Raw genomic sequence first — 54976 nt, 5'->3', positions numbered from 1 at the left:
CAGCCCGGAACCGCTACGGAGGGGCAACCGACAGCACCCTCACACAAGACGTCAAGGCCCTGGACTCCGAGGAGCCGGTCCGGGCGCTGCTCGCCAACCTGGGCATTGACGACGGTGGGCTCACCGTGACCGCCCGGGACCTGGCCGGGCGTACGATTCAGAGTCCGTTCCTCCTGTTCTCGTACCTGGCTGCCTCGCATGCTGGTGCACGCGACTGGTGGGACGGCGGGTCGATCTCCGCCGCCGAGGGGTCCGACAAACCGCAGTACAGCAACCTCCACCCCGCGTCGAAGCTGCGCGGCCACCGAAACAAGTACTCCGCCACCGAGATCAACGAGCTTGCCAACATCGTCTTCGTCTCGGAGCAGACAGCGGCGAACATGATCGGGAACCGCTCCCCGGCCGCGTACATCCAGGACGTTGCGGAGAGCGACCTGGCCGCACATGCCGTGCCGAACGACCCGGCGGTCCTCGAAGCCGACGGCTACCGCGACTTCCTGGCCGCGAGGCGGGCGCTTCTGGCCGACCGGATCACGGCACTTCTCAACCAGTTCCGGCCGTCCTTCCTGAGCGGGCAGCGCAACGAGCAGGGCGACGCTCCTTCGCGCCCATCGCTCGTGTTCACCGGGTATGCCGCAGGCGGCCGCACCACGCTCGTGGCTGAGGCGGTCCTCGCGGGGCAGGCCTGGGCCGGCCGGATCGACCCCGCAGAGCTGGATGCCGCCCTCGATGCAGCCGCTATCGGCCTCGCCAGCGATGTCACGGTGGGCACCGAGACTGCCCCGCTGCAGGTTGACGAAGACGGCGTGACTCTGCCGATCGGCCCGTTCCGGGTCCGCGGCACGCTCGACCAGTGGCGTTCAGCCGTGAAGGACTCCTTCGAAGACGCCCAGCCAGCCGGGGGGTGGCCCGAGCTGGAAAGCCTCCAATGGGCTGGTGAACTGGAGGAGTTCCTGCTCACAGACTCCGGTCTGCGAGGCGCCTGAGCCGGAGCGCCCGGTGCTGCGTACGGCTCGGTACGGCGCAGCACCGGAAGGCGACTCCGGCCAGGTCAGCCCGGCCAGGCCGTCGCAGCGGCGAGCAGCGCCGGAGCATCCGCCTTGAGCGAGGCCAGGAGAACCGGGATGCCCGGCTCCGGCACGTCCACCGGCACTTCGAGTCGACACGACTCCCAGCGGCCGAGGGGGCCGCGGTCAGCAGGGACCTGGCCGGCGATCCAGTCCCTAGGAACGGTAGCGACGGCGACCGCCTCCAGCCCGACGGTCAGGCGAACGGCGACGAGCTGCCATCCCGGATCGCGGCACATGGCCTCGAACTCGTTCCGTGAGAGGTACACCGTAAGGCGGCTGCGGCGGGTCGTGGACTTGACCTCAAGGTGAACCGGGACCTCGCGTCGGTGGACAGCGATGTCGTAGCCGTAGCCGTCTGAGACTGCGGCTACGTGCTCGACCCGCTCGTTCACAGCGCCGGCCAGGAGCTGAACGAGCGCCAGTTCGCCGGCTGCGCCGACCCGCTCCCGCTCGGCGGTGTCCACCCTCCCCCACACCGCCTGGAGCCGCGCAAACGCCTCATCGTCGGTCAGGCCGAGTGCTCTCGCGGCCCGGAGCGCGTCCGCTGGAAGCTCATCCGGGCCCCGTACCAGCATGTCCGCATCTGCGAACCACGACGCGCTCCCGTGGGTGATGGCGCAGTCGAAAATCCGGCGTTCGGCTGGGACAGGGCTGCGCAGGCGGTCGAGCAGGCTGTTGTCTCCCAGCCACGCGTACGCCGCCTCGTACTGGGTCGGGGTGATATCGCTGAAGTCCGCGTGGGCGGTGAACAGTGCGCGGCACCGTGCAGCGCTGGAGGGCGGGAGCCGCTCCAGCCACCGCACGGCCGCCCGCAGGACCGGATCAGGGGGTACGGGCACGGAGGTGGCCCATCAGTGCCTGGAGGTCCCGTTCGTCCAGACCTCCCCCGACAGCTGGCTCCTCGTCCAGGTCGGCGAGCTCCTGGACCGCAGGATCGTCGAGGATCCGCCCCATGAACTGGAGCTTGTCGTTCAACCGCTGGGCAACGACCTCGTCGATAGTCCCTTCGGAGGCCAGCACGGTGACCCGGGTCTCCGCCTCAGGCGCGAGGCCGAGGCGGTGGATGCGGTCAAGGCTCTGAAGGAACCGCCCGGCCGCGAAGTCCCGGTCGATGTACACGGCGTCGTGGCAGTGGTGGTGGAGGCTGATGCCCTCTCCCAAGGTGGCGGGATTCGTCAGCAGCACCATGCAGTCCGGGTCGTTGCGGAACCGCTCGATCTCGGCCTCCCGGTCCTCCGTACCACCGTGGACCATCGCGGGGCGAAACCTGCCGAGGATCCGCTCAAGCGTGTTCAGGCTGCGGATGAACGTCGACCACACGAGCGTCTTTCGGCCCCGGGCTGCGTTCTCGGCGACGATCGCGAGCACCTCCCGGTACTTCGGCGACATCTCGTAGCTCGGCAAGTCCCGCATGAGCTCGAAGAGCGGCGTCCCCTCCGGAATACTCAGCGGCGGCACCTGGTAGGAAAGAGGCTCGTACCGCGTCGTACCGACAGAGAGAAGCGCCGGGCTCGTGGCAGCCATGAGCATGTAGACGATGGCTCTGCCGAGCGCCTGAAAGTCTCGCTCCGACCCCGCCGCCCGTGCCGAGAAGCGCCCGATGAGAGCCTCGTACACCTCCTGGTGCAGGGGCGGCATGGGAACCAGCCGCACATTGGTGGTTACCGGGGGGAGCCCGAGCTCGTCCTTCGTCGTCCGAGTGAAGAGAGGCCGCAGGACCTGACTGGCCCTTGCGAGGTCGCCGCCGGCTACGGCCTGCGTCACCCTCTGCCGACCGTGCCCGGGCCACACGAAGCCGAAGAGGTTCTCCAGGTCCCTGACACCGTTGGGCGCCGGTGTACCGGTGAGGATCAGCCGGTGCCGGGCCCGCGGACCGAGCGCTAGACAGGCTGCGCCGTACGTGCCCGAGGCGCCCAGCTTCATCCGGTGCGCCTCATCGAGCAGCAGCATGGACGGCCGGGCGGCGAGCCACTGCCCCAGCTCGTCCACCGAGCCGTCGAGGCGTTCATAGTTCACGATGAGTGCGTCAGCAGCCAGGTCAGCGGCCCGAGAGAAGACGTCCATGGCCAAGGGACTGCGCAGACACTCCTGGTTCTCGTACCGCCAGGACTCGTAGCAGGACTTCGGGCCGACGATGAGGAGCCGCTCGATGCCCTTGGCACGGCGGTGCGCCTGGAACACGGCGAGGCCGACACGGGTCTTGCCCGCGCCAGGTACCGAGAAGTTCGCTCCGTGCCGCAGCGAGAGCAGCTTCGCGATATCCCGGCGCTGGAAGACGGTGAGGTCCCCTGTCCAGTCCGCACCCAGCATGGCGTCGAGCCGGCCAGGGTCCACCTCGCCCTTGCCGTCAAGGGTCGGGTCGAGCCGCTCAGCCACGGTCTGGGCATCGACCGCCGAGTCCGTGGCCAGCGTGGCCAGCCTGGGGTCCCAGGCCACGCTGTCCGGCTGCGGCCAGGTAGCGAGCATCCCGAGATTGACGAGGAGGTCGTCGATCTCGACCTCCAGGGTTCCGGAGGAGCGCTGGACACCGCTGCGAAACCGGAGTGCGAGGCGGCGCAAGTCGTCCTCGTGCCCGGCCCCTGCCCGCAAGCGTGCCTTCGTAACGCTGTCGCCGAAGCCGATCTCCAGGCTCGGTCCGGCCGCCAGCACAGTCATCAGACCTCCCGCGTGGCGTCGAGCAGCCAGGCGACGCCGTCACCCGGGGCGCTGAACGTCCGGCCCGCCTGCCGCGCCAGACGCGCCAGGCTCGCACGGAGGGTGAGTAGCGCGTCGTCGAAGGCGTCCTCGTCGAGGGCGCGCTTCGCCTTGGCTTCGGCGAACTCGGACGCGCACTGGTTCACGTGGTCAGCGGCGTCAGTGAGCCGCTCCGGAACCGCCACCTGACGCTTCTGCAGCTGCGCGTTCTGCCCAGCCATCTTCACGGCGACGTCGAACGTCCTGCGCGCCGACTTGAGAAGGCTGTCAGCCTCGGCAACCTCCGTAGGCGCGAGACTGTCGCCGGCCAGGGCAGCAGCCTTGGCCTGGAGCAGCGCGTCAGTGAGCGCACGGGTGGTCTTCACCGCCGCGGTAGCATCCGGGACGGCGACACCGGGCAGGCCGGGGATCGATACCGCAGCCGAGACCTGGGCAGCCGGCCTGAGCTCGTCGGGCAGCCGCTCGTCCAAGTAGCGACGGTGGAACTCCGCCTCCGCCAGGCGCACAGACGTCTTCGGGTAGTTCAGCACCACCAGTGCCAGGCGCGACTCCTTGAGCTGCTCGGCGTCGTCCGGGGCGGTCTTGGCCAGCTTCGTGTAATCGCGGTGCAGCTCACGGAGCTTCTCCTGATGGTCCTCGAAGTCCACGAGGCGCAACGACACACCGCTGCCGTTGCTGCTCCGGTCGATCGCGTCGTTGATCATCTGGTAAACCCACCGGTCCTGGTGGAGAGTGCTGGTCTTGATGTTGAAGTCGCGAGCGACGTCCTCCTCGCGCCGACCGCCTGCCAGCTCCTCCTCGATGGCGATGAGCCGGTTGATGTACGAGTACTCGCGGCGCTTGTCGCGGCGCAGCTGCAATGCAAGCTCAACACTGTTGATGTCGCGCCGGGAGGTGTCCGGAGGAAGGACGCCGACCCGGATGTCCTTGATCCCCAGGTCCCTCAGCGCAGCACAGCGCGTGTTCCCGTCCACGAGGATCCCGTCCGGGCTGATGATCCCGGGCTCCTTCTGCCCGAAGTCGTCGAGCTCGTCCTGCAGAGCGGTGTAGTCGGGGTCGGTCTGGCCCGGGTTCGAGGGCCGACGGCTCAGCAGGTAGTGAAGGTACTGCTGGGCAGGCTCACTCCAGGGCTCTTCCTCCAGGATCCGGTTGCGCTCGCTGTCCAGGGTTCGCTGCGCCCGGATCCGGTGTGTGTCCGGATTGAAGTAGAGCATGTCCACCGGCATGGAGATCACGTGCAGGTGCTTCTGCTCCCCGCGCCAGTCCACGGTGACCTTGCCGCCGCTATCGGCCATCGCCTGCTTGAGGCGTTCCTCCACCAGGGAGCGGATCTTCTCGCCCTCGGGCGGTACACCGAACTTGACAGCCATGACAACCTCCAGGGCCAGACCTACCTCACCTGCCGTGCATCATGGCAGGAGGGACTGACAACACGTAGGGCGGAGGTCCACAATCGAGGCTCAGAAACCCTACAGAACGGAGCATGCACGGTGTCCCTCCCCGCCTGGAACGACCGCGAACTCAAGGCCGGCACTATGATCCGCGGTGCCCTGTGGCTCGTCCAGGAGATCGGTGAGGGCAACACATTCACCAAGGAGCAGATCCGGCAGGCGTTCCCGGGCGTCTCGCAGGCCGACCGCCGCATCCGGGACCTCCGGGACTACGGGTGGTCCATCCTCTCGAACACTGAGGACGCGACCCTGATGGCGGAGGACCAGCGCTTCGCCAAGGCCGGGGTACCTGTCTGGGACCCCGCAGCCCGCCGTGCCGCGGCGCCGCAGAAGGCGGTCTCCAGCAGGGAGAAGCGGGCCGTCATGGAGCGGGATGACTTCATGTGCACGGTGTGCGGTATCTCGGGCGGCGAGCCGTACCCCGAAGACTCCAACCAGACCGCTGTGCTCTCCGTCACCCGCCGCGAGACGGCACTCCTCGACGGAAGCGAAGGCATCCTTCTGGTCACCGAGTGCAAGCGGTGCCGTTCCGGCTCCGACGGCGCTCCTGCCCAGGCTGACCGGGTCCTCGCTGACATCAAGTCACTCGACCCCGGTGACCAGCGCCGTATGGCCCGCTGGATCGAGCGCGGCCGCCGCGGCTCCACTGCGCTGGAGCGGACCTGGAACGCCTACCGGCGCCTGCCTGCGGAGGCGCGGGACGGGATCCGCTCAGCGCTGACCGACTGAGCCGAGCTGTGGGGGCGGCCGACGGGCCTCCCGGACTGGTGCCTCGCATGTCGACGTGTCGCGAATTCGGTCCGCAGGGTCGACGCGGAGACTGCGATGAGTGGTGACTGACTGCCGGTGGTCCCGCCCGGACGGGCGCACTCTGCTGCTAGGCCTGCCTTCGACTGCGGGAGTCGGCAGTGATCAACTTTGGGGGAGACATGACGGGCTACTCGATCTCGGTTCGCTTGCGGCGCACGACGGTAGAGGAGTCCTACGTCTCTGTTCCCGTCACCGATGCGGTGATGCAGGAGGAACCGGCCGAAGACGAGTCGTACGGCCTTGACACGGACAAGCTGTTCGCTGTCGCGGTTGAGCTCGGCCGTGGAGCGGAATGGCTACCGGAGGAACATCAAGTGCATCCGGTCCAGAAGGCGCCCGACGACGTACTGCCGCAGTTCGACGCTGAGCGTTGATGCTCAAACCTCTCTCAGCTGCTTCCTGGGGCCTATCGGCTCTAGGTGTACTGACCACGGAGGTTGGTGACGGGGTTCACGGCGTGGTGGTCTTGAAATGAGTGAGGGCCTTCTGGCTCGGTGTGGATTGCGACATCTGCACCGGCTCCCAGAAAGGCCCTCATGCCACACCGTAACGCATCGCTGACCGAGACCGGACGCCTGCGCCTGGCCCGCTGCGTCGTCGAGGACGGCGGGCCACTGCGGCGGGCCGCCGAGCGCTTCCAGGTCTCGCCGACCACCGCGAAGCGCTGGGCCGACCGCTACCGAGCCCTGGGTGAGGCCGGCATGACCGACCGCTCCAGCCGCCCGCACCGCAGCCCCCGCCGGACCCCGACCCGCACCGAACGGCGGATCATCAAGGTCCGCGTCCTACGCCGCTGGGGCCCGGCCCGCATCGCCTACCTGCTGCGGCTCAACCCGGCCACCGTGCACCGGGTCCTGGTCCGCTACCGACTCGCCCGACTCGCGCACCTCGACCGCGCCACCGCTCGCCCGGTGCGGCGCTACGAACGCGCCGCACCGGGCGAGCTGGTCCACGTCGACATCAAGAAGCTCGGCAACATCCCCGACGGCGGCGGCCACAGGTCCCTGGGCCGCCAGGCCGGCCGCAGGACCCGCTCCGGGGCCGGTTACAGCTACCTGCACAACGCCGTCGACGACCACTCCCGCCTGGCCTACAGCGAGATCCTGCCCGACGAGCGCAAGGAGACCGCCGCCGCATTCTGGGCCCGGGCGAGCGCGTTCTTCGCCCGGGCCGGGATCACCGTCCAGCGGGTGATGACCGACAACGGCGCCTGCTACAAGTCACACGCCTGGCGCGATGCCCTCGCCGCCGAGGGCATCGCGCACAAACGCACCCGGCCCTACCGGCCGCAGACCAACGGCAAGGTCGAACGCTTCAACCGCACCCTGCTCGACGAATGGGCCTACGCCACGGCCTACCGCACCGAACAGGAACGCCGCGACGCCTACCCGGCCTGGCTCCACACCTACAATCACCACCGCGGACACACCGCACTCGCAGGCAAACCACCCGCCAGCCGCATCCCCAACCTCACGGGACAGAACATCTAGGTCTTAGCAACGTACCGGCGTCCGCCTGACCATCGTCTGCCACCGCGTCCCGCCTCCCGCCCTTGCCGCGGCGAAGCCGTCGAGCGCATCCGCCGTCCTGCCCACCCCCAACATGCTGCAGCGCTCGCCACCGCCCTCGTCACCGGCGCGCCCCTTCCATCGCCTCGCCACCGCCACCCTCGCCGACCACCACCACGGGCAAGCCACCCTCACCCTCCACGCCCCACACCACGGCCGGGCCCGCCCGCTGCGCCACCTTCGAACTCCCGCTCTGGGCCCGCCCCTTGCTGGACGCCGCCGCCCACTACCGCGCTGCTCGACGCCTGACGGACGGCCTCCCCGCCACAGCCCCACTGACGAAGGACGGAAGTGACCCGCAGCCCGCTGTGGAAGGGCGCCCGGACCCGCGGTCGCAACCCGGTCCAGTCGGCAGAGCTTCGCAGCTGCGCCACCAGACCGGAGCAGCCGAGGCGATGCGGCTGCCTGGGCCGGGGACCGCACCGCTGCGCGCCCACCGCGGACGGAACCGGGAGTGGGCAGGAGGAGGACCGCCCGCTCGGGGCGGGACAGCAGCGGTGCGATCCCGGCGGGCAGGAAGGACCCCGGAGCAGTCCACCAGGGCGATCCGACCGGCCGGCAGGGCGAACGGGAGAGGAGGTGCTCCAAGGCCGGTCCCTGCAGGCCGGGTCGCCGGAGCTACGACGGACCGGCCCCGGCCGCGCGCAGCCGGTCGAGGGTGCGCTCCAGGTTGGCCTGGGTCGCCGCGACGGCGGCGTCCGGGTCGCCTGCGGCGATCGCCTCGACCAGTGCGCGGTGCGCGCCGGCGGTGGCCTCCCGCTCGACGCCGTCGTGGAGCTGATGGTCGGTCACCACGTGGCCGGCCGCTGCGCGCAGCGCGTCGACGAAGGAGTCGAAGAGGCGGACGAGCACCGGGTTGCGCGCGGCCCGGACGACCAGGCGGTGCAGTTCCAGGTCCGCCTCGACGAGTTCGGCCGGGCCGGCGGCCGCGTCCCGGGCGGCCAGCGCCGCCCGCAGCGCGGCGACGTCCGACTCGGTGCGCCGTCGCGCGGCCAGCCGGCCCGCCTCCACCTCCAGCGCCGCCCGCACCTCGTACACGTCGAAGACCTCCGAGCGGCGCAGCTCCCGGTCGAACTCCGAGACCGGGGCGGCGGCGGCGACGTACGTGCCCGAGCCCTGCCGGGCGCGCAGCTGGCCGTCGGCGATCAGCACCCGGACGGCCTCGCGCGAAGTGGTGCGGCCGACCCCGAGGAGCCGGCTCAGCTCCACCTCGCCGGGGAGTCTGCTGCCCACCGGCCACTCGCCCGTACCGATCAGTCGGCGCAGCTCGGCCGTGGCCTCCTCGACCAGGGAGCGATGGCGTACCGGGCGAATGGTCATGGCGGTAACACTATCGTCCTCCGGATGCTGCGCCCCTGGTCACCGGCTCGTCCGCCGGTCCGGCCGCACCGGCCGCACCGGCCGCACCGACCGCACCGGCCGGTCCGTCCGGTTCGCCCGCCGTCCGGTTCGCGGGCGCGTCCGGCTGGAGCGGCCGCTCCGTCAGGACCCGGTCGCGCAGGCGCAGCGCGCAGCCGAGCCCGAGCGCCAGCACGCCGAGGACCAGGGCGAGGACGGTCCGCAGGCCGTGCGCGTCGGCGAGGCCGCCGAGCGCCGGTGCGGCCAGGCCGCCCACGGACATGGCCAGGCCGAGGGTCAGCCCGCTGGCCGTGCCGGGGCGGGTGGGCAGGTAGTCCTGGGCGAGGGTCACCTGCGGGGCGAAGGGCAGGAACATGGCCAGCCCGAAGGCCACCGCGCCGGCCACGGCGACGGTGCTGGAGGGGGCGAAGGCCACGGCGGCCAGGGCGGGGACGGCCAGCAGGTAGCCGGTGCGGATCGGGGCGAGCCGCCCGTGCCGGTCGCCCAGCCAGCCGCCGAGCAGGGTGCCGGCCGCGCCGGCCAGGGTGAGCAGGGTCAGCGCGGCGGCGCCGAGCCCCGTCGAGCCGTGGAGGTCGCGCTGGATGTGGAGGGCGAGCATCGAGGTGACCGTCACGTACGGGACGGACCAGGCGACGGTGGTCGCGACCAGCCGTCCGAACGCCCGCCAGTCGTCGCGGTGGGCGCCCGCCGCCGCGCCCCGGGCGGTCGACGGGACCGCCGGGGCGTGGCCCCGGTGGCGCTGCCGGCGGCCCTGCACGGCCCAGAGTGCGGCCGTCACCAGCGCCGGGACGGCCAGCAGCCAGCAGCCGTCCAGGCCGTACGAGCCGACCACCAGGGTGACCAGCGCGGGTGCCAGCGAGGCACCGAGGGTGCCGCCGACGGAGAACAGGCTCATCGCCCGCTGGGACTGTCCGCCGGCGGCCCGGGCCTGGTTGGTGGCGGGCGGGTGGTAGGCGGCGATTCCGATGCCGGCCAGGGCGGCGCAGAGCCAGGTGAGCAGGTAGCTGTCGGCCATGGCCGCGCCGGTGATGCCGGCCGCGGCGGTGAGGAAGCCGGCCGGGACGAGCCAGCCGCGGTGGCGGCGGTCGACCAGCAGGCCGAACAGCGGCTGGACCACGCTGGACAGGCCGCTCGCGGCCAGGGCGATGCCGGAGACGGCGGTGTAGCTGTAGTGGCGCTGGGACATCAGGAACGGCAGCAGGGCGGGGACGGCGCCCTGGTAGAGGTCGTTGACGATGTGGGTGCCGGTCAGGAAGGCCAGCTGTCCGCGCTTCACCGGGTGCCCCGCTCGGGTCGCGTGGCCGTCCGCCCGTCGTGCCTCGGGGCGCCGGCCCGCCGGGCCTGCTCCAGGACGGCCTCCTGACGTGCGGTGTGGTGGTGCCAGGGCAGGGCCCGTTCCAGCTGGGCGCCGAGGGAGAGCAGGAGGCCCTCCTGGTGGAGCCGGGCGGTGAGCATCACGCCGATCGGCAGCCCGTCCGGGGTCCAGTGCAGCGGCAGGCTGATCGACGGCCGGCCGGTGAGGTTCGCCGCCGGGGTGCGCGGGGTGACGGCGAGCATCCGGGCGAAGGTGCGCTCCGGGTCGGCCTGTCCGGTCGGGTCGGCCGGTTCGGCTTGTCCGGCCGGTTCGGCTTGTCCGGTCGGTTCGGCTTGTCCGGTCGGTTCGGTCGGTTCGGTCGGTTCGGTGAGCGAGCCGACCGGCAGCGGCGGCCGGTTCGTCGTCGGGCTCAGCACCGCGTCGAAGCGGTCGTAGCGGTGGCAGATCGTACGGGCGGTGGCGGCCAGCGAGGCCATCGCCGCGTGCAGCCGCACCGCGTCGTGCTCGCCGCCCCGGGCGCGCAGCCAGCGGGTCAGCGGCAGCAGCCGGTCCTCCCGCTCCGGCGGGACGGGCACGGCGGCGGCCAGCACGCTCCACAGCACGGTGAAGTCCGGCAGGTACTCGTCGGGGTCCAACGGCGGGGCCTCCTCCACCCGGTGGCCGAGGCCCGCGAGCAGGTCGGCGGTGCGGCGGCAGGCCAGGGCGGCCTCGGGGTGCCAGCCGTCCGCCGGGGGCAGGACCCCGATCCGCAGGGGGCCCGGCTCGCGTTCGGCGCAGGCCCGGAAGTGCCCGGCGGGGACGGCGGGCAGGGTGCTGCCGTCGCCCGGGGTGCTGCCTGCCATGGCGTCCAGGAGCAGTGCCGTGTCCAGCACCGTCCTGGCCAGCGGACCGGCGGTGGCCAGCCCGAAGGCGTCCGTCCCGGGGGCGGGGGTCACCCGTCCCCGGCTGGGCTTGAGACCGACCACGCCGCAGGCGGCGGCCGGTATCCGGACCGAGCCGCCGCCGTCGCTGCCCAGGGCCCCGGCCGCCAGCCCGGCCGCGACCGAGGCGGCCGCCCCGCCGCTGGAACCCCCGGCGCCGCGGGCCGGGTCGTAGGGGGTGCGGGCGGTGGCGTACGCCGTCTCGGTGTACGAGGAGCAGCCGAACTCGGCGGCCGTGGTGGTGCCCAGCAGCACGCCGCCGGCCGCCCGGAGGGCGCCGACCACGGCGGCGTCCTGCGGGGCGATCCGGTCGTCGAAGGCGGCGGAGCCCGCGGTGAACGGCAGCCCGGCGACCGGCCAGGTGTCCTTCACCGACAGTGGTACGCCGAGCAGCGGCGGCAGGTCGGCGCCGCCGGTGCCGCCGCCCCTCCCGCCGGTGCCGCCGCCCCTCCCGGCGCCGCCGGCCAGCCGGGCCTCGGCCGTACGGGCGGCCCGGCGGGCGCCGGGCGCGTCGACCGTGCGGTAGGCGCCCAGTACGCCGTCCAACTCCTCGATCCGGCGCAGGTGGTGGTCGACCAGTTCGGTGGGCGAGACGGCGCGGGCGCGGATCGCGGCGGCCTGTTCGGCCAGCGTCAGGGCATGGAGATCTGGCATGCTCACTCCCTAAGTTCTCAGGTCCTCAGGTCCTCTGAGGACTTTCACCCTAGGGGCGGGCTCGGCCAGATGGCAAGGCAAGCCTTACCTGAATCGGATTCGCGGGGGTCCGTGCTCCACGGCCGCGCCGGCCGGCCCTACCAGAACCACCAGCAGGGCATGGAAGACCCTTGCCCTGCCCGCCCGTGCGACGGCCTGGTGCTCGTCAACACCCGCTACCCGCACGTCGCCCTGGCACGGCTCCGCGCCGACGTCCGGCACGAGGACGCCGCCCGGCTCTCCCCGCTCAAGGACCGGCGCATCGCCCTTTATCTGGACGATTTTGCGTGCGTGAAAGTGGCTGGGTCAGTGTCGGCGCCTCTCGCGCTCGTCAGCAAGGGCGTCGCCGAACGGGGTGAAGCCCATGCTCGCTCCGAACATGTCGTCACCGCTCCGGAAGGCGAGCAGGCGTGCCGATGGGGCGTCTCCCGCCTCGCCGAAGTGGAAAACAGCGAGCGGATCGGTCCGATCACCAGAGGCGTACCCAAGGGTCTTGGCCGAACCCAGATCTTGGTCGCCAAAGATCGCGGAGGGACGACCATAGACCTGCAGAACATCGTCGAGCGTGCGGTCGGTCTCGGCCCAGCCTTCGGCTGTCTCGACGAGGCTCGTGTAGTCGTGAGTCGGCAAGGCTCGATCGAGACGGAGCCAGCCACGCTTGTGAGCTGCGGCCCCGTACTCCGCGGCGACCACGTGAACCTCCGGCTGGGGAAAGCAATAGCGCAGCAATGCCGCCATGTCCAACCGCGCGTTGTCGTCCACGATCCACCGCGTGCCGTCGGGCCGGGGCTCGTCCTCGGCGAGGGCATCGAGGAGGGGCGGCAAGCACGCGAGCCCGCCGTGCGCGTAGGGGCACCGCACGGCGGCGTTGAACTTGTCGAGCACGCGCACGCGTTCCGCCTTGGCGAGCGGGGTCCGGCGGCGAACTGCGTGGGGGATGCTCCGAAGGGACGGCATGCGGACCACCTTGAGCCGTTGCCGTCTGGCTGTCCACCCTGTTCCTCAATCCGTGAGGGCCAGGGTCGGTTCAGCAGTGGTCGCCAGGGGCGGGTTCGGGGCTCTCACCGAGTGTGGCTGTCCTGTGACAGCGGGTCTTGACCGTCTGCCATTGAAGGTTGACGACCGCGGGTTCGTGCCATCGAAGATTGACCGTGCACGCCTGCCCGTGGACCCGGCGGCGCGATGCGGGGCCATGGGCAGACGCGGTTCCGACGATTGGCCGCGAACCGTTCGCTACAGCAGTCCGACCAGAAACCGCACCGCCAGCACGCATCCAAGCAGCAGGAAGCCGCCCACGAGCCACAGTCCCACGCGCAGCGCGAGGCCGGCCAGACGGTCACCGACGGTCCGAGGACCCCTGTCCCACGGCTCATCCCGGAAGGGCTCCGGAGCGGGAAGCGGGCCTGCGAGATCCAGACGCATGTGGTCCTCGGAGCAGTACGTGCGGTAGAGCACCTGGGCGCCCCGGCGGTCGATCTCCAGGGCCACCCAGCCCTCGGGCAGGTCGAGGCCCCTGCCGTATGCGGTCCTGGCCTCCCAGCTGCCGCAGAAGTCACAGAGCTCCAGATCCTGACATTCCGTAGGCCCGTCCGGCTCGCTCGCCGTTCCGCCGGCGGTCGCGGCCGGTGTCACCACCGGGGTGGGCTTCGCGGTGGCGGCCGCGCCGGTGTCCGTCCGGGCGTTCTCGGGCTGCCGCAGCTCGGACAGGACGTACAGGACGAAGGCGACGCAGAGGGCGCCCACGGCAGCGCTCGCGTACTGAGGCCGGTTGTCCTTCACGAAGCCGAAAGCGCCTCCGCAGATGAGGAGCAGGAGCCAGGTCGCGGTCCGGAAGCCGCGGAATTGGAAGCGGTGCATTCGGCGATCCTGCCAGGCCCCCGCAGGGCGCACACCATTCGCTTCCCGATGTCCCGCTCAACCTTCGATGGCACGAACCATCGGTCGTCGACCTTCAATGGCAAACGGTCATGTCCCGTGACAGATGATCTTGACGACTCCGATGGGCGGTTTTGAGAGGGAACCACGGGTTGCCTTCAACCACGAGCCGCTATGTGCGTCAGCTTGTCGGCTCACTGCCCCAGGGATCGTCGGGCGCCGCTGCGGGGACCTTCGCCGTGAGCATTTCGTCGATGCAGCTGCGCAGCGCGAAACCGGGAGTGTCGCACCAGGTGAGCCACGGCACCGACTGGAGCAGATCGTCATACCGGCGGATGCCGGGGCCGGTGAGGAGGGCGCGGAGCTCGTCGGGGGCGGGGCCGGTGACCAGGCACAGCCAGGCCAGGCCGGCGCCGATGCGGATCTCGGGAGCTCGTCCCGGGTCCGACCAGAGGTCCCGGGCCCACCTGGGAGCGTGGTCGTCCTGGTGTTCGCGGGCGAGTTGGGCAATTGCCAGGATCAGGCTCACCCGGACCACCGCGTCGTCTTCGTTCGCCAGCCTGGACCGCAGGGCCGAGGAGACGCGTGGGATCTCGTCGGTCGCCGCTGCCAGGACGTAGGCAGTCATGGAACGGACCTCGGGGTCGGGGCCGTCGAGAAGAGGGAGCAGGAGAGGCAGGTCGTCCGTGACGGCCTGCCGGGCGGCCTGGATCGTCCAGTCCACCGGGCACATCGTGCTGCCCTCGACCATCAGCGGTTCCTCGGCGACCTGGAGCAGGCCCTCGCGTGATCCGTCCCCCATGTGCTGGCACCGGCCGATCTCGGCGATCAGGCGAAGCGTTTGCGCGCGGAGCCCGGGGTGCCCGGTCGTCGCGATCCGGAGCAGGAACGGCACCGCCAGTGCTCCTACCGCGATCGTGCCGCCCTGATGGTGCAGATTCGTCCAGAGCTGCCGCAGGGCCCTGTCAGCGGCTTCGGCGTCCCCGGACGCGAGCGTGGCGAGCAGGCCGGGGATCTCCTCGCCCGGGCCGTAGAAGTGCTGGAATCGCCGCCAGGGGACCTCGTCATACCTGAACCCGTCCTTGACCTCCGGCGGGATCGCGCCCACGGCGGTCCGCACGTCGCAGTCCGTGTCGGCCCACTGTTCTGGCCAGCCGGCCCAAGGGTCGGCGTCCATGACTTGGCCTTCCCGTCCACCGGCAGCATCCGAACCCCGGAGTCTAACGACTGGTGATCAAGAGGCGGACCGCTTCTGGCTACTCCTGGGTGGCGGCGGACCGCTCCTGGGTGAGGAAGGTGTTGAGGCCGCTGTAGGTGAGCGGGGTGTCGTGCTCGACCATCATCCGGGCCCAGATCTCTGTCGTGGTCAGACCATCGGCGGCTATGGACCTTATGAGTTCGCGGTGCGTGGTGTCCCAGCGAGGGACGTTGCGGGAGAGCTGGCGGGGTTCCTCTTGCTGCAGGGCTTGCGGAGGTCTTTGGGGCGGAACCTATAGCGCTCAGCGGCGAGCCGCAGTGGGATGCCCCGGTTGTAGAGGTCGGTTGTCGCGAACAGAAGATCGACGCCGCGCCACGGCTGCGAGGCGATACCCAAGACGTTCGGATCGCGGTCCAGCAGGATCGGCCGGTCCCGCTCCAGCCACGACTCGTAGCCCACGTGGTCGCCGACCGTCGCCGAGAAGTACCAGCCCGCGAAGCCCTGCCCGCCCTTGGCCCACCGGAACTCCCGCACCGGATCGCCAGACTCGAACCGCCGGTTCCAGGCCTGCCCGGGCGGCAACCGGCAGCGCTCGCCGGCATCAACGGAGTCCAGCTCGAACGCCGACAGCGCCGGGCAGTCGTACACGAGCGAGGCAACTGCCACCGGGACCCCCACCACCGATCAAGATCAAGTGGCGGAAACCTGCTGTCCGCCAAGATCATCTGGCAAACGGGCAAGATCATTTGTCACGGGACAGGTCAAGATCCGATGTCACAGCACATGTGACGGAGCACCACAGTGTGCGAGTGATCATTGAAGAACCGTAGGTCTGCGGCCTGGCGGTGCGCGTTAGTTTGCGAGTTCGCGGCCGCCTTGGTTGCCGATGGTGATGGTGGGCAGTCAGCGAGGAGGGAAGCGTCTGGCCAGTGCGGGATAGGGGAGACAGGTCCGTCTGGGCATTGACGGATGTAGGAGCCGAACCCGCGCCCGCAGCGGCCCGCCGGTTCCATCGGCCGGCTCCGCCGCTGTGGGCGCTGGCGGCCTACACGACGTACGCCGCCTCCGGCTCCGCTTCCGGGCAGCAGACGGTGTCCTCGTCGGCGATCTCTTTGAGGCAGCCCCCGCAGAGCCACGTGGTCTCGGGCTCCACGGGCCCGGTCGCGGAGTCCTCGTTGTCACGAACCGTCAGCTGCCAGGTGTCCCAGGACTCCTCGCCCTGTGCGTCGATCACGCCGTCGAGCACGTGGTCGAACGTGAAGTTCTCGAACCCGGGCTTGCCTTGGGCGTGGGCGGCGGGCTTCAGGAAGTGGTCGACCAGGTAGGCCATCCACTCGGGCGAGTCGTAGAACTTCTCCTGCCCGTTCCACGCGATCGCGGCCCCGTCCTCCGTGGGCTCCCACTTGCACCACAGGCCCGGCTGGCCCGTCGGGGGCGTGTTGTAGTCGCGGATGTCCGCGTCGTGGCCCTGTCCCGCGAAGCCGGTGCCGTCGACGTAGTAGGGGCCGTTGTCACGGTCCATGCGCCGGGTGTCGGCGAACTTCCGCAGGTAGGCGATCTCCTGCTCGTTGAGCGGCGGCTCGACGGCGATCCGACCGGTGAATGTCGTGGTGTAGCCCATGCTCGGCATCGTAGCCACGCCATCCGACACCCCGGACCGCCCGGCCAGGCCGGGGTTGCCGGCGCGACCTTGGTGAACCTTCTCGGTCACAGCACTGGTCGGAGGTCTGCCGAACGTTTCTGCCGGCCAAGATCATTTGCCGCAGGCTGTAACTCATCGTGATCTGACCGGGGCTCTCAAACTACCGTGCACCGTGTCCCGTGTCAGATGTTCTTGACCGATTCTCAAACGATCTTGACCGAGGTCCTTGAACGCCCACCTGGCCGCCGGCATGAAAGAGTTCATCGCCGCCCAGGACTGGCTCGCCGTCAACCAGATGCTCCTGTACGGGGCCGCCCTCAAGGGGTGTTGACGGGTAGGGCTGACATGGCTCGAACCGAGCGGTTCGTAGATCGCTTTCCGAGACGCGCGTGATCGTTTCCCGTCCGACAGGCAGTGGCTCTCCGTGACTTCGGATCTTGACAGCGTCGGGTGGCGGACTGAGATCGTTGCCGGATGTTCACGACACCTGCCCGGCCGGTCGACATCCTCACTGTCCTGCCTGAGCTCGCGGTCTATGCGAAGAATGCGACCCGCCTGCACCCGCGGCGTGGGGTACCGGAGTCGGCTGCGAGTTCCGTGGCCGGGCCGATGCTGTGGCCTGCGGGTGAGCCGTGGCCGACCTGCCAGCTGCCCCATATGGTGCAGATTGATCGAGAGGCCACCGCTGAGGAACTGGCGATGTTCCGGCACTCCGACGAGGTCCGCGAACAGCGGTTCGCACAGATGATCTCTCAGTTCCCCGATCAGGTTGCCGACCCGGACTCGCCCCTGGGGAGGATGCTGGCCAAGCGGCAGGATTTCCTGAACGCGGCCGGGGCCAGGGCCCCGCGTGGGACAATCGTGAAGACGTGGGCACCGGCCACACCTAACGAACCGGTCGTCATGGTTCCCGTCGTTCAGCTTCACGCTGCCGACATACCCGAGGCCCGTTTCCCAGCCGGAACGGACCTGGTTCAGATCTTGTGGTGCCCGTATCGGCATCCTGACGTTCCAGGGATGCACGAGCATTACAGCGGGCCGGCTCCGAAGGTCATCTGGCGGGCCGCCGGGTCGCTCACGGACACGACTTTCCCGGCACGCGGTGCCCTGGCGGACGGCGGCTGCGTCTTGGAGCCGTGCGTTCTGAATCCCGAGCGCATCATCGAGTACCCCGACATCGAGGATCTCCCCGAGTCGTTGCAGTCGCGTATTTACGCCTGGCAGGAAAGCCTCGGGGAGGGGCCCGGCTACGACTACCGCAACGATCTTTCCGTGGCACCTGGGCTCAAGGCCGGTGGATGGCCGTACTGGCCACACTGCCCTCGGCCGGTCCAGTGCAGTTGCGGCTCGGAGATGAGCCTGCTTCTGACCATGCCCCACGGAGAACGCGGCGCACAGAGCTGGACCCCGCTGGAGGACCAATTCCGAGCCGCCAAGCGCGGCTACGATGCGGAGTTCCACGATCCGACGGGCTTCAGCGGTGCCCGCGACGAACTGCTCATCTTCGTCTGCAGGCAGGACCCTCTCCACGATGTCTGGGTTTCCATCGAGTAAGCGCCTTCGCTCGGCAACTACTGTCGGTCAGTCCCTGCGAGGACGGCGCGGATGCGGCTGATGGTCTGCCGCCACTTCGGTCCGTCCACTGTCTCGTCCCAGAGATCGGCGAGCTCGGACTCCTCGGCGACCACTCGGTCGAGCGCCTCGACAGCGAGTGGCCGAAGGTCGGTGGCGAAGATCGGCAGGGCCTCGTCGGGGCCGTAGCTTGTGTTGAGTGGTTCACCGCCCGGGCACTGCGCCGCGATGAGAGCGGCGGCGGCAACGACCTCAGCTCCCTCAGGACTTTCAAGGTAGTCACGGGTCTGGATAGCGCGGATCAGCGTCGATCGGACAAGGACTTCGCGCTCGTTCTCAGCTGCTTCGTCCAAGGCGTCGGCGAAGTCCGCAGCCATGTCGTTTTCGAACGGACCGATGTCCCAGGTGCCCATGATGATCTCCTCGCGCCGTAGTGGGGCGATCATCGCAGCGGCCACCGACAGGCCACTCAGCGAGGCGGGAAGTGTCCGGCCAGTGCGTCGTGGATCTCGAAGCGGAGCGACGTTGAGCGGTGGGCGGTCTTGGTCCAGTCGAAGATGCCGCCCCAGTCGGCGTGGTGCCGGCCTGGGACGTGGCCCAGCAACTCGGCGAGTTGCTTCTTGAGGTCGGGGCCGGGCAGGTGCAGGCAGTGGGTGGCTATGGCCAGGAGGGCGGCTGTGGCCGGCGCGGAGTTCGGCAGAGCCCTCCACCCGGTCGGGCTTCGTCGGCCGGGAGTCCGTTGTCCGTACGGGAGAAGCGCGCTCTGCTCCTCGGCGTGAGCGTTGAAGGCATCGAGTAGTTCGGCTGGAGCTGGCAGCTCGGGGAGGTTGGGCCAGGCCGCGGAGATGATCGCGGCCAGGACACTCAGGTTGTCGAAGAACTCCGAGGAGGCGGCCGGGTCGGCGGCGGGGTCCAAGGCGGTGGAGCAGGTCCTGCTGGAGGACGGCGATGGCTGGGGTGACCGCGGGGATGTCGGTCGGAACAGGTACTCGGGCATGGTCCCGGCGGTGAGCATGCCCGGTTTGGCCTTCATGAGCCGCAGGTGGACTTCGATCCCGCGCAGGTGATCGGTGAACGCCTCGATCTGCGCGGCGGTGCTGTAGTGGAAGCGGTCCAGCTCGACCATCTCGAAGCGGCGCTCGGTCTGGGTGACCTCCAGGCCGTGGACGCGGGTGGTCTCCAGCGGCGGCAGGATCCACTGACGTTTCCCCGTGTCCCACTTCGCTTGCCTCAGCAGGCCCATGCCGGGGATGTTGACGCCGGTCAGAACCAGGGTGACCTGGAAGCTCATCAGTGAGCGGATCAGGTCCAGGACGTCCTGGTCGTCTGCCCGGTGCATTCGCAGCCGGTTGATGTCGCCCAGGATCAGCGCGCGCACTCCGTGGTCGTGCAGTGAGGCGGCGACCTGCCGGATCAGCTGGGGGAGCGTCAGGGACCGAGCCGGAGGGCCGAAGAAGTTCAAGATCGCATGGCAGAGGCTCTTCGGGCTGGCGGTCACCGGGGTCTGAACGTAGACGACCGGCGCGTGGAGGTCCAAGGTGCCTTCGACCGCGTTCGGGTTGAGGTATTGGTGCAGGTTGAGCCAGGTGTCCTCGAATGCCGCGGTGACGCTGCAGACGGTGGCGGTCTTCCCGTGGTTGCCAGCGGCGCTGATCATGATCCCGGACAGCCTCGGGTCATCCTGCTTGAGCGCGTTGCCGTTCAGGCGTCGGTTGATCAAGCGGGCGACCTTCGCCGACATCGGGGTCTGCTGGAGTGGCAGGTTGACGTTCGTCAGCCGGCGGAACAGGTCGTAGTCCGCCCGCCGGTCCGGCGGCAGTGATGCCCGCCTGGCTGCGGTGAGCAACTCCGGCGGCGCCAGGGTGCCTCGGCTGGCGCGGAAGTGCTGCCAGCCGTCGAAGGTGTCCCGGTGGGGGCGGGGGCGAGGGATCAGCTCGGCGATCTGGGCCCGCGTGGGCAGTTCGGCCAGCGAGTCCCGGCTAACAGGTCCTCCTTGGTTGTGGCGGGGGCGTCCTCGTCGAGGCCGCCCGGAAGCAGGAACAGGTTCCGCCGATGCAGGGCGTCGTCCAGCAGTGGCGGAGCGGCGGGCTCGCGAACCCGGGCGGCTTCCCGGCGTCGGCGCCGGGAAGCGTCGACGGCCCGCTCGATCGACGCGGGCGCGGTGGCAGCCGGGTCGTCGGCGGTGGGCTGCCTGCCGGCCATCCGGTCCGCGGCGGCGCTGTGGCCGCGCGAGTCCTCGCGGGCCCACGAGGCCCGGCGCCGCTTGCCGGTCTGAGCGTTGCCTTTGCCGGCCTTCTGGGTCGGCCACTGCGCGACCGGTGTGGTGGCCGTGAGGAGCTCGACCAGGACCGGCAGCAGGTCCTCCTCCGAGCGCGGCGCCAGCCCGTGCTCCCGGATGTGCTCCATCACCTGCGTCACGCTCGTGTCGGAGAACGCGGGGACCTCGCCCTCGGGCGGCAGGCCGGTCCAGCGCAGGACGTGCCAGCTGTCGTGGTCGTCGGGGTCCTGGAAGTAGACCTGGCGGCGGTCGCGGCGGTCGCTGCGGACCACCCACTTCCCGGCGTGCTTGCCGCCGCGCTGAGACGACCCGCAGAAGCGGTCCTGCTCCAGGACGTCGTCGTGGTACCAGAGGTTGAGGATCTTGACCCCGCGACGCGGATGGATCTTCACGTGGTGCTTGCGCAGGACTTTGTAGTAGAGCTCCGGCTCGGGGATCTGCATGGACCAGCCGCCCTGCTGCATCGCGGCGGCGAACAGCGAGTTGGGGCTGTGCTCCTCGCCCGGCCCCCAGACCGGGGCGTACTCGCCAAGCTTGCGCGTTTGCCAGACCTGGACGATCCAGGCCGCGATCAAGCTTTCCATCTGGCTGAGCGTCAGGATCGCGTCGGCTTCTGGGTCGGCGCCACGGTCGGCGACGTCCGCGCCGCTGAAGCCCAGCAGGTGCTCGAAGAGCAACGTCTTGATCGCGCTGAAGACGCGCTCGACTGCGACCTTGTCGGTCTGGCGAAGAACCCGCGCGGGCGGATGTTGCAGCCCAGTTCGCGTTCCGCCTCGACCAGGGCGTGGTTCTTGTAGGGGCCGCCGTGGTCCGTGGTGACTGTCTCCGGCGCGAAGAACGGCAGGCCCGCGACCTCGTGGCCGGCGAACTCAGCGATGATCTCCGCCGGGACTCCCGGGTAGGGCCAGGCCATGTCCTCGCCCCAGCCCTCGCGCATCGGCAGCGGCATCATCACGTCCCGCAGCAGCATCGCAACGTCGACCGACGTGTCCGAGCCCAGGGTGAGCCGGAACGCCGGCAGGGAGTGCGTGAACAGGTCCAGGCCCAGGGTCAGCGTCGCCGGAGCCGGCTCGCCGAACACCGTATCGCGCAGTTTGACGGGCAGCGGCGTCGAGTCCAGTGCGAGGACCTGCCCCGGCCGGTGGACGAGGAACCGGTGCCCGACGTCGGCCTGTGCCGCAGCTTCGGCGGTCCGCAGGTAGCGCTGTCGGCCGCCGCCCGGCCCGAACCACTGCTCCCAGACCCGGGCCAGCGTCCAGCGCGAGGGGATCTTGTCGACCGGGAAGTCGGGGAACGTCTCGCGGACGTACTGGTGCAGCAGCCGGTGCTTCGCCCGTAGCCCGATCCGGGACCGGGGCCCGCACTCCTTCTTGACCGCGAAGATCGCCTGGCGGATCTCCTCGGTGACGCTTCGGTGGCCGGTCCGGCGCCGGGTCCAGCGGCCGTCCGCGCAGGCCAGAAGCAGGCTCTCGCCCTCCAATGCGGTCAGGCCCTGCAGGGTCCGCAGGCCCAGACCCTTCAGCCCCAGCATCTCCGCTTCGTGTGCGGGCATCGCGCTCAGCTCGTCGACCTTGGCCCGCCGCCGCTGGGTCGGCGTCGTCCGGTCAGGGGCGTAGGCCGGCCTGGGCTCCCCGGGCCGGGCCCGGGACGGGTGGCCGTCGCGGAAGCCGGTCGCCGCCTCCCTGACGTGTTCGGCCCTGATCATGGCTTGCCTCAGCCGGGTGTCCGTCAGATCAGACTGGCCGCGGGGCTGCCCCGCGGCTGGCGGCCGCTGATCCGGCCTTCTGGCGCCAGCCGGCCGGATGTCCGGGTGGTGGATCAGCCAGCGGATCGTCCGTTCCTCCGCCCGTCTGTCCTCGTGGACCAGGCGGAGCCGGCCGTGCTGGGGCTCGACCGACTCGACCAGCCACTCGGCCCCGTTCAGCAGGAACCGGCCGCCGACGGCGAGATCGCGAAGCCCCCTGCCGCCCGTCACGGGTGCCGCCGAAGTGGGGAACCGAGCCAGACCGGTGAGCCGTCGCCCATGGGGCGGCCCAGATCCGTGCCCAGTTGTCGGTGCCAGAGCAGGTGGGCCGCGTGCGCGCGGGCGACCGCCGGCAACGACGTGGCTTCCGCCGCCTCCCCGAAGGTGACCTCTCCGGCCCGCCCGACGGACGTCAGCAGTTGGCGCTGGAGTTGCATCGGATCCCGCAGTGGGCGGCGCTGGGACGACAGGAAGTCCAGAACGCTGGGGGCGTGCGGCCGCCATCCGGCCACTACCGAGTACTGCCAGCCGCAGGCCTCTGCCACCTCCCGGGCCGCCGCGAATTTCACGGCGTCCAGCGGTTCGATCAGCCGCTCGGGCCGGACATCGAACAACCAGCGGCCCCCGCCGGGCAGCACCGCCAGGAAGTCCGGGGTGTGCCGACTACGTCCTCCCTCGTGCTCGAAGTCCAACTCGAACGGCTGGCTCAGCACGTCAGCGACGCGGACGAAGTCCAACGCGAGCAGCAGACGCTGTTCCTCCAGGGACTCGAAGCCGTGGTGGCGGCCCGTGGAGACCATGAACTGCAGCCCTGGCCGGTGCCCCTGCCTCGCCCTCCAGGTGAACCGGCGAACCGGTGACGACGAGCCGATCGGCTCCGAGCCGAGCTCGCTCACCGGCCACGCGACCGAACCTTCACCGACCTGCCACGACGTGACCCACCGCCGCTGCCAACCCTCGGGCAGTCGCAGCCGGTCCCGTACCGCCTCGTCGCCCGCGTACGCCACGAACAGCATGTCCAGCCCGCACGAGTCGGACCGGACCACCGCCTTTGTCGAAGAACCCATGCACCCGCACGACCAGCACCGCGTACGCGCCGGGACCGGTTCACCGGAACTGTTCGTAACTCAGCGTCATGTGACCAGGTGTCCTGTGTCAAATGATCTTGACCGTTTCCCAGGCGATCTTGATCACATCAGAACGGTTAGCTGTGATCACGAGGTTCGGCTTCACCGGAGCAGGTGGGGGCTGACGCCCTGCTCGTCGGCCAGGGCGGCAGGCTGCTGGCCCGGGATGCTCCAGTAGGCTGCGCTGGTCATGGATATGCATGCCGAAGCCGAGCAGGTCCGGTGCGGCGCGGGTGCTTTCGGTCCGCCGATCCGCCAGCTCTTCCGGGACGTCGTCGCCGACCGCCTGCCGGGCCGCAGGCCGCCCCAGGCCGCGATGCTGTTCGACGCCGGGACCGACTCCTCCTGGGACGACCGGGGCTTCCTCGGGGACTTCTACAACGAGATCCTCCACCAGGACGCCTGTCAGCCGACTACTGCCGACGGCCTCGCCCTGCTCGCGACCCTGGCTGTCGACGACCGGGTCCCTGCCCGACACCGGTTCCAGGCCGTCGGCCTGCTGTTCAGGGCCGCCACCGTCGCCGAGCGCCATCTCGCCGAGGCCTGGCCGGCCACCCCGCGACATGCCGATCCCGACAGCGAGGCCCGGGCCCGCGGCGCGGTTCAGGCCCGCACGCCGGATCTGCTGACCCGTTGGCCGGCCGAATGCCCGGCGGTTCGGCTGGCCCTCGCGGGCCTCGCCGTTGTCCTCCCCACCAAACGCACCCTGCCCGCCCTGCTCCCACGCCTGCAGACCTTCATCCACCAGCACCCGCAGGGCAGCGACATCGGTGACTACGTGCGCCTCGTCCTCGTGCTTGCTACTCAGGACGAGGACCGGATCCTCACGATGACCGAGAACCTCACCGACACCTACTGGACGGGAACGGCGCGAGGAGCGCCGACACGGGCACGGGCCCTCCACCTCCTCGGCCAGATGCTGACCAGGGTCGGAGCCGGACTCAGCGGGCTGCGCGCCGGGCGGTGACACCCCGTGGGCAGTGCGGGTCCCGTGCCCAGCCTGGAGTGATTGGCCACTACTCCACGAGTCCGAACCCGTCCGGGAACGCTGCCAGGAATTTACGGCAGCCGGGATCGGTCTCGGCTTCGGTCATTGCGTCGATCACCTGCTGGAACTTCGCGCGCTGGGTGCTGGACAGGCGATCCACCACTGCGCCGACGCCCTCCAGCGCCTTCACCGCATCGTCCTGATCCATGAGGTCGTCGTCCGCGCTCTCGACGAACCTGGTGAGATCCACGAGCGCGTCCGCCAGGGCACGGGTCAGCGACGGGTACTGCGACATGGACGATCCTCTCGAAGGCAGTGGCCGCGGAAATCTGAGCGCACCCAATCACATGTGGCGGACACGCTGGAGGAAGGCGTTGATGGCGGAGTAGGTGAGCGGTGTGTCGTGGTCGTCCATCATCCGAGCCCAGATCTGCGCCGTCGACCGGCCGGCCCCGGCCAGAGCGCGGATGCGGCGGCGCTGGGTGTCGTCGGCAGGCACGGCCCGGGCCAGCCGACGGACGGGTTGCTGCTGAAGGGCCCGGCGCAGGTCCTTGCGACGTAGTCCGTGGCGCCGGGCGGCCAGCCGCCAGGGGACGCCGTTGCGCGGCGGTGCCAGCGCGAGAAGCAGGTCGATCCCGCGGATGAGCTCACTCTGCCCGGCCTCGCGCAGGTCCGCGGGCTTGTGCTGTTCGGGCTGCGGCCTGCCGGGGGCATCGGAGAGGGCACGTCGCAGGTCGGCCGGGCGGCGTCCGGCGAGCTGGGCGAGGAGGGTGATGTCGGGCTTGCCGATGTTGGACCTCGGACTGGTCAGGGCGTTCAGATAGCTGGGTTTGAGGTGGTTGGCCCGCGCGAGGCGGCGGAGGTAGCTGTCGGTGCCCTCGCCGAGCCGCGGAGGGACACGGACCGGCAGGGGCCGCAGCGGCGGCCGGGTGCTCGGGTCGGTCATCGGCGGCGGCCGGAGGGCGGGGTGCTGGCACTGGTCTGGGCGGCGTGGTCGAGCGGGATGGCGTCCAGGCCACTCTTGGTGATCTCCTCGGTGCCGGTGAGGATCGCGTCGATGGCGGCGCCGCGGATCTGGTGGGACAGGGCGCCGATCATGCCGCCGGTGCGGTGGTGGAGGTGGCGGTCGAGGACGGCGAGGGTGCCCGGCCGGTGGTCGTGGAGCAGGAGGTGCTGCTCGAAGGTGGCGACCAGGGCGGTCCATTCCTCGCCGTAGGGGAAGGGGCTGGTGGGCAGCAGGGTGAAGCGGCCGGCGATCTGTGCGCCGCGGGTCCCGGACAGCAGGTTGCTGCGCTCGATGTCGATGCCGGCGTAGACGAACGTGGCGGGGATGCGCTCGGAGAAGTACTTGAGGGTGTCGGCGACCTCGGCACCGGAGCGGCTCGTCAGGGAGATGTTGTGCAACTCGTCGACCAGGACCAGGCCGGTGCGGGTGTCGGTGCAGACGCCGACGACGGCCTCGGTGATGTCGGTGATGTTCGCGCTCCGCGTGACCGGCAGGCCGAGGAAGCGGGCAAACTCGGCGGCGAGCATCCGCGGGCGTCGCGGCGGGCGGGACGGTGATGTAGACGACCGGGATACGCTCGCCGCGGCCGGGGTAGCGGGCGCGGTCGAGGAGTTCGTGGGCGCGGCCGAGCTGGGTGATGGCGATGGTCTTGCCGGTGCCGGCCGGACCGGAGAGGATCAGCCCGCGCCGGGCGCTGACGGCGTGCCGGTTCAGCAGGACCAGACGCCGCCCGCAGGTGACCGCGTGCCGGACCGTGGAGGTGGCGACGACCCGCCGGCGGGCGTGGTGGTCGAGGCGGGCCTCGTCGTAGAGCGTCCGCTCCAGGTCGCCGAGCGCGTCGTACCGCCGCCGGGACAGCAGCCTCGGCGGGCGGGGGCGGATCGGCGGTGAACTGCCGCCAGCCCTCCAGCGTGGTCAGGTGCCGCCCGGCCGCCTCGTCACCGTCCCGGTCGGCGGGGTCGGTGATGGTGGGGCGGGCGGTCACGTGCGTCTCCAGGGGTCTTCCAGGGGGTCGAACAGGCCGAGCGGGATGACCTTGTCCAGCGGCCGGCCGCCGTCTGCGGGCTCGGGCTCCGGAGCCGGTGCGGGCGGCGTGGGGGAGTCCCTCGGCGGGACGGCGGCCGCGGTGGCGGTCGCGCGGGTGCGGGCGGCGACCCGCCGGTCGCGCCGGCCCGACTTGCCCGCGGCGGGCCGGTCGGGTCCGGCGTGGGCGCGGGTGAGCAGGGCGGCGACCGCGTCGGCGATCTCGGGCTCGGTGGCGCCGGGGGCGCTGGTGGCGGACATGGTCCCAGGCGAGTTCGCCGAAGGGGACCGGGGCCCGGTGCAGATGCTTCCAGGTCGCTTCGATCCAGGGCCGGCCTCCGGCGCGGTGGTCGCGTACCCAGATCCGGGAGACGTCGTAGGGGTCGCGGTGGATCTCCCACGGGCCGCGCTTGGCGGTGATGCCGGAGCCCTGGCGGCGGAGCGCGTCGAGGCCGGGGGTGTCGTAGACGCGGTGCTTGAACTTGATGCCGTAGTCGTTGACCGCGCGCCACTCGGTGGGCAGCAGCTCGATGTAGTCGTCGCCGGCGAGCGCGACGGGGACGTAGCCGCAGGCCTCGACGAGGGTCGCGTACTTCTCGTTCGGGGTGAACGTGCGGCTCGGGTGCGCGGGGTCGCGCAGGCTGTCGTGCGGCCGGTTCTGCCAGCCGTGTTTACCGACCGCAGGAGCGCGCAAACCGGCTCTGAACTGCGACGATTCATAGACTACATGTCCGGGACGGGGAGTTGGGGTCGTTGTCGTAGCTCGTCAGGGTGATCTCATGGGACGGCCCGTCCACCGGGACGGTGGACGGGCCGTCCCATGAGTGCCCAGTCTTCCAACCGTCGCACTCAGTCGAGCGCGGCGAACATGCCGGGCTCGTAAGAGCCCCCCTGGTTGTGCAGGATCACGCTCATCCGGTTGGCCGCGTTGATCATGGCGACCAGGCACACCAGCGCACCGACCTGGTCGTCGTCGTAGTGCTTGCGTACCTCGGCCCAGGTCTCGTCGGACACGCCCTGGTCGGCGTCGGCGAGCCGGGTGCCCTCCTCGGTGAGCGCTAGAGCGGCACGCTCGGCCTCGGTGAACACGGTGGTGTGGCGCCAGGCGGCGACCAGGTTGAGCCTCAGCGGCGTTTCCCCGGCGGCCGCGGCCTCCTTCGTGTGGATGTCGACACAGAAGCCGCAGCCGTTGATCTGGCTGGCGCGCAACTCCACCAGTTCCTGCACGGTCTTCGGCAGCGTCGACTCCCGGAGCGCCAACGAGGCGTTGTAGAACCGCTTGGCGACCTTCGCGGCGGTCGGGCTGTCGAACAGGTTGAATCGGGGTTCCATCGGTCGGTCCTCACTCGTGGTGTCGTGTGCAGCCGCACGGGACGGACACAAGATGCCGATAGCCCGGTCCTTGTGACGACGCGGCGATGTGACGTGCACCACTGGCTGCGGGTGTCACAAAGCGGTGGGGACCGGCGTCTCGTGTGCGGTACATCCGAGAACGGAAGGGCAGGAGCCGACATTGAGTGAGCACACCACGGACGCCCCCGAGCCGCTCCCTCCGGGCGGCCGCATGGACTCTGCCACCGAGACGTTCATCGCCCACCGCAACCTGCTCTTCACCGTCGCCTACGAGATGCTCGGCTCGGCCGCCGACGCGGAGGACGTCCTGCAGGAGGCCTGGCTGCGGTGGGTGGGCGTCGACCTCGACACTGTGCGGGACCAGCGTGCCTACCTGGTCCGGATCACCACCCGCCAGGCGCTGAGCCGGCTGCGTACGCTGGGGCGCCGCAGGGAGTCCTACGTCGGCCCCTGGCTGCCCGAGCCGCTGCTGACCGCGCCCGACGTGGCCGAGGACGTCGAGCTGGCCGACAGCGTCTCGATGGCGATGCTGCTGGTGCTGGAGACGCTCGCGCCGACCGAGCGGGCGGTGTTCGTGCTGCGCGAGGTGTTCGACCTCGAGTACGACGAGATCGCCGAAGCCGTCGACAAGAGTCCGGCCGCGGTCCGCCAGATCGCCCACCGGGCACGAGCTCACGTCGCCGCGCGCCGGCCGCGCGGGATCGTTTCCGTTTCCGAGACCCGCCGCGCGCTCGAGGCGTTCCAACAGGCGATCGAAACGGGCGATCTGCAGAACCTGCTCGGCATCCTCGCGCCGGACGTTGTCCTCTTGGGTGACGGCGGCGGAGTCGTACGGGCCGCGCTGACGCCCGTCGTGGGGGCCGAGCCGGTGGCTCACGTGTTGGGCAGGATCGCTGCCGCGGTGTCGCTGCGGCCGGCATCCGTCAACGGCTGCCCGGCGCTGGTTGTCCGCCTCGACGGCGAGCTCGACACTGTCATGGCGCTGCGCATCGACGACGGTCTCATCACCGGGCTCTACGCGGTGCGCAACCCCGAGAAGTTGTCGCGTATGGATCGGGAGACCGCCCTGCGACGCTGAGTCTTGGGCGCCATGGCATCATCACCCAGCTAACGACCGGACCGAGGGAGGAGACCACATGGAGATTACGCTCGCAGACCGCTTGGCCATCGCAGAGCTGATCTCGTCACATGGGCACGTGGTCGATGATGGTGACCTGGACGGACTGGAGAAGCTGTTCACCTCCGACGTCATCTACGACCTGACCGACTTCGGTCAGGGCCGACTCGCCGGGGTGGTGGCCGTCAGGGAAGCCGCGCTGGCACTGGGCGACGCCAATCCTGTCGCGCACCACGTCACCAATATCGTCATCGCCCCTCCTCAGGACGACCAAGTGTCCGTCCGATCCAAGGGGCTGGGCATCAAAGCAGATGGGACGTGCGGATCCGTGACCTACGACGACACTGTGGTGCGCACAGGCGACGGCTGGCGGATCTGCTATCGCAAGGTGTCACCTCGACGCGTTCCCTTGAATGGCGTGACGCGACTGGGGTGACGCGGTAGCGATGCGAGCCATGAATTGCTGAGCCTGGCCTCGCCCACTTCGATTGATCCCTGTCCCAGTGTCCGAAAACACCTACTCATGTTGTCGGTCCGATTCTGCAATGCGGGCTTCGAGGTCGGCGACGCGTCGGTCTTGGAAGCGGAGGTTGGAGCGGGCGGCCTTGAGCCGCTCGTCGAGGGTGCGGTTGTCGACGGTGAGGTGGCGGACGCGCTGTTTGAGTGTGGTGTTCTCGGTGGTGATCCGTTGGATGGCTTCCTCGGTCCATTCGGCCTGCAAGTCGCGGATCTGGCCGAGGAGTTCGCCGATGCGGGTGCGCTGGGTGAGGATCTCGGCCTGGGCGGTCTTGAGACCTTCCTCAGCGTTGAGGGCACGTTCGCGCCAGGTCGCCTCGCGCTCGTCGTCCTGCTCGGCAAGAACCTGGGTCCGGCGTTCGCCAGCCTCGGCCATTGCCGCGGCGACCGCTGCTCGGGCCTCGACGTTGTCATAGAGGAAGGTCCGCGAGACATCCGCCCGGCGGGCGACGGCGGCGACGCTGATCTGGGCCTTCTCGCGTCGGAGCTTGCCGATGGCCTGGTGGACCCGCTCCAGTGCGGTCTCGGTCTTGCGGCGGCGGGCGACCAGGGCCGCCGCGGTGCGGGGCTCGGGAATGGTGGTGGTGCTCATGGAACTTCCTGTTCAGGGTCGTCGTTCGCGGCTGTGCAGGTATCGCTGTACTCGTCCTGTTCGTCGTTGCCCGCGTCGGCGAGGTCGGCGGCGCGGAAGGCGGTGGACCAGATCCGGTGGAAGTAGTCCTGTGGTTTGCGCAGGTCCAGGGCGAGGGCGTCGTGAAGGAAGCCGAGTCCCGCGAGGGCTTTCTCCAGGCCGTCGATGGCGCGGGCAGTGGGCTCGAAGTAGCGGTGGAGGTAGTCAGCGGTGGCGTCGTCGGGGGCGCCTTCGGCCAGCAGCCGCCACTGCTCGCGCTTGCGCCGCCAGTAGAGCAGGTCGGCGCCGGAGAGCACGAACTTGTCGCAGTTGTGGCAGTCGAGGTTCCAGGGGCAGGCCGCGCCGTCGACGACGGGCTGGAAGGTGCAGAAGCCGCCCTCGGCCGGGGTGCTGCGGCGAGAAAGGTCGACGGCGATGGCCTGGGCCTGCTCGCGGGTGAGCGAGGTCGTCGGCTCGGTAAGGAGTTCGCCGGGGTTGGCGCTCCCGGGGCCGGCGACCCAGACGTGCTGGAGGACGTCCTCCAGGTCGGACTGGGTCAGGTGGATGTAGCGCTCGGCCATCCTCTCGGAGACGTGGCCGAGGTAGCGGCGGACGTGGGTCAGGCTGGCCCCGGCCAGCAGGCTGGTCGCCAGCGAGTGCCGGGCCTGGTGAGGGACCCAGCGGCCGATGTCGAGCTCGTCGATCCAGAGCTTGAAGCCCTTGTGGAACCACTTGTAGGACAGCGGCTGGCGCCCGTCGCGGTTCCGGATGTTCGTGGGGAACAGCGCCATCTGGGCACGTTCCTCGACGGTGGGTGGCCGGTTGTTGCGGGTCTCGAACAGGGTCAGGGTCTTGCGCTGGCGTGCTTCCAGGAGTTGGTGGACCCGCTCGGGGATCCGCAGGGCCTGATCGTAGTTGCCGACCTTGGTCTGGTCGTGCCAGAGCATCGGCAGTCCGCCGTAGCGGCCGAGGCACTCCAGACGGAGCTTGAGGACCTCGCCGCAGCGGCGGCCGGTGACGATGATCGTCTCCCAGGCGTCCCGCAGGCCGCGGTCGAACGGGTCGTAAGACTCGGCGAGCCTGCGCAGGTTGGTCTCGTCGGCGAGCGCGCGAGCGACACCGTCGGCGAACGGCGACCGAGAGTGGCTGACCATCCGCCCTGGGGCAGGCATGGCGGCGATGAAGGCCCGGTCCAGGCCGAGGCGTTGGGCCTCTCCCGACTCCAGGGCCCCACGCAGGAGCCGCCGGGTGCGGTGGAAGACGCGCTGTCGGGTGTTGGCGGTCACGATCGACGGCTTGCCGTGGACGCCTCTGGCCGCCAGCGAGACGAGACCGTCCCGCTCGCGCTGCCGCTGGTCGGCGACGAACTGGTGCATGTGCTCGGCCGTCAGCACCTGCGGGTCGTGGCCGCCGGCGGGAGCATGGAGTTCCAGGAAAGTGCTCAGCTCCAGACCAGCGCGGCGCATGTCGTCGAAGGTGCCCCCACTGCGCGGGCAGCTGGGAGAACGCAGGATCGCGACCAAGTGGTCCCAGATCAGATCGCGCAGCCACCGCTGGGAGATGCCGGTGAGGTCCATCTGGACCGAGCGGCCGGTGAGCTTCCGCCCGGAGTGCTCGGTGAGGATGTATCCGAGCTCGCGCGTCTCGGCCGGCGTCACGTAGAGGGGGTGCAGCCAGCCGGTCACGGCCCGCACGATGTGGACCGTCTCACGGCTGACCGCGTTCTGCAGAAGCCGTTCCTCTTCGGGGCCTGCGTCTGTCAGCGACCGGAGACCGTGCTCGCGGGCGAAGTTCGCCAGGCCCTGCCAGGTGACCAGTTCCCAGCGGCCGTGTGCCTTCTGGGTGTGGGCGAACAGGCCCCACTTGATCTCGGCCCGCAGCAGCGGATGAAGCCCCCGGAGGTTGACCTGCGCGGGCCGGAGCACCGCCGGGGCACTCGCGCACCAGCGCTCGAAGGCGTGTTCGTCATCGTAGCTGGCCGGCGCGGCCAGGCCGCGCCGGCCGTAGCGGTTGCCCCACTGAGAGGGCAAGGTCGCTCCCCCTGGCCTGCCCTGTCGGCGGTAGCGGCGGTCGTGGCGGAAGCACAGACCGAGCGGGGAATCCGCCAGTTCCGGGCAGACCTGGACCCGGCAACTGCCGAAGCCGGGCAGCGAGTTCTGATCGAGGAGCCAGGCGTCGAAGTCAGCGTCGTCACCGTGCCGGTCGCGATGGTGATACCAGCGGTACTCGTGGTAGTGGCAGAGCTCCAGCGTGAGGTGACGGGCGGGCCGCCCAGGGCAAATCCGGCACGACCGTTGCTCGACCCCCTCACCGGGACCGACGGGCGGCGCGGCGCGGAAGAACTCGGCTCGCGTTCCTCCACGGTCGCGGTGCTCGCGCCAGAGCATCTCGTGGGCCGAGCACAGGTCGCCGTGCCCCATCGTGGACCTCTCGCAGTCCGCGGCCAGGCAGTTCCACCGGTAGACGGGATGGTTCGGCGGGACCTTGACGATGTCGGGGCGGAACAGCGGGTCGAACGATGGGGCACCGATCAGCGCGGTGAGGACTTCCAGCCGGTCCCGGCCGGTGCGGGTGTCCTGCTGCGGCAGCAGGGACGTCACAGTCACTTCGGCTCACCCCAGACCGTGCGCAGGGCCGCGTCGAAGGCGGGATCGTGGATGTCGACGTGGCCGTAGACCTCGTCGACCGTGGCGGCCGAGGCCCAGCCGCCGGCGTCCCGGGCGATTAGCAGGTTTCCGTCGGCGGCGTCGAGGACGGCGGAGGTGAAGGTGTGCCGGAAAGCATGGGGCTTCACGGTGCCGAGTCCGGCGCGCTTCCCTGCACGGCCGAGCATCCGCCGGGCCCCGACCGGGGCCCAGGGCCGGCCCGCGTCGGCGCCGTGCAGCTGGACCAGGAGCATGCCGTGCCGGGCACCGCTCGGGTACTCGCCGGTGAGGTAGTCGAAGTAGGTGTGCACCATCGCCGGGCTGACCCGTTTGATCAGGCCGCCGGTGATCGTGCCGTGCTCGATCCGCCAGGGGTGCTTGGTCTTCGCCTCGGCCCGGTTCAGGTTGTCCGCGCGGTGGCAGACGTGCAGGTGGGGGCTGCGGCACTCACCGCAGGCCGCGTTCTCGCGCAGGTGGAGGTCGACCAGGTGCAGCCCGCAGAGCTCGCCGATCCGAAGTCCGCCGTCGGCCAGCCAGGTCACCAGAAGCCGGTCCCGGGCCGAGTTCACCGTCTCCAGCAGCCGCTCACGGGAACCGTCCGGCAGCATCTTCGGATGCCGGCGGTGCGGCCCCTTCGGCGCGAGCGGGTTCGCGGGCATGGCCGTCTTCACGTGCCCGAGGAGCGAGCGGCGGCGGTCCACCCGGGACGGCAGCCGCGTGCCGTCGAGCTTCTCGCCGAGCTCGACGTTGACGCCGAGGGACGCCTGGTGCAGGTAGAAGCCCTTAAGGCAGGAGGCCGCCGCCGACACGGCGGACCGGCCGTAGGGGCGCTTGCCCACCCGCCACGGCTCCCCGAGCGGCATACGGACCTCGGCCCCGACCATGCCCATGTACCGCTCCAAGTCGCGCAGTTGGACCAGCTCGAAGGTCAGGCACTCACGCTCCAGCCAGCGCAGATGGTCCACCAGTAGATACGCGTAGGTCCGTTGCGTGCCCGAGCCGTCGTGCTGCCGTAGGAACCGGTCCGCCTCGGCGTGCACCGTGCCCTCGGGCCAGAGGATCGTCCAGGACCGCCGCCCGCCCTTGTGCTCGATCTGCTGGACCCTCAAATCCCTGATGACTACGTGCCGTCCCACTCGTCCTCCGTACCGACTCCGGAACATGACCGACGTCCCGGTCCCGGTCGGTAAACGAGCCCGCGACGTCCATGTCACAGGCCCAGACGGACATCACGGGCAGCACAACTCGCGGTCGGTAAAGTGCGCGACGATCCACTCGTCCAGCAGCTCCTGGAGCTCCAGCAGCGACCAGAGCCGGTCGCGCTCGGGGTGGCGGCCGCGGTGGTCGGTGCTGCGGCCCAGATGGCCGGGCAGGAACTGCACGAACAGCGACGCGATCGAGGCCAGCATCTTCTCGATGTGGCCCTTCTCGAAGCCGGAGCCCTTGTGCGCGGGCTGGAAGTCGATCTCCAGGAACCGGCACGAGGACTTGAAGTTGCGGGAGATGAACGCCTTCCCGTGGTCGCAGACGATCATCTCCGGGACGATCACCGGCCGGGCGGCGGCGTGCTCCAGGCGCTCGTCCAGGCTCAGCAGCCGGCGGTGCGGCAGCACCGAGCGCGACATCCGCAGGGCCTCCGCCCAGCCCGGCCGCTGCGGCTCCGGTGTGACGGTGCGGGCCAGCAGCACGCTCGCGTCGACCGCCTTTGTGGTCGTCCGCAGCACCGCCGCGGTGAGCGTGCGCGTCGCCACGTCGATCATCGCCGTCAGCTCGATCCGGCCGGGGACACCGTCGTCCAGCAGCACCATCACGTCCATCGGCGTCGAGTCGATCGGCATCACCTCGCCCGGCGCGAACGCCGGCAGCTCGCCGAACGGGGTCTTCGCCCCGTGGGCCCGGGAGCCCCGGGCGCGGCGCAGTGTCCGGGACGGCGTCCGGGCGGTAGCCGTGCAGGACTTCGAGGATGTGGCCTTCCCACCACAGAGCCTTCTCGACCGCCTGCGGCGGGAACGTCTCCAGCCGGGACTGCGCTGGCAGCGGCGTGCGGACCGGCAGGTCGACCACGGCGAGGTCGGGGTCGGCCGTCAGCGCGCCGATCGGCACCTCGACCTGGCCGCCGTCGGCGTCCGACAGCGTCGCCGACTTCGCAGTGACGCTCACGATCGCCCGGACCTGCCCGGCGAAGCGCACCCACGCGCCGACCACGATCCGGGACGGCCGCTGCATCCCGCTCATCGCGCCCGCCTCCCGGCGCCGACCGACGTGGTCGACGACAGCGGCGCGCTCTCCAGGTCCGCGGCCAAGTCGCCCTGCCACAGCAGGTGGAACAGCACGGGCAGCACCACCAGCGGATCGCCCGCCCGCGCTGCCCCGGCCCGAAGCGGCGTCCCGACGGCGAACACGTCGAGCAGCCGCGCGGCGATCTCCGGATCGGCGCACCGGCGCCGGCGGTAACGCGACAGCCAGCGCACGTTCTCCATCAACACCGGCTCCGGCTCGCCGACCCGGACAAACTCCCAGCCCACCGCTCGGCAGGCCCGTTCCGTTGCGGCAAACGCCTCCGCGTCCGTCCGGTCGATCCGGTCGTCGGCCCTTACGTCCACCACCCGGCCCCGGCCGTCGGCCAGCCGCACGAAGTAGTCCGGAGCGTGTCGGCGCTGCCGCTGCCCGTCGTGCCAGCGCAGCCAGAACGGCTGCGAGGCGATCCCCACGACCGCAGGCTCGCGGTCCAGCAGGATCAGCCGGTCCCGCTCCAGCCACGATTCGTAACCCACGTGGTCGCCCACGGTGGCGGAGAAATACGAGCCCGCGAACCCTTGCCCGCCCTTGGCCCACCGGAACTCACGCACCGGATCGACCGACTCGAACCGCCGGTTCCAGACCTGCCCGAGCGCCAGCCGCAGGCACTCGCCGCCCTCGACGAAGTCCAGCTCGAACGCGGACAGCGCCGGGTCGTCGTACACCAACGAGGCAACTGCCATCTGGACCCCCGCCACCGATCAAGATCGAATGACAGAAACCTCGTCCGTCAAGATCATTTGACAAACAGTCAAGATCATTTGAGGCGGGACATCAAGATCCGATGTCACAGCACAGGGGCCCGCCGGGCCAAGATGCAGTGAGTGCTATATGAGGTCACTAATGCGTTGCTTATGCGATGAATAATGTTGCGTTTCGGGAGTTGCTCCATGCTACCTTTCGGGATAGGAGGCATGTGATGTCTGAGATCTTCGCGGCGGTGGACGCGCTGCTGGCCAAAGCCCGCGATGGCGGGGACCTGCCGGAACCGGCCGAGCGGGAGCGGCTGCGCAAGGCCGCCGGCCTGACGCAGGTCGAGGTGGCCGCAGCCCTGGCTACCCGGCGGGAGACCTTCGCCAAGTGGGAGAACGGCACCGCCCAGCCCCGCGCCCCGAGGCGCGGCGCCTACGCCTTCCTGCTCGCTGGCCTGGCCGACATCCACGGCACCCAGGGCCCGGACGGCTGGCTCGCCCTCGCCCGCCAAGCCCGCCCGCTCGACTCCAGCACCGATGCCACGGAAGGGGAGTGACACCCTGATGGACCGCAAGACGTACACCGCCGAGCTCGCCGGTCTGCGCGAGCTGCGCACCGAGATCACGGCCGCCGAGAAGCAGGTCGTGGCCGCGCAGAAGGGCCTGGACAAGCTCACCGCGCAGCGCGCGCGCCGGGTTGCCGGGCTCGCGGGGTACGAGGGCGCCCAGGCGCCGGCCATCGCGAAGGCCTCCGGACTGTCGGTCGGCGACGTCGTGCGGATCGCCCCGCTGCTGGACCCGACCCCGGCCGCCGTCCGCGCCGCCAAACCCGACCACCAGGCCGCCGACGCCGTGCCCGCCCCGGCGCCCGTGGCCGCGCCCGCGCCGGTCGCCGAGCCCGCCGTCGCTGTCGCCCCGGCGCTGACCCGCCCTGCCGCCGTCGTCGAGCAGCCGACCCCGGCCGCCGCGGGCGTCGAGGAGTCGGCCGAGGTCGAGGGCCAGGCCGTCGGCGAACAGCCCGCCCCGGCCGTGCCCGTCGCTGCTGCGCCGGTCGTTCCGGCGGCTCCGGTCGCTCCGGTCGCTGCCGGTCCGCGTGAGCTGCCCACCCTCCCCGAGGGCCCGGCGGGCGCCCGGTTCGAGGCGGTCACCACCGGGCTGGCCTCCAAGCGCCCCAACTTCACCCAGCAGGCCCGCTCCACGGTCTTCCTGGACGCGGCGACCGGCCAGCTGGCCGTCCGAGACCGGACCGTGCGGCTCGACCTCGGCGCCCGCACCCCGGGCGAGGTCCTGGACGCCGTCCTGGCCGCCGTGCCCGGCACCGAGCGCGTCTACATCACCGCCGGCGCCCCCTGGCACGACGGCGCCGAGCGCTACTCCACCCTCAAGGACGCGGTCGCGGCCTGGCTCAACACCCCGTCCGAGCGGTGGACCACCGCCGTCGGCTCCGGCCGCGACAAACTCGCCGGGCACTTCGTCCACCAGCGCCAGCCCGTCGGCCGCTACGCCCCGGCCGCCGCCCCGGACGGCCCGGTCACGGAGATCCGCAGCATGGGGGAGTGGTTCGACCCGGACGGCGCCGACGTCGTCACCTGCCGCCAGGCGTTCACGCTGCTGTGGCAGGCGCTGCGCCGCCACTGGGACGACGCCGTGCTCATGGGCTCCCCGAGCCAGACCGGCCGGGACCTGTGGTCGCGCACCGTCCCGACCAGCGGCAAGTGGGCCGGCGGCTACCCGGTCCTGTCCGAGGAACTGCGAGGCCTGCTGCACGCCACCGGCGGCCAGGGGCGCACCGAGCTGATCCTGCCCCCGCGCGTCCCGGAGCAGCTGCCCGCCCTGGTCGAGTACGACCGCACCTTCGCCTACGCCAAGCACCTGTGGAAGTCGCCGGTCGGCACCCCGCGCCGGATCACCGCCGCCGCGTTCGCCGCGATGACCGAGCAGGAGCAGGCCAAGGCCCTGATGTCCTGCTCGCACTGGAACATCCGGGTCACCGTCCCGGCCGGCTGGAACCACGTCGGCCTGCTGCCCGCCCCCGTCACCGGGGACCGCGCCTGGGTCTACCCCGCCGAGCCGGGTGCGACCTTCACCACCTGGGCGGGCGGCGCCGAGGTCCACCTCGCCCTCGCCAACCACCTGGCCCCGTGGCGGATCGAGGTCCTGGGCGGCCTGCTGTTCGAGGACGGCAAGCCGCTGGACGAGTGGGGCAAGCGGTTGAAGGCGGCCTGGGCGGAGCTGACCAACCTCTCCCGCGTCCACGGCGACGAGCGGCAGCGGCAGGCCGCCTACCTCGCCTCGCGCGCCGTCCGCAGCGTGCTGCTGTTCGGCCTGGGCGGCTTCGCCCAGCGCCCGCGCCTGGTCTCCGGCACCACGCCCGTCGGGGAGGCGCTCCCGGCCGGGGTGGAGATCCTCGGCCAGGACGGGACGGTGGTGACCTGGCAGCGCCAGGCCGGTTTCTCCCGGGACCCGTACGCCCACCCCGAGTGGGCCGCGTACGTGTGGTCGGGGGCGCGGGCTGCGCTGCTGGACATGAAGTACCGCCAGGGCAAGGAGGTCATCGGCCACGCCGGAGCCCTGCACGCGAGGCCCGGCACGGTCGTCTACTTCGGCACCGACGGCATCGCCCTGACCGAGCGCCAGCCCTGGCCCTACCGCGGCGAGCCCGGCGACTACCTCCTCAAGGGCCACCTCACCGGCCCCGTCCCGCACCCCACCAGCCAGGAGCAGTACCTGGAACTGCGCGCCCGGGGCCGCGCCGAACTCGCCGCGAAGGGGAACGAGCAGCAGTGAGCCCGGCCGCCTGCGCTCACGTCACGGCTGAGAGGGCGGGGGACCAGCAGGTACGGCCGACCGGCCCGGGCCGCCTGCCAGGGGTCGCGAAGGCCGGGTCCTCGGTGCCGGTGGCTCGTTGAAGCGGCGTGGAGGACGACAAGGACGGCGAGAACGGCGAGCCCGGCGAGGACGGCGAGCGGGCCCGGGCGCCGATGGTGTGGGCGCTGGCGGTGCGCGAGGTGGCGCAGGGGCCGCCGTTCGCGGAGCTGATCGTCGAGGTCGGGCCGGACCTGTACCCGGAGCTGGTGGAGGCCGCGCTCGACAGCGGCTTCACGCTCGCGGCGGGGGATCCCCCGGACACCAGCGCGGCCGTCGAGGTCGCCGACGGCCGGGTGACGCGCCTCGCGCTGGTCGGCGGGCGCCAGAACTGGGAGCCGGACACGCGCGTCGAGACGTCACCGGCCTGGCTGTCCGCCGCCGAGGACCGGGGCGCCGTCGAGGGTCGGGGCGCCGCCGTGGTGATCCTCGTGCCACCGGACACCTGGCCGCCAGGCCTGATCGAACTGGGCCCCGCCGGCCTGGACGTCTTCGCTCAGCGACTCGAACAGGAGCGCCGGGCCGGCCACGTCCTCCACGGAACCGCAGCGGTGCAGGTGGGAGGGGTTCGCTCCTGACGGCGGCCGGCGACCGGCGACCGCGTCGACGAGGCGGCCGAGCAGGCCCGCTCCCGTCCCGACGGCGGCACCCCCTGCGCGGCCGCGCAAGGACGTCCTGGTCAGCGGTGGCGCCGACCGCGCCGACCGGTGAGCCGAAGGCGTGGGGACGGCAGAAGGAAACCGACGAAGCCGGCTTGGAACAGGATCAGGCCGATCAGCCACCACCAGCCGCCGAAGAGCCCGAAGAGTATCGCCGGTCCCGACAGCGCGACGGCGAGCACGGGCCTGTGATACTCGCCCTCCCGTATCGGGGCGGACAGCAGGAGGAGGACCAGCGACGGGAAGCCGACAAAGAACAGCAGGGCCAGTCCTAGAGCGGCGAACTCCCCGTCCACCCCTCCGAGGAGAGCGAACCCGCCGACCACCGCTGCCCAGCCGCACGCGAGGGCGATCAGGTATCCGGCTGCCGCGCGAAGGAACCACACCAGGACGCTCTCGGCTCTCAGCACCATCCCCATCGGTACCTGCCCCCCTGTTCCCTCCTGCGGTCGATATCGTCGCAGGAAAACTGAACGCGTTCAATATTAGCTCGCCCCTGCTCGCGGGCGCCAGTGCGCGAGACGTGAGCCCAGGGCGGCGGCGTTCGTCAGCCCCGGCATGCTCCGCCACTCAATCGAGGGGTCCTGTCCATGAAGAATGGAAAATATCCATTCCTCATGGATAGGATACGTGGTGTGGTGTTCAGTACCTTGGAAACCCTGCGGCTCACCGTGGCCGCGATCAGGCAGCGCACGGGGGAGAGCCAGCGCGAGCTCGCCGACGCCGTCGGGCTGACGCAGGACAAGGTCTCGCGCCGTCAGTCCGGCGCCCAGCCGTGGACCCTGGACGAGGTCGACGCCCTGGCCGGGCACTGGGGCATGGGGCCGCTGGACCTGCTCGCCGGCCCGACCCACGCCACCCAGTCGCTCACCTGGCCCCGCCCGGGGGCACAGCCGGAGGTGACCGATGAGTCCCGCTGACCCGTCCCGGCCGAACGAGGCCGCCCGCCTGACGCAGGAGCTGCTCGACCAGGGCTTCACCAAACGCCAGGTCGCGCGGATGCTCGGCCGCGACGCCTCGCTGGTGAGCCAGTTCTTCACCAAGGGCAAGGGCGCGGCGTTCGTCGGCGCGCTGCGCCAGCTGGTCCGGGCGGTGCGCGGCGGCGAGCGCGACACCGAGGCGCTGTCCGGCATCGCGGAGGCGAACACCACCCGCCGCCGCACCAAGACGGGGCAGAAGGCCCGGGTGCGGGGCAAGGACACCGTCGGCGAGGCCGGCGGGTCGATGGCCGGCCGCGCCGGGAAACAGGCCATCAGGTCCGGCGCCTCCCACCTGGCGCCCGTGGTCCACGAGACCGGCCGGGTCGGCGGACGCCTCGCCTTCACCGTCCGGATGAAGGCCGACCAGTACGTCTACTCCGCCGGATCGGAACAGGACTCCGGCGGCATCCGGCGCGGCTTCGTCCCGCGCTCGGACGGCACCGAGGAGCGCACCTACGGCTCCGCCTCCACCGGCGGCTTCGACGCCGCCGAGTGGTCCCGGCGGGTCGCCGACCACCACGGGGACGTCACCGAGGCGATGCGGGCCTGGCTGGTGGAGACCGGCCGCGCGGTCGAGGACGCCGACATCGCCTATTTGGAAGTCCGCGGCTGGGTGCCGCCCGAGCAGCAGTAGAGAGTCCGGTCGTGTGACTGACGCGCTCCGGTTGGCCCGTGTGCGGGTGCGGCGGCCGGTTGCGTGTTCGGCTCGCTGTCAGTCGTCCTCGGGCCGAACGCGGCCGCCTCGAGCGCATGCCAGCACCGTCGTGGCTGCGGCGTTGAAGAAGAGCATGAACGCCCAGGCCCCATCCGCCGTCCTGATCCTGCCGATGCGCAAGGGTTCCTCTCCTGCTCGTTTGAGGATCCCAAGGGTCTCGGTGAGGCCGAGTGTCGCGACTCCGCGCCTCTGGGTGTTCCGGAGCCGAAACGAGTAGGTGCCGAAATGCCGACTGGCGGGGATCAGACCGTCCCAGACATCGAAGGTGCCTCCGGAGAGCAGGGCGTCGCGTGCGGGGCCGCAGGCCGGCGTCTGGTCGGCGAGCATCTCGGCGAGGTCGTCGCGTGTCATGCGCCGAACTCTTCCAGGCGTCGCCCGACCGGCCAACTGAAATGCTCGGTCACAGGTCGGCCTCTCCTCATCCATGACCTGGCCCCGGGGAGAGGCCCGCCCCGACCCTCCCACAGCACCGCCCGCACTGCCCGCCGTCTCAGCATCTGAAGGAGAAGCACCGCCGTGGAGACCACCATCGCCGGCCAAGACGTCCCGGCCGCGTTCAGGACTGACGCCGGGCTGGTCCCGGCCCAGCCGACCGGCACGGCGGTGAACCCGCTGCCGCTGCACTGGTTCCAGAAGGACGCCGTCGCGGCCGCGGTGCGCGAGGTGAAGGACGGCGGCCGGGCCACGGTCGTCGCGGCGACCGGCTCCGGCAAGACCCTCATCGCCGCGGGCTGCGCCCGGCGCCTGGCGGCGAAGGGTCGGGTGCTGGTGCTGGTGCCGACGATCGAGTTGCTGGAGCAGACCGCGGAGGCGTGGTCGCTGCGGGGCGCCCGGCGCGGGTTGGCGGTGGCGGCGTGCTCCCGCGAGGAGGCACTGGAGAGCGCGGAGGCCGGCGGCCGCGTCCACGCCCAGGTGACCACGCAGGCCCCGCGGATCGCCGACCTCGTCAACGGCGCCCCGGACAACCAGCCGGTCACCGTCTACGCCACCTACGCCTCGCTGGAGCGCATCGTCCAGGCCCACAACGACTTCGGCCTGGCCCAGTGGGACCTGGTCGTCATCGACGAGGCACACCGCACCGCCGGTTCGGAGGGGAAGGCGTGGGCCGCGGTCCACGACGACGCCCAGGTCCCGGCGAAGCGCCGGCTGTACTTCACCGCCACCCCGCGGATCGCCGACGACCGGCGCGCGAAGGACAGCCTGGCCGACCTCGCCGCAGACGCTGACGGCCAGGCGCTGCCCGCGCTGTGCTCCATGGACGACGAGGCGGTCTACGGCAAGACCTGCTTCACCTGGACCCTCGGCCAGGGCATCGAGCACGGCTACCTCGCCGACTACCGCGTCCTGGTCCCCGTCGTCACCGACGAGGACCTGCGCGAACTCCTCAACCTGCCCGCCGTCGCCGACCTCCGCTCCCAGCGCACCAACGAGGAACTTCTCAGGCTGGCCTTGCAGATCGCGGTGCTGCGCGCGGTCGCCGACCTCGGCCTGCGGCGGGTCATCACGTTCCACTCCCGCGTCAGCGCGGCGCGGGAGTTCGCCGGCAGCCTGCTGGACGCTTCGGAACTGCTGCCTGACGCGGAGCGTCCGGAGCGGATCTGGGCGAAGGCGGTGGCCGGCACCGACCGCCTCAGGGACCGCCGGGCCGCGTTCACCGAGTTCAAGGCCCACACCGGCGAGGACGGCGAGGAGTGCGGGATCCTCTGCAACGCTCGGCTCCTGTCCGAGGGTATCGACGTCCGAGCCGTGGATGCGGTGTGCTTCGCGGACCCGAAGTCCTCCGTCATCGACATCGTCCAAGCCGTCGGGAGGGCGCTGCGCCAGACCTACCAGCAGGGCAAGGTGTCCTGGGTCATCATCCCGGTGTACCTGCCGACGCCGGAGGTCGGCGACGATACGGCGGCCGCGGACCCGGCCGAGGTCCACGACGCGGGCGAGGCCGTGAAGGCGGAGGCCGACGCCGAGATCGAGGCGTCCTCGTTCCGTACGATCTGGCGGGTCCTGCGGGCTCTGGCCGCGCACGATGCCCGGGTGGTCGGCCGGATCACCGAACTGCGCGCCGGCCGCTTGCAGCCCGCCGCGCAGACCACCGCGACCACGCCTGCCGAGGTCGAGGCTGCCGGGGCCGCGGAGGGCGAGCAGCAGCCGGCCCCGGTCGAGTCGCCGATCGAGTGGCTCAAGATCAACGCCCGCCAGCATGCGGCGCGGATCCTCCAGACCGTCAAGCTGCGGGCGTTCAACCCGCGCGCGGTCGAGTGGCAGCGGATGCACGCCCTCGCTGCCAGGTTCCACATCGAGCACGGCCACCTCGACCCCACCGACCGTGCGAAGCACCCGGAGCTGATCTCCTGGCTCGCCCGTCAGCGCCACCTCCACGGCCAGGGCCTGCTCGATGCTTCCCGCGTCTCGGAGCTGGACGCGCTCGGCATGATCTGGTCGAAGAACGCCAACGCCTGGGAACGCGGGGCCGCCTACGCCGCCGCGTTCCACCGCGCCCACGGCCACCTTGCGATCCCCGCCACGGCGAAGCTGGACGACTACGCGGTCGGCGCGTGGATGCGCCGCCAGCGCAAATCCGACAACCTCACCACCGAGCAGGCCGCGAAGCTCGACGCCCTGGACGAGCTGTGGCGCCTGGAACCGGACTGGAACCGCTCCTACCGCCGCCTGCTCGCCTACCTCGCCGCCGGCGGCACCCTCGACGGCCCCGCCAACCGCACCGGCCTCGCCGACGACCCGACCTTCCGCCCCGGCACCTGGCTGCGCAAGCAGGCCAAGGCCCGCACCGAGGGCAAGCTGACCGGCCAGCAGACCGCTCTGCTCGACGCCCTCCAGGCCTGACCGACGCCGCCCCGAGAGATACGAAGCGAAGGGCGACGCCCATGCGGGCCAGCTCGGCCAGCGTCTGCGCGACGGGCTTCCTTGAAAGCCTTGGTGTTCCTCACACGCAGCAGGTTACGGCCTTGCCGACGCCCTTCGGAGCCGGAATCGGCACCCACGACGCTCATCTCACGCCCCGTCACGGAAACCACTCAGCGCTACTCGCCACCTGGCCGTAGCTATCCGCGTCAGCCGATGAAGTGATCCACCACCTTCGCCGCGAAGCCGAGGAACGCCTTCACGAGGCCGAGGCGGAAGTCGTGGCGCTCACGCGCCCGCTCCATCTCAGTCCTCGCCTGGGCGTCGGCCGCGAGAGTGTGGACCACGTCGACGACGGGATCGGCACGCCGATCCGTCTCACCGTGCTCCGCCTGGTCGCCAACTGTTTGGGTTCGCAAGCGGAGCCCCCCCTTTCTCCTGGACGTCCGTCCGTCCGGACGTCTCGCGAGTCCGCCCGGTGCCGGGAGAAGGGTTGTGCAGCTCCACGGTATCGCCTGAGCGGCGGTGTGAGTGGGGCCCTGACTCCGCGTTGGTTCCACCGCGGCCCGCGGTGGTGCCCAAGCGGATACGACGCACCGCCGCGGCCGCAGATGCTGTCCCGCATGCCGCCGGCCCCGCAGGATCCGCAGGGCCGGCGAGGCCCGTAGAAGAGGCGCTACCGTCGGCCCACGATCGCGTTGACGATGGCGTGGTGGGAGGCCGGGTCCTCGATGCCGCCCGGCGTCCTGGCGACCACCGTGTCCGGCGTGACCGGGTCCGGGAGGCTGGTCGCGTACCGCTCCAACGGCACCCGCGCGACCGCGAACCCCGAGCCCTGCCCCTGCGGCACCGCCGAGACCTCGCTGACGCTCGGGCTCCGGCCCTGGTGCGAGGCCGCCAGCCCGTCGAGCACGCCCTGCGCCGCGCCGCTGCGCAGCGGCCGCCCGGGAACCGAGGATGGTGTGAGGCCCGGATCGCCGGGTTCGCCCAGGCTCACGACGACCAGTGCCGCCGTGGGGTTCACCGGATCCGCCTTCGTCGCTGCGGCGGCCAGGCCGCGGGCGGCGGCGGCGTCGGCGGCGAGCGTGCCCGCTGCCGGGTTCGGCGGTGTGTAGGCGGCGATGTTGGTAGCGGTGTCGGGGTTGCCGTAGGCGAGGACGGCGCTTGCCGAGGTGTACGGGCGGGTCGTCGGGTCGCCGACTCCGAGCAACAGCTGGGGTGGGACCGTCTTGGTGTCGACCTGCTTCTGCAGGGCGTCCAGGGCGTCCAGGCTGGCCTGGGTCGTGTGCGGCTGCGGGTTCGCGTGCAGGGACGGGTTCTCGTCGCTGAGGTCCTTGGCGATCTGCTCGCGCAGCTGGGGCAGGTAGAGCCGGTTGGCCTGGTCCCGGGTCGCGGCGGGCAGGCCGTTCAGGCCTCCGATTTCTCCCGGGTGGTCCTGGATCAGCTGCTGGCGTGTGGACTCCGGCAGGGAGGCCCACCACTTCGCGTTGCCTGCGGGGTCCAGCGCGGACGGGACGCCGATCCGTCCGTCCGTCGCCTTGTCGATCGCGGCCGCGTCCTTGTCGGCCTCCGCCACGACATCAGTGGGCAGGACGGCCCACCCGGTCTGGAAGGTGTGGCCGATCCTGCCCAGGGCGGCCGCCACCGAGTCGTCGACGCTCTTCACCTCCGTCGAAAGGTCGCCGACCTCCTTGGCGAGCCGGTCACGGGCTGTCTCCATCGCCTTGAGCCACTCCGGGTCGTGCCGCCCGCCCTCGTCGCCCTTGCTCGGCGGCAGGATCTGCACCGTCGGCACGGTGTCCACGTCCCCGTCGAGGATCTGCAGACCGCTGGCGGCCGCCGACTCGACGAGCGTCTTCTGCCGCGCCTGCAGGATGACGAAGCTGTCGGCAGCGTCCGTCAGCATCACCCGCAGGTCCTCGATCAGCTGCTCCAGGACGTACAGCTGGCTGGTGCGGGTGCGCAGCGCGTTGTCCGCCGCCTGCTGGGCCTCACCGTGCCAACCGCAGTCGGCCAGGTCCCGCAGCATCTTCTGCCAGTCCGTGATCCGGTGCTTGAAGTGCCCCTCAAACGTGGCCAGCGCGTGCGCGGTCGTCGTCAGGCCGCCGAAATCGGCCGTCTTGAGCATCCCCCAGTAGTACGCCATCAGCCCTGGCCCTCCGGCGCCCCCAGCGATACGGCCGCCTTGGTATCAGCGTGCTCGTACGAGTCGGCGATGCTGCCCAGCGTGTCGGCCGCGTCCTCCAGCGTCGTGGTGGCCACGCGCTCGACATAGCTGGCCAGATGCTGGATCGCGTTCTTCGCCGGGTCCACGAACTGCCAGTTCGGCAGGACCAGCTCCGGCACGTGCGCGAAGTCCTGCTTCCAGTCCTGCCGGACCCCCGCGGCCACCGCACGGCCGGCGGTGTTCGCGTTTCGCAGATCCTGTGGTTTCACTCCGAACCCTGGCATCCCCAAGACCCCCCTCAGTCACACCAGTTGTGTGATCGTTCCGGCGCCCAGGGTAAACGAACAATGCCGACATGCCCAGGACACCGCCCTCGGCCGCGGAGCGCGGCCGCCATGCTTCCCCAGATGAACTCCTCGTTGAAGACCCGGTGTCGCCTCGATCAGCGCGGACCGGGATGTGCGACGCCCACGTCGAACGCGCCCTCCCCGGGCCCCGGGCCGGCTCGGGGACGTGATCCGCCCGCTCGGCGCAGGCCTCGTCACCGCCCGGGGCGGGGGTCGTTAGCCGGTGCACACCGATGAGGGAGACACGATGGGCCGGACCAAGCAGGAACGCCTCGACCGGGCGAAGCACACCGCGGCCTCACGGCGAGCAGCCCTGCCTCAGCCGCGCCCGGCCGGCGCCGACGAGGTCTTCCAGCACATTCTCGGACTGGAACTCGACCGCGCCACCGACCGCGCCACCGACCGCGCGGCGGACGGCATCACCGGTCTCGGGACTGGTGAGCTCGCATGTTCAGGTGTCCCGTATTCGCGGCTGAGCGCGGCGAGGCTCACGGTGGGTGATCCGCGCAACCTAGCTGCAGGCTGCTGATCCGGACGGCGCCGAGCTGGCGCTGATCAGCCTGATCGCCTCCCAGGGTGAACAAACCGCGACCCCGTTGTGACTGAGCGGTGCAGTTGGCCCGCCTGGCCAACTGCACCGCTCAGGCGGCGTCGAGGGTTCGTCAGCGGACCGCGTGGCTGACCCATGGCCGGTCCAGGAGGTGAGGAGCTGATTTCAAGTTGTGCGGCCAGGGGCCGCTGTTCCCCTCGAAGTCGCCCAGGTTGATAAAGCTCACCCGGTCCTCCCAGGCGTCCCACGTCACATGCTTCCGAGCGCCCCAGTAATAGGTCTCGTAGCTCAGGAGGTCGCCATATGCCTCATTCTCGTGTATTCGATCAGGCGGGCCGAACGCAGTCAGAAACTCCTCGTACGAGGTCAAGTGCGCGAAGTGGGACAGATGCGGGCCGCTGATCGCGAAGCCGATCACTGCTCCGGCGCGCACTTTATAGTTGATCTTGTCGGCGCCGTAGAGGACTCCGTCCGACCGAAGAACGTCTTCGATGACCTCGTCCAGCGTCAGCCTCCGTCCATCAGCGTCGTAGTACTCGCTTTCGATGGTGGTCCCACCGCGGTACCGGGCGATGACGGAGGACAAGCCGCCCACAATGCGCTGCCGCGGAATGGCGGCGGCCGGCGCCCCCAGGGCAATGCCGTTCACCTCAACACTGGCGAGGTCGAGGTTCGGCCGGGACAGCAGGTCCATGTTTTCGAGGATCTCGATCATCGTCGGAGTCTAGATGCCTCCAAACCGCGCGGGCCCGTCTCGTAGGCGGGGACCGGGGCCGAGCGATGCCGCCCCATCGCTCCCGGAACACGATTGCCCGGTCGATCTCCGCAGCTGGTATCCCTGCGGTCCACCCCCGACGCTCAACGGGCCAAGTCAACCTCGGCGCCACAGGCGCTGACGAGCAGCGACAGTCATCGACGCTCACCAGCGGCGTACCGGCTCCAGGTGACCCCGACTTCCGTTGCGGCCTGCTCAGTGGTGAAGTCGGTGTAGCCGAGCGCCTTCGCGGCCACGGGCGGCGGAGTGTGCGCGACGAACCGGCGCAGCGCCTCGGCACGGCCGGCAGCGGGCGCGATGCCGGCGTCTCTGAGGATCGTCTGGAGGGCTATGCGCCTACCTGGCGGAACAGCCCCGGCTCGCCCGCGCCAGCAGCCGCAGCTCGGCCTGGCTGTTCCCCGGCCGGCAGCCCGGGCTTCCGATGGACCCGACCAGCTTGCTCGACCAGCTCCGGACCGCCGGAGTTCCCGTCCAGCGCGGCCGGGCCTCAGCGATCCGCCGACTGGTCCTCCAAGCCCCCACCTGTGATCGCTCGGGCCCTTGGCTACCACGACAAGACCACCACCCGCCTCGTCACCGAAGCCGGCGGGACCTGGAGCCGGTACGCCCCGGGCGATCACTAAGCCTCGGTTGCGTGCTTACGCGGGATCCGACGAGCCGCGCTTGTCCTCGACATGGACGACATGCAGCTCGGTGCCGTCCTGATGGCGCTTGGAACGTCCGCAGAGTCCGACAGCGAAATCCTCCTGACCACTGGGTTCACCGGGCCCGACATACGTGAGGACGTCCTGGTGGTGACCAGTGACTACCCACCCGTCGGCATCCTTGACGTTGATCACTCCGAAATCGCCCGCCGCAGAGCCTGCATGAACAGGACCGAACTCACCAAGGATCTTCGTAGCCTGCTCGGCAAGGTCACCATCGGGGACGGTCAGCACGACACAGGTGCCATGTTCGAACAGCACCCACGATTTGCGGGGATCGGTGAGAAGGCGCTTCCAGACGTCGACGAGTATCTCGGTGTTCATGGCGAGCATCATGCCGCAGAACACTGACGCACGGTCACGGTCGACTGATGACATCCACGCATACGTGACACATCAACATGCGAGCTCACCAGTCGACCGTCGCAAGTCGCAGCAGATGCGAATACGCGACGGTCTGAACCGGAAGGTTGCTGGAAGCGCTCCTGGTCGTTGGCCTGGAGGAAAGTCAGCCGGCCGGTGCAGGGGAGGAGCGCGTCAGTCTGCCGTGCGCTCGCTCCATCGGGCGATTGAGCTGGGAAAACGCCGCTTGCTCGCATCGGATGCGAGAAACTCGCATCCGATGCGATGTGCGGAGAGTGATGAGACGTGGCCGAGAGTTCCTGCCCGCCCGGCTCGGTCGGACTACAGCTGGTCGAGGGCCTCCCGCTGCTGCGACCCGAGCAGCAGGTGTTCGAGGCGATGTTGGAAGGCTGGCGCAACCAGCAGCTCGCCCGGAACCTGTCGCCCGGGTACATCCAGGCCCACGAGCGGGCAGTCAGGGCCTTGGCCGATCACGCCGACGCGATGCCGTGGGAGTGGACTGCGGCGAATGCGGACGACTGGTTCGCCGACCTGCGGGCCGTGCACGGCTGCGTCCGCGGCACGCTGCGGAACTACCAGACGACCATCCGTCTGTTCTGCGACTTCCTGACCGACCCGGCCTACGGGTGGGCCGAGCGTGCCTGCGCCACTTCGGAACCCACCCCGTCCAGGTGATCCACGAGTGGAACTCTGCGGTACACCGTGACGAAGCCGAGGGGGAGCCCGAGCGGCGTGCCTTCACCCGACCGGAGCTGGAGGCGTTCTTCGACCACGCCGACGACCAGGTGCTGCGCGTACGGGGGAAGGGCCGCAAGGGGTGGCTGCCGGCCTTCCGGGACGCCGTGCTGTTCAAGACCGCCTACGGCTACGGCCTGCGCCGCAACGAGACCCGGATGCTCGACCTCACGGACTTCGGCCGCAACCCGCACGCGAAGGAGTTCGGCGAGTACGGCACGCTCCTGGTCCGACACGGCAAGGCCAAGCGCGGCTCGCCGCCCAAGCGCCGCAGCGTGCTCACCGTCTGGCAGTGGACACCCGACATCCTGGACGAGTGGGTCACCGAGGTCCGCCCGAGCATGCGGCACGCTGACGCCCCCGGGTTGTGGCCCTCGGAACGCGGCCCACGGCTGGGACTCCAGCGACTCGACTCCCGCTTCGCGGCCTACCGCGACGCCCTCGGCCTGGACCCCGCCCTGGAGTTCCACTCTCTCCGCAGGTCCTACATCTCCCACCTGCTGGAGGACGGCTACGACGCGCTGTTCGTCCAGCAGCAGGTCGGACACGAATACGCCTCCACCACCGCGATCTACACCTGCGTCTCCTCCGACTACCGCACCCGCACCCTTCGCCGAGCTCTCGACGCCGGAATCGCGGCCGCCCTTGGAACGGGGAGGACTTCCTGATGGCCCGCCGGATCACCTACCACTGGCGCCTGCGCGAGATCATGGCCACCCGCGGCATGTTCACCGTCACCGCCCTGCTGCCACACCTCAACGAACGCGGCATCACCCTCTCCTCATCTCAGGTCCACCGCCTGGTCTCCGGCGCCCCCGAACGCCTCTCCCTTCCGGTGCTGGCCGCCCTGTGCGACGTCCTCGACTGCACGCCGTCCGACCTGATCACCACGACCGCCGAGAACCTCTCCGCCCGCCGCGTCGTCGGCGCGGACACCCCGCCCGATCCGAGTGCCCGCCGCCCCAAGCGGGTCCGGCTCACCGGAGACTGACCAGTGGGCGCCGCCCAGGCCTGCGCCCGCTGCCGACAAGTCAAGAGCACGAGCCACTACTTGGAGGGCCCGATCTGCCGCAGCTGCTTCGGCAAGGCCGTCCGAACCCGCGGCCGATGCCCAGGGTGCGGCACCGAGCGCCTGCTTCCCGGACGCGACGAGCACGGAGCGGCCGTCTGCCGCGACTGCGTCGGCCTCCACCGGGACTTCTCCTGCACACGGTGCGCACACGAGGGCGATCTGTGGCCGGGACGGCTGTGCGAGCGGTGCACCCTGCACGACCTGGTCGCAGGGCTTCTCGCCGACGCCGACGGCCGGCCGCAACCCTTTCTCGAACCCGTGATGGCCGCCGTGGTGGACACCGACCGGCCGCGCAGCCGCCTGATGTGGGTTCGCTTCCCTCACGTCTCCCGCCTCCTGGGAGACCTGGCGGCCGGGCGCGTCCCGCTCAGCCACGACGGCCTGGACACCGCCCCCGTGCGGACCGCGACACTCCTGCGCGACCTCCTCATGGACACCGGCGTCCTGCCCCGGCGCGACCGCCAGCTCCTTCTCTACCAGCGGTGGCTGGCCGATCGGCTCGCCGTAGTCCGCAACCCCGAGCACCGACAGCTCCTGCAGCGATTCGACACCTGGCACGTCTCCCGCCGGCTCCGTACCAAAGCCGCCAAGGAACCGCTCAGCCAGTCCCAGATCAAGTACGCCCGCAACCAGATCAGCCAGGCAGCCACCCTGCTGGAGTGGCTCGGCCGACGCGGACTCGACCTGCGGCAGTGCACACAGCCGGACCTCGAAGCCTGGCACCGGGAGCACTCCAACACGGCCGCCCAGATGTTCCTGCGCTGGTCCATGCACAACGGCCGCATGCCCAAGCTGAAACGAGCCGCGCAGACTCCCACCGGCCGACCGCGGGCCGCGTCCCCACGCGTGCCGGAGGGGCAGCTCGCCCGCGTCCTCCGGGACGATGACCTGCCCAGGCGCACCAGGGTCGCGGGAGCCTCGTCCTCCTCTACGCCCAGCCGGTGACCCGCATCGTCAAACTCACGACCGAGCACATCGCCGACCACGGCGCCGCGCTCACGATCAGGCTGGGCGAGCCACCCATGCCGGTCCCCGAACCCGTCGCCAGCCTGATCCGGGACTACCTGAACACCGACCATCCCCGCCAGCCCTACGCCAGCGCGCGAAGCCGGCGGTGGCTCTTCCCCGGGCGCCAGGCCGGCGAACCCATGACGGCGCGGGCCCTCCAGACGATCCTCAGAGAAGCCGGCATCGCGCCCGGCGTCGGCCGTGCCGAGGCGCTACGCCGGTTCGTCGAGCACACTCCGCCGCCCGTGGCCGCGAAGGCGCTCGGCTACACCGACTTCACTACCGAGCAGGCCGCGACCGACATCGGGGCCACCTGGAGCCGGTACGCCGCTGAGCGTTGGCGATGATGGCGCTCTCCGAAGCTGGCTCTGACCACGACTGCGTGAACGGGAGTCACACCCCGTCAGGCCGTGGACTGGCCGTTGACGTGGTACTCCTCGGAGGGCAGCGAATCCCATTCGGTATGCGCGCCGTCGCGCGTCACCATGAACAGCGGGCGTGATCGGAGGTCCTGCCCGACCCGTTGGCCACGCATGAGGACTCCGGAGTCACCCGGTCCTGGGTAGCCCTCGGGCGTGTAGCGGAGGTGTACGTCCATTGTCTCGGCGTACGCGATCAGGTCGTTCTCCAGTTCCGACAGGTCACGCCCGGCCAGCCGGATTCCGCCGTACGCGACCTGGGGACCCTGCACGGCGTCGGTAGCGATGCAGAACAGTCCTGCGGCCTGGCTCGCGTAGGCCGTGACGGCGGGCATCGAAGGGGCCGCTCCGCGACGGTGGACCTCGACCTTCCACGTTGGCGAGAAGACCGGGTAGTCCCGTGGGAGTTCGGTGACCTTCGTCTGGCCGAGGATCTCGGCCGCCTCGACCACCTCGTCGACGGTCATACCGAACCGGAGCGGTCCGACGCCGACAGTCGGCGAATAGGACCACTCGTCCCGTTCGACGACTTCGGAATCGGCTTCGGTCTTGAACGCCATAGTCGTTCCTCCAGAGACACCTGAGACTTGCCGCCACTCATCATCACAATCACCGCAGACAGCCAGAGGCCGCTGAGGCTGCGCAGATCACCCACCGTGAGCCTCAACTGCGCTCAGCCGCGAATACGCGACACCTGAACATGCGAGCTCACCAGTCAAGTCATGCAGTAACGGCCGCTCAGCCGTGAGCATCGGGCCCCGTCGCTCGCCCGATGGTTCGCAGGCGTGGTTGGGGCGAGGCGGGCCGCCTCGGGTCAGGGGCTGGACGCCACGTCGCCGACGAGCGCTTGGGTGACGGCCGCGAGCTCGGCTTCGGCGGCCGGCCCAGGTCGGTGGTTCCCGGCGTGGCATGCTGCCTCGCATGATCGACACTCCCGATTTCGACGCCTCGGGCGGGACGTGGTCGTTCGCCACCGCGCGCGAGCCGGCCGAGTTCCCCGCGGCCGAGGTCGAAGGCGCGCCCGGCGTCGAGCACGCCGGGGCAGCGGCCGTACCCTGTGCGGGGTCCGCGGCCGCTACCTGACGTTCCTTCTGCACGACTTCCGGCCGCGCGCTCTGGCCTCGTGCCGCACGTGCCGGGTGCTGGCCGAGGCCGCGCCGTCCCGGCCGTGCGGGCAGGAACGCCTGCACGACCGCTCCTCCAGGAGGCCGACGACGGGCCGCTGCGCACGGACCTGCTCGCCGCGCTGCGCCGGGGTGCGCGGATCGCGATCTGGATCACCGGTCCGGCGAAGGACCTGACCCGTTTCCACTCGCGGATCGACCGGATGACGGAGGAGGCCGGCCCGGCCGCCGAGGCGCTCGCGACGGGAGGCACCTCCATCACGCGGCCCGCGTCGAGGACGCCGACCGGCAGTACCTCGTCGTCCTGCCACCCGAAGGCCGCGCCCGCATCGCGCGCGGGGTGATGGCCTCTCCCAAGTCTTAGCCGAGCCCTCCTCCGACTCCACCGAGCCCCTCGAGGCACTACCCCTTCGTCCGGCCGTACGGCGAATGCCTCGCTGCGCCCGTGCTGGACGTGCCCGGGCTCGATCGGCGGAAGGAGGGCTCGAAGCTGGAGCTGCGGGAGGAGGCCGGCCCCAACCGGCTGGAGCGCCCGGGCTGCGAACCGGTCCTCCGCCCCGGACGACCAGTGTCAGGTGGTCAGACGGGGGTCTTTGGAATGCGGGTGATTCCGTCGTCGGTGATGAGGAGGATGTCGTCATCCTCGAGCCCGGAGCAGTCTGGGTAGCGGTCTTCGGGCGCGGACTGAGGCTTCGTCCGGTGGGGCCGGTCCGTGTGTCGGTGGAGGGTTCTAGGGTCGGCGGGTGACGACGACTTCCAGCCCGCACCCGGGTCTTCCCGGTCTCGGCCGGCAGTCCGATCCTCGGCACGATCTGCTTGGCGCGGACCGGCCGGCGACCGTCTCCCGCGCAATCCGCAGGCGCTCCGGCCCATCACGGGCCGGCTCAACCTTCCCCGACAGCTCAGCAAGGTTGGCTTCCAGTTCTTCCATTCGAGCCCGAGCGGCTGCCTCGCGGGCTTCCGACTCCTCGAACAGTGAACCCTTCTGCCACGCTCCTCCGCCACCACGGTAGAGACGAGAAGCTCCGGGCGCAGCCCGGGCGGAAGTCGGATGTCGGCGGCAGGCGCTAATGTCCCGTGATTGCCGTCGATAGGAGAGCCGTGAACACGCACGTGGACTGGTCGGGAGTCCGGGAACGCGTCATCGCCGTGGAGGAGGCCGAGCGTCGGGCATGTGGCCTTGGGTCGGTTGAATACCCGGTGTTCGAACCTGTCCTGACTCCAGCCGAGATCGCCGAGGTCGAGGCACAGTACGGCGTCGTGCTGCCCGACGAGTACCGCACGTTTCTGGCGGAGGTCGGGGCCGGCGGCCCCGGACCGGCACTCCGTCTCACCTCGTTGCGCCGGATCGACGGGAAATGGGGATGGCTCTGGGACATCGCAGGGCACCACTGGCTGCTGGACCCCAGCGCGCCGTTCGTCGAGACGGAGGACTGGCCCGATCAGCAGATGGCGACGCTTCGCGCCGCCGGGCACGAACCCGCCACACGGGACGAAGACGACGACTACCTGGACGACTACTACAAGGTATTCGGCGACGCCGGCGACGAAGTCTGGCACCTGGAACGCGGGCGGGGCGCGATCCTCATCAGCGACAACGGATGCGGGATGACCGGCTGGCTCATCATCGTGGGCCCGCACCGTGGGGAACTCCGCGACCGGGACTGCGCGAACAACCCGCCCTACGAGCCGTATGTCGATGCGAAGGGAAACCGTCATACCTTCCGCACCTGGTACCTCGAGTGGCTTGAGCAACGCGAGAGAGCAGCTCGGTGATCAAGAGACGGTGATCCTCGCTCTATCCGCGTGCTACCGACGCCAACCACGCACGATGCGAACCGCTTCCCTTCAAAGGAACTGCACCCTACGGAGGTCGGCCGGTACGGCGGCGGACGGGCGCGGTGAGGTGGCGCACCGAGAGGTGTTCGTCCGCCCCGACCACACCTGACCGGTCGCCACCCGACAGCACGGAGGCGGGCCCCGGGGAGCTCCCGGGCGGCGCCCCCCCGGGGGGCGGGAACGCGGGGGCAGCCCGGGCCCCCCAGCGGGCGCGCGCGGCCGAGCGGGCCG

At 70.6% G+C, this 54976-nt stretch carries 55 protein-coding genes and 3 pseudogenes (1 of these 58 only partly in view); 23 read left to right on the top strand and 35 right to left on the bottom strand.

The window, feature by feature from the left end:
• Positions 1-986, top strand: partial view of a DUF262 domain-containing protein gene (locus AB0F71_RS31950; protein ID WP_360241801.1) — the 3' portion only. It extends 1018 nt beyond the left edge of the window; 986 of the gene's 2004 nt are visible here — the last part of the coding sequence; the start codon falls outside the window, past its left edge; its stop codon occupies positions 984-986.
• A 65-nt stretch (positions 987-1051) separates the two neighbouring features.
• Here the strand turns inward: AB0F71_RS31950 and AB0F71_RS31945 are convergent, their stop codons facing one another.
• From AB0F71_RS31945 to AB0F71_RS31935, 3 genes are read right to left on the bottom strand one after another with little or no spacing between them, the layout of a single operon-like run.
• Positions 1052-1873, bottom strand: a complete 822-nt coding sequence (locus tag AB0F71_RS31945) for a DUF3883 domain-containing protein (protein ID WP_360241798.1) — start codon at positions 1871-1873, stop codon at positions 1052-1054.
• Positions 1874-1892: 19 nt separating this feature from the next.
• On the bottom strand, positions 1893-3725 hold the full coding sequence (locus AB0F71_RS31940) for a DEAD/DEAH box helicase (RefSeq protein ID WP_360241795.1): 1833 nt from the start codon (positions 3723-3725) through the stop codon (positions 1893-1895).
• Complete coding sequence (locus AB0F71_RS31935; protein ID WP_360241792.1) at positions 3725-5134, bottom strand: ParB/RepB/Spo0J family partition protein; 1410 nt, start codon at positions 5132-5134, stop codon at positions 3725-3727. Before AB0F71_RS31935 ends, AB0F71_RS31940 begins: the two co-directional genes overlap by 1 nt.
• Before the next feature lie 120 nt (positions 5135-5254).
• Here AB0F71_RS31935 and AB0F71_RS31930 point away from each other — a divergent pair, with 120 nt between their 5' ends.
• The 3 genes from AB0F71_RS31930 to AB0F71_RS31920 all read left to right on the top strand — a co-directional run bounded on the left by AB0F71_RS31930 (position 5255) and on the right by AB0F71_RS31920 (position 7515).
• The gene (locus AB0F71_RS31930; RefSeq protein WP_360241789.1) at positions 5255-5944 is read left to right on the top strand and encodes a hypothetical protein; all 690 of its coding nucleotides are present in this window, start codon (positions 5255-5257) and stop codon (positions 5942-5944) included.
• A 200-nt stretch (positions 5945-6144) separates the two neighbouring features.
• The gene (locus tag AB0F71_RS31925) at positions 6145-6399 is read left to right on the top strand and encodes a hypothetical protein (protein ID WP_360241786.1); all 255 of its coding nucleotides are present in this window, start codon (positions 6145-6147) and stop codon (positions 6397-6399) included.
• 162 nt (positions 6400-6561) lie between these two features.
• On the top strand, positions 6562-7515 hold the full coding sequence (locus AB0F71_RS31920) for an IS481 family transposase (protein ID WP_360241784.1): 954 nt from the start codon (positions 6562-6564) through the stop codon (positions 7513-7515).
• 696 nt (positions 7516-8211) lie between these two features.
• Here the strand turns inward: AB0F71_RS31920 and AB0F71_RS31915 are convergent.
• The 8 genes from AB0F71_RS31915 to AB0F71_RS31880 all read right to left on the bottom strand — a co-directional run bounded on the left by AB0F71_RS31915 (position 8212) and on the right by AB0F71_RS31880 (position 16574).
• Positions 8212-8913 carry a FadR/GntR family transcriptional regulator gene (locus AB0F71_RS31915; RefSeq protein ID WP_360241781.1) on the bottom strand — a complete coding sequence of 234 codons (702 nt, stop codon included), beginning with the start codon at positions 8911-8913 and terminating at the stop codon, positions 8212-8214.
• A 10-nt stretch (positions 8914-8923) separates the two neighbouring features.
• Complete coding sequence (locus AB0F71_RS31910; protein ID WP_360241778.1) at positions 8924-10228, bottom strand: MFS transporter; 1305 nt, start codon at positions 10226-10228, stop codon at positions 8924-8926.
• A complete protein-coding gene (locus AB0F71_RS31905) occupies positions 10225-11841 on the bottom strand; it encodes an amidase (protein ID WP_360241775.1) in 1617 nt (538 codons plus the stop codon). Before AB0F71_RS31905 ends, AB0F71_RS31910 begins: the two co-directional genes overlap by 4 nt.
• 345 nt (positions 11842-12186) lie before the next feature.
• Positions 12187-12771 (bottom strand): hypothetical protein, encoded by a 585-nt coding sequence (locus AB0F71_RS31900; protein WP_360241772.1) that lies wholly within the window; start codon positions 12769-12771, stop codon positions 12187-12189.
• Positions 12772-13113: 342 nt separating this feature from the next.
• Positions 13114-13737 carry a hypothetical protein gene (locus AB0F71_RS31895; protein ID WP_360241769.1) on the bottom strand — a complete coding sequence of 208 codons (624 nt, stop codon included), beginning with the start codon at positions 13735-13737 and terminating at the stop codon, positions 13114-13116.
• Between the two features lie 199 nt (positions 13738-13936).
• Positions 13937-14932 (bottom strand): hypothetical protein, encoded by a 996-nt coding sequence (locus tag AB0F71_RS31890; protein WP_360241766.1) that lies wholly within the window; start codon positions 14930-14932, stop codon positions 13937-13939.
• A 213-nt stretch (positions 14933-15145) separates the two neighbouring features.
• On the bottom strand, positions 15146-15619 hold the full coding sequence (locus tag AB0F71_RS31885; protein WP_360241763.1) for a hypothetical protein: 474 nt from the start codon (positions 15617-15619) through the stop codon (positions 15146-15148).
• A 379-nt stretch (positions 15620-15998) separates the two neighbouring features.
• Entirely contained in the window at positions 15999-16574 is a 576-nt protein-coding gene (locus tag AB0F71_RS31880; RefSeq protein WP_360241760.1) for a hypothetical protein, read from the bottom strand.
• Positions 16575-17069: 495 nt separating this feature from the next.
• On the opposite strand from AB0F71_RS31880, the gene AB0F71_RS31875 reads away from it, so the two are divergent.
• The gene (locus AB0F71_RS31875; protein ID WP_360241757.1) at positions 17070-18149 is read left to right on the top strand and encodes a hypothetical protein; all 1080 of its coding nucleotides are present in this window, start codon (positions 17070-17072) and stop codon (positions 18147-18149) included.
• 17 nt (positions 18150-18166) lie between these two features.
• On the opposite strand, the gene AB0F71_RS31870 is transcribed toward AB0F71_RS31875, so the two are convergent.
• From AB0F71_RS31870 to AB0F71_RS31850, 5 genes are all read right to left on the bottom strand, one after another.
• Positions 18167-18580 (bottom strand): DUF4259 domain-containing protein, encoded by a 414-nt coding sequence (locus AB0F71_RS31870; RefSeq protein ID WP_360241754.1) that lies wholly within the window; start codon positions 18578-18580, stop codon positions 18167-18169.
• A gap of 56 nt (positions 18581-18636) precedes the next feature.
• The gene (locus AB0F71_RS31865) at positions 18637-20013 is read right to left on the bottom strand and encodes an AAA family ATPase (protein ID WP_360241751.1); all 1377 of its coding nucleotides are present in this window, start codon (positions 20011-20013) and stop codon (positions 18637-18639) included.
• An 83-nt stretch (positions 20014-20096) separates the two neighbouring features.
• On the bottom strand, positions 20097-21029 hold the full coding sequence (locus tag AB0F71_RS31860; RefSeq protein ID WP_360241748.1) for a hypothetical protein: 933 nt from the start codon (positions 21027-21029) through the stop codon (positions 20097-20099).
• A gap of 11 nt (positions 21030-21040) precedes the next feature.
• Positions 21041-22150 (bottom strand): hypothetical protein, encoded by a 1110-nt coding sequence (locus AB0F71_RS31855; RefSeq protein ID WP_360241745.1) that lies wholly within the window; start codon positions 22148-22150, stop codon positions 21041-21043.
• Between the two features lie 266 nt (positions 22151-22416).
• Positions 22417-23256: a TnsA-like heteromeric transposase endonuclease subunit gene (locus AB0F71_RS31850; protein ID WP_360241742.1), complete on the bottom strand. Its 840-nt coding sequence runs from the start codon at positions 23254-23256 to the stop codon at positions 22417-22419.
• A gap of 250 nt (positions 23257-23506) precedes the next feature.
• On the opposite strand from AB0F71_RS31850, the gene AB0F71_RS31845 reads away from it, so the two are divergent.
• Positions 23507-24283: a hypothetical protein gene (locus AB0F71_RS31845; RefSeq protein ID WP_360241739.1), complete on the top strand. Its 777-nt coding sequence runs from the start codon at positions 23507-23509 to the stop codon at positions 24281-24283.
• Positions 24284-24332: 49 nt separating this feature from the next.
• Here the strand turns inward: AB0F71_RS31845 and AB0F71_RS31840 are convergent, their stop codons facing one another.
• The 6 genes and pseudogenes from AB0F71_RS31840 to AB0F71_RS31815 all read right to left on the bottom strand — a co-directional run bounded on the left by AB0F71_RS31840 (position 24333) and on the right by AB0F71_RS31815 (position 27665).
• A complete protein-coding gene (locus tag AB0F71_RS31840; RefSeq protein ID WP_360241735.1) occupies positions 24333-24599 on the bottom strand; it encodes a hypothetical protein in 267 nt (88 codons plus the stop codon).
• Between the two features lie 48 nt (positions 24600-24647).
• The gene (locus AB0F71_RS31835; RefSeq protein ID WP_360241732.1) at positions 24648-25250 is read right to left on the bottom strand and encodes a hypothetical protein; all 603 of its coding nucleotides are present in this window, start codon (positions 25248-25250) and stop codon (positions 24648-24650) included.
• A pseudogene (locus AB0F71_RS31830) lies at positions 25247-26277 on the bottom strand (TniB family NTP-binding protein). The gene AB0F71_RS31835 and the pseudogene AB0F71_RS31830 overlap by 4 nt, the downstream one beginning before the upstream one ends.
• A 14-nt stretch (positions 26278-26291) precedes the next feature.
• Positions 26292-26594: a hypothetical protein gene (locus AB0F71_RS31825; RefSeq protein ID WP_360241816.1), complete on the bottom strand. Its 303-nt coding sequence runs from the start codon at positions 26592-26594 to the stop codon at positions 26292-26294.
• 145 nt (positions 26595-26739) lie between these two features.
• A pseudogene (locus AB0F71_RS31820) lies at positions 26740-27027 on the bottom strand (integrase); the annotation flags it as partial.
• 155 nt (positions 27028-27182) lie between these two features.
• Positions 27183-27665 carry a carboxymuconolactone decarboxylase family protein gene (locus AB0F71_RS31815; protein WP_360241729.1) on the bottom strand — a complete coding sequence of 161 codons (483 nt, stop codon included), beginning with the start codon at positions 27663-27665 and terminating at the stop codon, positions 27183-27185.
• A gap of 232 nt (positions 27666-27897) precedes the next feature.
• Here AB0F71_RS31815 and AB0F71_RS31810 point away from each other — a divergent pair, with 232 nt between their 5' ends.
• Complete coding sequence (locus tag AB0F71_RS31810; RefSeq protein WP_360241813.1) at positions 27898-28764, top strand: RNA polymerase sigma-70 factor; 867 nt, start codon at positions 27898-27900, stop codon at positions 28762-28764.
• A gap of 58 nt (positions 28765-28822) precedes the next feature.
• Positions 28823-29239, top strand: a complete 417-nt coding sequence (locus tag AB0F71_RS31805) for a nuclear transport factor 2 family protein (protein ID WP_360241726.1) — start codon at positions 28823-28825, stop codon at positions 29237-29239.
• Positions 29240-29320: 81 nt separating this feature from the next.
• Here the strand turns inward: AB0F71_RS31805 and AB0F71_RS31800 are convergent, their stop codons facing one another.
• From AB0F71_RS31800 to AB0F71_RS31780, 5 genes and pseudogenes are all read right to left on the bottom strand, one after another.
• Positions 29321-29911: a DUF6262 family protein gene (locus tag AB0F71_RS31800; protein WP_360241723.1), complete on the bottom strand. Its 591-nt coding sequence runs from the start codon at positions 29909-29911 to the stop codon at positions 29321-29323.
• Positions 29908-32535: a site-specific integrase gene (locus AB0F71_RS31795; protein ID WP_360241720.1), complete on the bottom strand. Its 2628-nt coding sequence runs from the start codon at positions 32533-32535 to the stop codon at positions 29908-29910. Before AB0F71_RS31795 ends, AB0F71_RS31800 begins: the two co-directional genes overlap by 4 nt.
• A complete protein-coding gene (locus AB0F71_RS31790) occupies positions 32532-33710 on the bottom strand; it encodes a tyrosine-type recombinase/integrase (RefSeq protein ID WP_360241716.1) in 1179 nt (392 codons plus the stop codon). The genes AB0F71_RS31795 and AB0F71_RS31790 overlap by 4 nt, the downstream gene beginning before the upstream one ends.
• Positions 33711-33821: 111 nt before the next feature.
• Positions 33822-34809: pseudogene (locus AB0F71_RS31785) on the bottom strand (hypothetical protein); the annotation flags it as partial.
• Positions 34806-35555, bottom strand: coding sequence for a TnsA-like heteromeric transposase endonuclease subunit (locus tag AB0F71_RS31780; RefSeq protein WP_360241810.1), 750 nt, complete (start codon positions 35553-35555; stop codon positions 34806-34808). The pseudogene AB0F71_RS31785 and the gene AB0F71_RS31780, both read right to left, overlap by 4 nt.
• A 236-nt stretch (positions 35556-35791) precedes the next feature.
• Between AB0F71_RS31780 and AB0F71_RS31775 the strand changes: the two genes are divergently transcribed.
• The 3 genes from AB0F71_RS31775 (at position 35792) to AB0F71_RS31765 (ending at position 39007) form a co-directional block, all read left to right on the top strand.
• Positions 35792-36121 (top strand): helix-turn-helix domain-containing protein, encoded by a 330-nt coding sequence (locus AB0F71_RS31775; RefSeq protein ID WP_360241713.1) that lies wholly within the window; start codon positions 35792-35794, stop codon positions 36119-36121.
• A 7-nt stretch (positions 36122-36128) separates the two neighbouring features.
• On the top strand, positions 36129-38351 hold the full coding sequence (locus tag AB0F71_RS31770; protein WP_360241710.1) for a hypothetical protein: 2223 nt from the start codon (positions 36129-36131) through the stop codon (positions 38349-38351).
• A 128-nt stretch (positions 38352-38479) separates the two neighbouring features.
• A complete protein-coding gene (locus AB0F71_RS31765) occupies positions 38480-39007 on the top strand; it encodes a hypothetical protein (protein WP_360241708.1) in 528 nt (175 codons plus the stop codon).
• 101 nt (positions 39008-39108) lie between these two features.
• Here AB0F71_RS31765 and AB0F71_RS31760 read toward each other — a convergent pair whose 3' ends face one another.
• Positions 39109-39507 (bottom strand): hypothetical protein, encoded by a 399-nt coding sequence (locus tag AB0F71_RS31760; RefSeq protein ID WP_360241705.1) that lies wholly within the window; start codon positions 39505-39507, stop codon positions 39109-39111.
• A 216-nt stretch (positions 39508-39723) separates the two neighbouring features.
• Here AB0F71_RS31760 and AB0F71_RS31755 point away from each other — a divergent pair, with 216 nt between their 5' ends.
• Both AB0F71_RS31755 and AB0F71_RS31750 read left to right on the top strand, forming a co-directional pair.
• Positions 39724-40008 (top strand): helix-turn-helix transcriptional regulator, encoded by a 285-nt coding sequence (locus tag AB0F71_RS31755; RefSeq protein WP_360241703.1) that lies wholly within the window; start codon positions 39724-39726, stop codon positions 40006-40008.
• The gene (locus AB0F71_RS31750) at positions 39995-40702 is read left to right on the top strand and encodes a helix-turn-helix domain containing protein (RefSeq protein WP_360241700.1); all 708 of its coding nucleotides are present in this window, start codon (positions 39995-39997) and stop codon (positions 40700-40702) included. The genes AB0F71_RS31755 and AB0F71_RS31750 overlap by 14 nt, the downstream gene beginning before the upstream one ends.
• 78 nt (positions 40703-40780) lie before the next feature.
• Here the strand turns inward: AB0F71_RS31750 and AB0F71_RS31745 are convergent, their stop codons facing one another.
• Positions 40781-41134 carry a hypothetical protein gene (locus tag AB0F71_RS31745; protein WP_360241697.1) on the bottom strand — a complete coding sequence of 118 codons (354 nt, stop codon included), beginning with the start codon at positions 41132-41134 and terminating at the stop codon, positions 40781-40783.
• 165 nt (positions 41135-41299) lie between these two features.
• Between AB0F71_RS31745 and AB0F71_RS31740 the strand changes: the two genes are divergently transcribed.
• Complete coding sequence (locus AB0F71_RS31740; protein WP_360241694.1) at positions 41300-43624, top strand: Helicase associated domain protein; 2325 nt, start codon at positions 41300-41302, stop codon at positions 43622-43624.
• A 227-nt stretch (positions 43625-43851) separates the two neighbouring features.
• Here the strand turns inward: AB0F71_RS31740 and AB0F71_RS31735 are convergent, their stop codons facing one another.
• From AB0F71_RS31735 to AB0F71_RS31725, 3 genes are all read right to left on the bottom strand, one after another.
• Positions 43852-43989 carry a hypothetical protein gene (locus AB0F71_RS31735; RefSeq protein WP_360241691.1) on the bottom strand — a complete coding sequence of 46 codons (138 nt, stop codon included), beginning with the start codon at positions 43987-43989 and terminating at the stop codon, positions 43852-43854.
• 329 nt (positions 43990-44318) lie between these two features.
• Entirely contained in the window at positions 44319-45788 is a 1470-nt protein-coding gene (locus tag AB0F71_RS31730; RefSeq protein WP_360241688.1) for a hypothetical protein, read from the bottom strand.
• Positions 45788-46078: a hypothetical protein gene (locus tag AB0F71_RS31725; RefSeq protein WP_360241685.1), complete on the bottom strand. Its 291-nt coding sequence runs from the start codon at positions 46076-46078 to the stop codon at positions 45788-45790. The genes AB0F71_RS31730 and AB0F71_RS31725 overlap by 1 nt, the downstream gene beginning before the upstream one ends.
• A 325-nt stretch (positions 46079-46403) precedes the next feature.
• Between AB0F71_RS31725 and AB0F71_RS31720 the strand changes: the two genes are divergently transcribed.
• On the top strand, positions 46404-46685 hold the full coding sequence (locus AB0F71_RS31720; RefSeq protein ID WP_360241682.1) for a hypothetical protein: 282 nt from the start codon (positions 46404-46406) through the stop codon (positions 46683-46685).
• A gap of 133 nt (positions 46686-46818) precedes the next feature.
• Here AB0F71_RS31720 and AB0F71_RS31715 read toward each other — a convergent pair whose 3' ends face one another.
• Together AB0F71_RS31715 and AB0F71_RS31710 are read right to left on the bottom strand one after the other, a co-directional pair.
• On the bottom strand, positions 46819-47421 hold the full coding sequence (locus AB0F71_RS31715) for a hypothetical protein (protein ID WP_360241679.1): 603 nt from the start codon (positions 47419-47421) through the stop codon (positions 46819-46821).
• A 698-nt stretch (positions 47422-48119) separates the two neighbouring features.
• Positions 48120-48509 (bottom strand): hypothetical protein, encoded by a 390-nt coding sequence (locus AB0F71_RS31710; RefSeq protein WP_360241676.1) that lies wholly within the window; start codon positions 48507-48509, stop codon positions 48120-48122.
• A gap of 324 nt (positions 48510-48833) precedes the next feature.
• Between AB0F71_RS31710 and AB0F71_RS31705 the strand changes: the two genes are divergently transcribed.
• The 5 genes from AB0F71_RS31705 (at position 48834) to AB0F71_RS31685 (ending at position 51710) form a co-directional block, all read left to right on the top strand.
• Positions 48834-49223 carry a hypothetical protein gene (locus tag AB0F71_RS31705; protein WP_360241673.1) on the top strand — a complete coding sequence of 130 codons (390 nt, stop codon included), beginning with the start codon at positions 48834-48836 and terminating at the stop codon, positions 49221-49223.
• The gene (locus tag AB0F71_RS31700; RefSeq protein ID WP_360241670.1) at positions 49220-49951 is read left to right on the top strand and encodes a site-specific integrase; all 732 of its coding nucleotides are present in this window, start codon (positions 49220-49222) and stop codon (positions 49949-49951) included. The genes AB0F71_RS31705 and AB0F71_RS31700 overlap by 4 nt, the downstream gene beginning before the upstream one ends.
• Entirely contained in the window at positions 49951-50274 is a 324-nt protein-coding gene (locus AB0F71_RS31695) for a helix-turn-helix transcriptional regulator (RefSeq protein ID WP_360241667.1), read from the top strand. Before AB0F71_RS31700 ends, AB0F71_RS31695 begins: the two co-directional genes overlap by 1 nt.
• A 342-nt stretch (positions 50275-50616) precedes the next feature.
• Positions 50617-51300, top strand: coding sequence for a hypothetical protein (locus AB0F71_RS31690; protein ID WP_360241664.1), 684 nt, complete (start codon positions 50617-50619; stop codon positions 51298-51300).
• Positions 51297-51710, top strand: a complete 414-nt coding sequence (locus AB0F71_RS31685; protein ID WP_360241661.1) for a hypothetical protein — start codon at positions 51297-51299, stop codon at positions 51708-51710. The genes AB0F71_RS31690 and AB0F71_RS31685 overlap by 4 nt, the downstream gene beginning before the upstream one ends.
• A gap of 56 nt (positions 51711-51766) precedes the next feature.
• On the opposite strand, the gene AB0F71_RS31680 is transcribed toward AB0F71_RS31685, so the two are convergent.
• Positions 51767-52342, bottom strand: coding sequence for a hypothetical protein (locus AB0F71_RS31680; RefSeq protein WP_360241658.1), 576 nt, complete (start codon positions 52340-52342; stop codon positions 51767-51769).
• 361 nt (positions 52343-52703) lie between these two features.
• Here AB0F71_RS31680 and AB0F71_RS31675 point away from each other — a divergent pair, with 361 nt between their 5' ends.
• The 3 genes from AB0F71_RS31675 (at position 52704) to AB0F71_RS31665 (ending at position 54682) form a co-directional block, all read left to right on the top strand.
• Complete coding sequence (locus AB0F71_RS31675; protein ID WP_360241655.1) at positions 52704-52865, top strand: hypothetical protein; 162 nt, start codon at positions 52704-52706, stop codon at positions 52863-52865.
• An 85-nt stretch (positions 52866-52950) separates the two neighbouring features.
• Complete coding sequence (locus AB0F71_RS31670) at positions 52951-53250, top strand: hypothetical protein (protein WP_360241652.1); 300 nt, start codon at positions 52951-52953, stop codon at positions 53248-53250.
• A gap of 757 nt (positions 53251-54007) precedes the next feature.
• Positions 54008-54682 carry an SMI1/KNR4 family protein gene (locus AB0F71_RS31665; RefSeq protein WP_360241649.1) on the top strand — a complete coding sequence of 225 codons (675 nt, stop codon included), beginning with the start codon at positions 54008-54010 and terminating at the stop codon, positions 54680-54682.
• The last annotated feature ends 294 nt before the right edge of the window (positions 54683-54976 follow it).

This window comes from Kitasatospora sp. NPDC028055, from assembly GCF_040637885.1.
In the GTDB taxonomy this organism is placed as follows: Bacteria; Actinomycetota; Actinomycetes; order Streptomycetales; family Streptomycetaceae; genus Kitasatospora.
Note: the sequence above shows the minus strand (reverse complement) of the source record. Positions and strands in the feature narration are given on the sequence as shown.

Bases quoted from the DNA above. Each gene is read 5' to 3' on its own strand.
- AB0F71_RS31855 (WP_360241745.1), bottom strand. From the start codon at position 22,150: ATGATCAGGGCCGAACACGTCAGGGAGGCGGCGACCGGCTTCCGCGAC.
- AB0F71_RS31745 (WP_360241697.1), bottom strand. From the start codon at position 41,134: ATGACACGCGACGACCTCGCCGAGATGCTCGCCGACCAGACGCCGGCC.
- AB0F71_RS31750 (WP_360241700.1), top strand. From the start codon at position 39,995: ATGAGTCCCGCTGACCCGTCCCGGCCGAACGAGGCCGCCCGCCTGACG.
- AB0F71_RS31860 (WP_360241748.1), bottom strand. From the start codon at position 21,029: ATGGAAAGCTTGATCGCGGCCTGGATCGTCCAGGTCTGGCAAACGCGC.
- AB0F71_RS31870 (WP_360241754.1), bottom strand. From the start codon at position 18,580: ATGGGCACCTGGGACATCGGTCCGTTCGAAAACGACATGGCTGCGGAC.
- AB0F71_RS31780 (WP_360241810.1), bottom strand. From the start codon at position 35,555: ATGGCAGTTGCCTCGTTGGTGTACGACGACCCGGCGCTGTCCGCGTTC.
- AB0F71_RS31940 (WP_360241795.1), bottom strand. From the start codon at position 3,725: ATGACTGTGCTGGCGGCCGGACCGAGCCTGGAGATCGGCTTCGGCGAC.
- AB0F71_RS31835 (WP_360241732.1), bottom strand. From the start codon at position 25,250: ATGACCGACCCGAGCACCCGGCCGCCGCTGCGGCCCCTGCCGGTCCGT.
- AB0F71_RS31680 (WP_360241658.1), bottom strand. From the start codon at position 52,342: ATGGCGTTCAAGACCGAAGCCGATTCCGAAGTCGTCGAACGGGACGAG.
- AB0F71_RS31810 (WP_360241813.1), top strand. From the start codon at position 27,898: ATGGACTCTGCCACCGAGACGTTCATCGCCCACCGCAACCTGCTCTTC.
- AB0F71_RS31695 (WP_360241667.1), top strand. From the start codon at position 49,951: ATGGCCCGCCGGATCACCTACCACTGGCGCCTGCGCGAGATCATGGCC.
- AB0F71_RS31720 (WP_360241682.1), top strand. From the start codon at position 46,404: ATGGGCCGGACCAAGCAGGAACGCCTCGACCGGGCGAAGCACACCGCG.
- AB0F71_RS31715 (WP_360241679.1), bottom strand. From the start codon at position 47,421: ATGATCGAGATCCTCGAAAACATGGACCTGCTGTCCCGGCCGAACCTC.
- AB0F71_RS31805 (WP_360241726.1), top strand. From the start codon at position 28,823: ATGGAGATTACGCTCGCAGACCGCTTGGCCATCGCAGAGCTGATCTCG.
- AB0F71_RS31925 (WP_360241786.1), top strand. From the start codon at position 6,145: ATGACGGGCTACTCGATCTCGGTTCGCTTGCGGCGCACGACGGTAGAG.
- AB0F71_RS31880 (WP_360241760.1), bottom strand. From the start codon at position 16,574: ATGGGCTACACCACGACATTCACCGGTCGGATCGCCGTCGAGCCGCCG.
- AB0F71_RS31850 (WP_360241742.1), bottom strand. From the start codon at position 23,256: ATGGGTTCTTCGACAAAGGCGGTGGTCCGGTCCGACTCGTGCGGGCTG.
- AB0F71_RS31845 (WP_360241739.1), top strand. From the start codon at position 23,507: ATGGATATGCATGCCGAAGCCGAGCAGGTCCGGTGCGGCGCGGGTGCT.
- AB0F71_RS31905 (WP_360241775.1), bottom strand. From the start codon at position 11,841: ATGCCAGATCTCCATGCCCTGACGCTGGCCGAACAGGCCGCCGCGATC.
- AB0F71_RS31710 (WP_360241676.1), bottom strand. From the start codon at position 48,509: ATGAACACCGAGATACTCGTCGACGTCTGGAAGCGCCTTCTCACCGAT.
- AB0F71_RS31875 (WP_360241757.1), top strand. From the start codon at position 17,070: ATGTTCACGACACCTGCCCGGCCGGTCGACATCCTCACTGTCCTGCCT.
- AB0F71_RS31770 (WP_360241710.1), top strand. From the start codon at position 36,129: ATGGACCGCAAGACGTACACCGCCGAGCTCGCCGGTCTGCGCGAGCTG.
- AB0F71_RS31760 (WP_360241705.1), bottom strand. From the start codon at position 39,507: ATGGGGATGGTGCTGAGAGCCGAGAGCGTCCTGGTGTGGTTCCTTCGC.
- AB0F71_RS31840 (WP_360241735.1), bottom strand. From the start codon at position 24,599: ATGTCGCAGTACCCGTCGCTGACCCGTGCCCTGGCGGACGCGCTCGTG.
- AB0F71_RS31775 (WP_360241713.1), top strand. From the start codon at position 35,792: ATGTCTGAGATCTTCGCGGCGGTGGACGCGCTGCTGGCCAAAGCCCGC.
- AB0F71_RS31915 (WP_360241781.1), bottom strand. From the start codon at position 8,913: ATGACCATTCGCCCGGTACGCCATCGCTCCCTGGTCGAGGAGGCCACG.
- AB0F71_RS31675 (WP_360241655.1), top strand. From the start codon at position 52,704: ATGATCGACACTCCCGATTTCGACGCCTCGGGCGGGACGTGGTCGTTC.
- AB0F71_RS31890 (WP_360241766.1), bottom strand. From the start codon at position 14,932: ATGGACGCCGACCCTTGGGCCGGCTGGCCAGAACAGTGGGCCGACACG.
- AB0F71_RS31800 (WP_360241723.1), bottom strand. From the start codon at position 29,911: ATGAGCACCACCACCATTCCCGAGCCCCGCACCGCGGCGGCCCTGGTC.
- AB0F71_RS31730 (WP_360241688.1), bottom strand. From the start codon at position 45,788: ATGGCGTACTACTGGGGGATGCTCAAGACGGCCGATTTCGGCGGCCTG.
- AB0F71_RS31935 (WP_360241792.1), bottom strand. From the start codon at position 5,134: ATGGCTGTCAAGTTCGGTGTACCGCCCGAGGGCGAGAAGATCCGCTCC.
- AB0F71_RS31920 (WP_360241784.1), top strand. From the start codon at position 6,562: ATGCCACACCGTAACGCATCGCTGACCGAGACCGGACGCCTGCGCCTG.
- AB0F71_RS31815 (WP_360241729.1), bottom strand. From the start codon at position 27,665: ATGGAACCCCGATTCAACCTGTTCGACAGCCCGACCGCCGCGAAGGTC.
- AB0F71_RS31690 (WP_360241664.1), top strand. From the start codon at position 50,617: ATGGCCGCCGTGGTGGACACCGACCGGCCGCGCAGCCGCCTGATGTGG.
- AB0F71_RS31895 (WP_360241769.1), bottom strand. From the start codon at position 13,737: ATGCACCGCTTCCAATTCCGCGGCTTCCGGACCGCGACCTGGCTCCTG.
- AB0F71_RS31825 (WP_360241816.1), bottom strand. From the start codon at position 26,594: ATGTCCGCCACCAGCGCCCCCGGCGCCACCGAGCCCGAGATCGCCGAC.